This window comes from Luteimonas notoginsengisoli, from assembly GCF_042648885.1.
Taxonomy (GTDB): domain Bacteria; phylum Pseudomonadota; class Gammaproteobacteria; order Xanthomonadales; family Xanthomonadaceae; genus Luteimonas; species Luteimonas notoginsengisoli.
The window spans coordinates 1-54,632 of record NZ_JBHRYF010000014.1 but is presented as its reverse complement, the minus strand read 5'-3'; the positions used below and the strand labels follow the sequence as shown (position 1 = coordinate 54,632).

Annotated in this window: 56 protein-coding genes and 3 pseudogenes (1 of these 59 running past the window's edge); 38 read left to right on the top strand and 21 right to left on the bottom strand. The window is 68.5% G+C overall.

Annotation, left to right across the window (positions count from 1 at the left end):
- Positions 1–293: the beginning of a peptidylprolyl isomerase gene (locus tag ACFOM9_RS14625; RefSeq protein WP_386712448.1), read on the bottom strand. The gene continues 631 nt to the left of window position 1, outside the view; 293 of the gene's 924 nt are visible here — the first part of the coding sequence; its start codon is at positions 291–293; its stop codon lies off the left edge, out of view.
- 197 nt (positions 294–490) lie between these two features.
- Here ACFOM9_RS14625 and ACFOM9_RS14620 point away from each other — a divergent pair, with 197 nt between their 5' ends.
- Both ACFOM9_RS14620 and ACFOM9_RS14615 read left to right on the top strand, forming a co-directional pair.
- Positions 491–871, top strand: a complete 381-nt coding sequence (locus ACFOM9_RS14620) for a PadR family transcriptional regulator (RefSeq protein ID WP_386712445.1) — start codon at positions 491–493, stop codon at positions 869–871.
- Positions 868–1,773 carry a sensor domain-containing protein gene (locus tag ACFOM9_RS14615; protein WP_386712442.1) on the top strand — a complete coding sequence of 302 codons (906 nt, stop codon included), beginning with the start codon at positions 868–870 and terminating at the stop codon, positions 1,771–1,773. The genes ACFOM9_RS14620 and ACFOM9_RS14615 overlap by 4 nt, the downstream gene beginning before the upstream one ends.
- 35 nt (positions 1,774–1,808) lie before the next feature.
- Here the strand turns inward: ACFOM9_RS14615 and ACFOM9_RS14610 are convergent, their stop codons facing one another.
- The gene (locus ACFOM9_RS14610) at positions 1,809–3,071 is read right to left on the bottom strand and encodes a polyhydroxyalkanoate depolymerase (protein ID WP_386712689.1); all 1,263 of its coding nucleotides are present in this window, start codon (positions 3,069–3,071) and stop codon (positions 1,809–1,811) included.
- A gap of 218 nt (positions 3,072–3,289) precedes the next feature.
- Positions 3,290–3,880: a methyltransferase gene (locus ACFOM9_RS14605; RefSeq protein ID WP_386712439.1), complete on the bottom strand. Its 591-nt coding sequence runs from the start codon at positions 3,878–3,880 to the stop codon at positions 3,290–3,292.
- Between the two features lie 196 nt (positions 3,881–4,076).
- Between ACFOM9_RS14605 and ACFOM9_RS14600 the strand changes: the two genes are divergently transcribed.
- Entirely contained in the window at positions 4,077–4,529 is a 453-nt protein-coding gene (locus tag ACFOM9_RS14600; RefSeq protein WP_386712436.1) for a CopD family protein, read from the top strand.
- A gap of 260 nt (positions 4,530–4,789) precedes the next feature.
- On the opposite strand, the gene ACFOM9_RS14595 is transcribed toward ACFOM9_RS14600, so the two are convergent.
- On the bottom strand, positions 4,790–5,575 hold the full coding sequence (locus ACFOM9_RS14595) for a 3-hydroxybutyrate dehydrogenase (protein WP_386712433.1): 786 nt from the start codon (positions 5,573–5,575) through the stop codon (positions 4,790–4,792).
- A gap of 254 nt (positions 5,576–5,829) precedes the next feature.
- Entirely contained in the window at positions 5,830–7,518 is a 1,689-nt protein-coding gene (locus tag ACFOM9_RS14590; RefSeq protein WP_386712430.1) for an alkaline phosphatase, read from the bottom strand.
- 369 nt (positions 7,519–7,887) lie between these two features.
- Between ACFOM9_RS14590 and ACFOM9_RS14585 the strand changes: the two are divergent.
- Positions 7,888–8,033, top strand: a pseudogene (locus tag ACFOM9_RS14585) (relaxation protein); the annotation flags it as partial.
- Positions 8,034–8,131: 98 nt separating this feature from the next.
- Here ACFOM9_RS14585 and ACFOM9_RS14580 read toward each other — a convergent pair.
- Positions 8,132–8,620, bottom strand: a complete 489-nt coding sequence (locus ACFOM9_RS14580) for an NUDIX hydrolase (protein ID WP_386712427.1) — start codon at positions 8,618–8,620, stop codon at positions 8,132–8,134.
- Positions 8,620–9,474, bottom strand: coding sequence for a subclass B3 metallo-beta-lactamase (gene bla, locus ACFOM9_RS14575; protein WP_386712424.1), 855 nt, complete (start codon positions 9,472–9,474; stop codon positions 8,620–8,622). The genes ACFOM9_RS14580 and bla overlap by 1 nt, the downstream gene beginning before the upstream one ends.
- A gap of 143 nt (positions 9,475–9,617) precedes the next feature.
- On the opposite strand from bla, the gene ACFOM9_RS14570 reads away from it, so the two are divergent.
- Positions 9,618–11,015 (top strand): M16 family metallopeptidase, encoded by a 1,398-nt coding sequence (locus tag ACFOM9_RS14570; protein WP_386712421.1) that lies wholly within the window; start codon positions 9,618–9,620, stop codon positions 11,013–11,015.
- 12 nt (positions 11,016–11,027) lie between these two features.
- Positions 11,028–12,440 (top strand): M16 family metallopeptidase, encoded by a 1,413-nt coding sequence (locus ACFOM9_RS14565; RefSeq protein WP_386712418.1) that lies wholly within the window; start codon positions 11,028–11,030, stop codon positions 12,438–12,440.
- Between the two features lie 212 nt (positions 12,441–12,652).
- Here the strand turns inward: ACFOM9_RS14565 and ACFOM9_RS14560 are convergent, their stop codons facing one another.
- On the bottom strand, positions 12,653–13,060 hold the full coding sequence (locus ACFOM9_RS14560; protein ID WP_386712415.1) for a hypothetical protein: 408 nt from the start codon (positions 13,058–13,060) through the stop codon (positions 12,653–12,655).
- A 147-nt stretch (positions 13,061–13,207) separates the two neighbouring features.
- Between ACFOM9_RS14560 and ACFOM9_RS14555 the strand changes: the two genes are divergently transcribed.
- Complete coding sequence (locus ACFOM9_RS14555; protein WP_386712412.1) at positions 13,208–13,693, top strand: acyl-CoA thioesterase; 486 nt, start codon at positions 13,208–13,210, stop codon at positions 13,691–13,693.
- A 237-nt stretch (positions 13,694–13,930) separates the two neighbouring features.
- On the opposite strand, the gene ACFOM9_RS14550 is transcribed toward ACFOM9_RS14555, so the two are convergent.
- Both ACFOM9_RS14550 and ACFOM9_RS14545 read right to left on the bottom strand, forming a co-directional pair.
- Positions 13,931–14,593, bottom strand: a complete 663-nt coding sequence (locus ACFOM9_RS14550; RefSeq protein WP_386712409.1) for a C40 family peptidase — start codon at positions 14,591–14,593, stop codon at positions 13,931–13,933.
- Positions 14,594–14,702: 109 nt separating this feature from the next.
- Positions 14,703–15,266 (bottom strand): C40 family peptidase, encoded by a 564-nt coding sequence (locus ACFOM9_RS14545; RefSeq protein WP_386712406.1) that lies wholly within the window; start codon positions 15,264–15,266, stop codon positions 14,703–14,705.
- An 89-nt stretch (positions 15,267–15,355) separates the two neighbouring features.
- Between ACFOM9_RS14545 and ACFOM9_RS14540 the strand changes: the two genes are divergently transcribed.
- From ACFOM9_RS14540 to hutG, 4 genes are all read left to right on the top strand, one after another.
- A complete protein-coding gene (locus ACFOM9_RS14540) occupies positions 15,356–15,835 on the top strand; it encodes an FKBP-type peptidyl-prolyl cis-trans isomerase (RefSeq protein WP_386712686.1) in 480 nt (159 codons plus the stop codon).
- 57 nt (positions 15,836–15,892) lie between these two features.
- Positions 15,893–17,143: an NAD(P)/FAD-dependent oxidoreductase gene (locus tag ACFOM9_RS14535; protein WP_386712403.1), complete on the top strand. Its 1,251-nt coding sequence runs from the start codon at positions 15,893–15,895 to the stop codon at positions 17,141–17,143.
- Entirely contained in the window at positions 17,140–18,501 is a 1,362-nt protein-coding gene (gorA, locus tag ACFOM9_RS14530; RefSeq protein ID WP_386712400.1) for a glutathione-disulfide reductase, read from the top strand. Before ACFOM9_RS14535 ends, gorA begins: the two co-directional genes overlap by 4 nt.
- Before the next feature lie 204 nt (positions 18,502–18,705).
- A complete protein-coding gene (hutG, locus tag ACFOM9_RS14525; protein ID WP_386712397.1) occupies positions 18,706–19,503 on the top strand; it encodes an N-formylglutamate deformylase in 798 nt (265 codons plus the stop codon).
- 113 nt (positions 19,504–19,616) lie between these two features.
- On the opposite strand, the gene parE is transcribed toward hutG, so the two are convergent.
- Positions 19,617–21,539, bottom strand: coding sequence for a DNA topoisomerase IV subunit B (gene parE, locus ACFOM9_RS14520; protein ID WP_386712394.1), 1,923 nt, complete (start codon positions 21,537–21,539; stop codon positions 19,617–19,619).
- A 179-nt stretch (positions 21,540–21,718) separates the two neighbouring features.
- Between parE and ACFOM9_RS14515 the strand changes: the two genes are divergently transcribed.
- The 11 genes from ACFOM9_RS14515 to ACFOM9_RS14465 all read left to right on the top strand — a co-directional run bounded on the left by ACFOM9_RS14515 (position 21,719) and on the right by ACFOM9_RS14465 (position 30,194).
- Entirely contained in the window at positions 21,719–22,009 is a 291-nt protein-coding gene (locus ACFOM9_RS14515; RefSeq protein WP_386712391.1) for a hypothetical protein, read from the top strand.
- A 169-nt stretch (positions 22,010–22,178) separates the two neighbouring features.
- Positions 22,179–22,571 carry a hypothetical protein gene (locus tag ACFOM9_RS14510; protein WP_386712388.1) on the top strand — a complete coding sequence of 131 codons (393 nt, stop codon included), beginning with the start codon at positions 22,179–22,181 and terminating at the stop codon, positions 22,569–22,571.
- Positions 22,572–22,696: 125 nt separating this feature from the next.
- Positions 22,697–24,379 carry a CTP synthase gene (locus ACFOM9_RS14505; RefSeq protein ID WP_386712385.1) on the top strand — a complete coding sequence of 561 codons (1,683 nt, stop codon included), beginning with the start codon at positions 22,697–22,699 and terminating at the stop codon, positions 24,377–24,379.
- A gap of 100 nt (positions 24,380–24,479) precedes the next feature.
- Positions 24,480–25,310: a 3-deoxy-8-phosphooctulonate synthase gene (kdsA, locus tag ACFOM9_RS14500; RefSeq protein WP_386712382.1), complete on the top strand. Its 831-nt coding sequence runs from the start codon at positions 24,480–24,482 to the stop codon at positions 25,308–25,310.
- Between the two features lie 158 nt (positions 25,311–25,468).
- Positions 25,469–26,755: a phosphopyruvate hydratase gene (eno, locus tag ACFOM9_RS14495; RefSeq protein WP_386712379.1), complete on the top strand. Its 1,287-nt coding sequence runs from the start codon at positions 25,469–25,471 to the stop codon at positions 26,753–26,755.
- A 10-nt stretch (positions 26,756–26,765) separates the two neighbouring features.
- Positions 26,766–27,104 (top strand): cell division protein FtsB, encoded by a 339-nt coding sequence (gene ftsB / locus ACFOM9_RS14490; protein ID WP_386712376.1) that lies wholly within the window; start codon positions 26,766–26,768, stop codon positions 27,102–27,104.
- Complete coding sequence (gene ispD, locus ACFOM9_RS14485; RefSeq protein ID WP_386712683.1) at positions 27,104–27,808, top strand: 2-C-methyl-D-erythritol 4-phosphate cytidylyltransferase; 705 nt, start codon at positions 27,104–27,106, stop codon at positions 27,806–27,808. The genes ftsB and ispD overlap by 1 nt, the downstream gene beginning before the upstream one ends.
- 32 nt (positions 27,809–27,840) lie before the next feature.
- A complete protein-coding gene (locus ACFOM9_RS14480; RefSeq protein WP_386712373.1) occupies positions 27,841–28,203 on the top strand; it encodes a type II toxin-antitoxin system PemK/MazF family toxin in 363 nt (120 codons plus the stop codon).
- Positions 28,204–28,213: 10 nt separating this feature from the next.
- Positions 28,214–28,726, top strand: a complete 513-nt coding sequence (gene ispF / locus ACFOM9_RS14475) for a 2-C-methyl-D-erythritol 2,4-cyclodiphosphate synthase (protein ID WP_386712370.1) — start codon at positions 28,214–28,216, stop codon at positions 28,724–28,726.
- Positions 28,727–28,800: 74 nt separating this feature from the next.
- Positions 28,801–29,862: a tRNA pseudouridine(13) synthase TruD gene (gene truD, locus ACFOM9_RS14470; protein WP_386712367.1), complete on the top strand. Its 1,062-nt coding sequence runs from the start codon at positions 28,801–28,803 to the stop codon at positions 29,860–29,862.
- A gap of 86 nt (positions 29,863–29,948) precedes the next feature.
- Positions 29,949–30,194 carry a hypothetical protein gene (locus ACFOM9_RS14465; protein ID WP_386712364.1) on the top strand — a complete coding sequence of 82 codons (246 nt, stop codon included), beginning with the start codon at positions 29,949–29,951 and terminating at the stop codon, positions 30,192–30,194.
- 11 nt (positions 30,195–30,205) lie between these two features.
- Here ACFOM9_RS14465 and ACFOM9_RS14460 read toward each other — a convergent pair whose 3' ends face one another.
- Complete coding sequence (locus ACFOM9_RS14460; protein WP_386712361.1) at positions 30,206–30,760, bottom strand: Smr/MutS family protein; 555 nt, start codon at positions 30,758–30,760, stop codon at positions 30,206–30,208.
- Positions 30,761–30,869: 109 nt separating this feature from the next.
- Here ACFOM9_RS14460 and surE point away from each other — a divergent pair, with 109 nt between their 5' ends.
- The 4 genes from surE (at position 30,870) to ACFOM9_RS14440 (ending at position 33,889) form a co-directional block, all read left to right on the top strand.
- Positions 30,870–31,652: a 5'/3'-nucleotidase SurE gene (gene surE / locus ACFOM9_RS14455; protein WP_386712358.1), complete on the top strand. Its 783-nt coding sequence runs from the start codon at positions 30,870–30,872 to the stop codon at positions 31,650–31,652.
- Complete coding sequence (locus tag ACFOM9_RS14450) at positions 31,649–32,332, top strand: protein-L-isoaspartate(D-aspartate) O-methyltransferase (RefSeq protein ID WP_386712355.1); 684 nt, start codon at positions 31,649–31,651, stop codon at positions 32,330–32,332. The genes surE and ACFOM9_RS14450 overlap by 4 nt, the downstream gene beginning before the upstream one ends.
- 47 nt (positions 32,333–32,379) lie before the next feature.
- A complete protein-coding gene (locus ACFOM9_RS14445) occupies positions 32,380–33,030 on the top strand; it encodes an exopolysaccharide biosynthesis protein (RefSeq protein ID WP_386712352.1) in 651 nt (216 codons plus the stop codon).
- 67 nt (positions 33,031–33,097) lie between these two features.
- Positions 33,098–33,889: a peptidoglycan DD-metalloendopeptidase family protein gene (locus tag ACFOM9_RS14440; RefSeq protein ID WP_386712349.1), complete on the top strand. Its 792-nt coding sequence runs from the start codon at positions 33,098–33,100 to the stop codon at positions 33,887–33,889.
- A 249-nt stretch (positions 33,890–34,138) separates the two neighbouring features.
- Here ACFOM9_RS14440 and ACFOM9_RS14435 read toward each other — a convergent pair whose 3' ends face one another.
- Complete coding sequence (locus ACFOM9_RS14435; RefSeq protein WP_386712346.1) at positions 34,139–34,513, bottom strand: Mth938-like domain-containing protein; 375 nt, start codon at positions 34,511–34,513, stop codon at positions 34,139–34,141.
- A 138-nt stretch (positions 34,514–34,651) separates the two neighbouring features.
- Positions 34,652–34,963 (bottom strand): ribosome assembly RNA-binding protein YhbY, encoded by a 312-nt coding sequence (gene yhbY, locus ACFOM9_RS14430; protein ID WP_386712343.1) that lies wholly within the window; start codon positions 34,961–34,963, stop codon positions 34,652–34,654.
- 90 nt (positions 34,964–35,053) lie between these two features.
- Here yhbY and rlmE point away from each other — a divergent pair, with 90 nt between their 5' ends.
- The 11 genes from rlmE to ACFOM9_RS14375 all read left to right on the top strand — a co-directional run bounded on the left by rlmE (position 35,054) and on the right by ACFOM9_RS14375 (position 46,075).
- On the top strand, positions 35,054–35,701 hold the full coding sequence (gene rlmE, locus ACFOM9_RS14425) for a 23S rRNA (uridine(2552)-2'-O)-methyltransferase RlmE (RefSeq protein WP_386712340.1): 648 nt from the start codon (positions 35,054–35,056) through the stop codon (positions 35,699–35,701).
- Positions 35,702–35,731: 30 nt separating this feature from the next.
- Positions 35,732–37,627: an ATP-dependent zinc metalloprotease FtsH gene (gene ftsH, locus ACFOM9_RS14420; RefSeq protein ID WP_386712337.1), complete on the top strand. Its 1,896-nt coding sequence runs from the start codon at positions 35,732–35,734 to the stop codon at positions 37,625–37,627.
- A gap of 259 nt (positions 37,628–37,886) precedes the next feature.
- Positions 37,887–38,042 carry a hypothetical protein gene (locus tag ACFOM9_RS14415; RefSeq protein ID WP_386712334.1) on the top strand — a complete coding sequence of 52 codons (156 nt, stop codon included), beginning with the start codon at positions 37,887–37,889 and terminating at the stop codon, positions 38,040–38,042.
- Positions 38,042–38,935 (top strand): dihydropteroate synthase, encoded by an 894-nt coding sequence (gene folP / locus ACFOM9_RS14410; protein ID WP_386712331.1) that lies wholly within the window; start codon positions 38,042–38,044, stop codon positions 38,933–38,935. The genes ACFOM9_RS14415 and folP overlap by 1 nt, the downstream gene beginning before the upstream one ends.
- 94 nt (positions 38,936–39,029) lie before the next feature.
- Positions 39,030–40,520: a sodium/proline symporter PutP gene (gene putP, locus ACFOM9_RS14405; protein ID WP_386712328.1), complete on the top strand. Its 1,491-nt coding sequence runs from the start codon at positions 39,030–39,032 to the stop codon at positions 40,518–40,520.
- A gap of 83 nt (positions 40,521–40,603) precedes the next feature.
- A complete protein-coding gene (miaA, locus tag ACFOM9_RS14400) occupies positions 40,604–41,590 on the top strand; it encodes a tRNA (adenosine(37)-N6)-dimethylallyltransferase MiaA (protein WP_386712325.1) in 987 nt (328 codons plus the stop codon).
- A gap of 239 nt (positions 41,591–41,829) precedes the next feature.
- Entirely contained in the window at positions 41,830–42,117 is a 288-nt protein-coding gene (gene hfq, locus ACFOM9_RS14395; RefSeq protein ID WP_386712322.1) for an RNA chaperone Hfq, read from the top strand.
- Between the two features lie 70 nt (positions 42,118–42,187).
- Entirely contained in the window at positions 42,188–43,573 is a 1,386-nt protein-coding gene (hflX, locus tag ACFOM9_RS14390) for a ribosome rescue GTPase HflX (RefSeq protein WP_386712680.1), read from the top strand.
- 323 nt (positions 43,574–43,896) lie between these two features.
- Positions 43,897–45,006, top strand: a complete 1,110-nt coding sequence (hflK, locus tag ACFOM9_RS14385; RefSeq protein ID WP_386712319.1) for an FtsH protease activity modulator HflK — start codon at positions 43,897–43,899, stop codon at positions 45,004–45,006.
- Complete coding sequence (gene hflC, locus ACFOM9_RS14380; RefSeq protein ID WP_386712316.1) at positions 45,003–45,878, top strand: protease modulator HflC; 876 nt, start codon at positions 45,003–45,005, stop codon at positions 45,876–45,878. Before hflK ends, hflC begins: the two co-directional genes overlap by 4 nt.
- 5 nt (positions 45,879–45,883) lie before the next feature.
- The gene (locus tag ACFOM9_RS14375) at positions 45,884–46,075 is read left to right on the top strand and encodes a DUF2065 domain-containing protein (RefSeq protein ID WP_386712313.1); all 192 of its coding nucleotides are present in this window, start codon (positions 45,884–45,886) and stop codon (positions 46,073–46,075) included.
- A gap of 320 nt (positions 46,076–46,395) precedes the next feature.
- On the opposite strand, the gene ACFOM9_RS14370 is transcribed toward ACFOM9_RS14375, so the two are convergent.
- Together ACFOM9_RS14370 and ACFOM9_RS14365 are read right to left on the bottom strand one after the other, a co-directional pair.
- Positions 46,396–47,130 (bottom strand): ankyrin repeat domain-containing protein, encoded by a 735-nt coding sequence (locus tag ACFOM9_RS14370; RefSeq protein WP_386712310.1) that lies wholly within the window; start codon positions 47,128–47,130, stop codon positions 46,396–46,398.
- Between the two features lie 69 nt (positions 47,131–47,199).
- A complete protein-coding gene (locus ACFOM9_RS14365) occupies positions 47,200–48,843 on the bottom strand; it encodes a lipase family protein (RefSeq protein WP_386712307.1) in 1,644 nt (547 codons plus the stop codon).
- A 398-nt stretch (positions 48,844–49,241) separates the two neighbouring features.
- Here ACFOM9_RS14365 and ACFOM9_RS14360 point away from each other — a divergent pair, with 398 nt between their 5' ends.
- Positions 49,242–50,534 carry an adenylosuccinate synthase gene (locus ACFOM9_RS14360; RefSeq protein ID WP_386712304.1) on the top strand — a complete coding sequence of 431 codons (1,293 nt, stop codon included), beginning with the start codon at positions 49,242–49,244 and terminating at the stop codon, positions 50,532–50,534.
- Positions 50,535–50,680: 146 nt separating this feature from the next.
- On the opposite strand, the gene ACFOM9_RS14355 is transcribed toward ACFOM9_RS14360, so the two are convergent.
- The 5 genes and pseudogenes from ACFOM9_RS14355 to ACFOM9_RS14335 all read right to left on the bottom strand — a co-directional run bounded on the left by ACFOM9_RS14355 (position 50,681) and on the right by ACFOM9_RS14335 (position 54,621).
- Positions 50,681–51,160: a hypothetical protein gene (locus ACFOM9_RS14355; RefSeq protein ID WP_386712301.1), complete on the bottom strand. Its 480-nt coding sequence runs from the start codon at positions 51,158–51,160 to the stop codon at positions 50,681–50,683.
- 29 nt (positions 51,161–51,189) lie between these two features.
- A complete protein-coding gene (locus ACFOM9_RS14350; RefSeq protein ID WP_386712298.1) occupies positions 51,190–51,573 on the bottom strand; it encodes a hypothetical protein in 384 nt (127 codons plus the stop codon).
- A gap of 39 nt (positions 51,574–51,612) precedes the next feature.
- A pseudogene (locus ACFOM9_RS14345) lies at positions 51,613–51,684 on the bottom strand (SEC-C metal-binding domain-containing protein); the annotation flags it as partial.
- Positions 51,685–52,626: 942 nt separating this feature from the next.
- A pseudogene (locus ACFOM9_RS14340) lies at positions 52,627–52,914 on the bottom strand (nuclease-related domain-containing protein); the annotation flags it as partial.
- A 1,143-nt stretch (positions 52,915–54,057) separates the two neighbouring features.
- A complete protein-coding gene (locus tag ACFOM9_RS14335) occupies positions 54,058–54,621 on the bottom strand; it encodes a tyrosine-type recombinase/integrase (protein ID WP_386712677.1) in 564 nt (187 codons plus the stop codon).
- Positions 54,622–54,632 lie beyond the last annotated feature (11 nt).

The window sequence follows — 54,632 nt, the reverse complement described above, 5'->3', positions numbered from 1 at the left end:
AAGTTGTCCTGCGAACGGTTGATGCTCATCCCGTTCCAGTAGCCCTCGTGGGCGAGAGTGCGGATATTGCCGACGTGTTCCGGTGCGAAGTCCGGGGCCAGCTCGATCACCACGCGGCCGGAGTCCAGCTCGAGGTAGAGCGTGCTGGCCGGATCGAGCGTGCGCCAGTCGGAAGCCAGCGACGCGTCGAGCAGCTCCTGGGTGGTCTTCGGCCTGGGCGCTTCATCGGCATGGACGGTGAACGCGGGGGCGAGGGCGGCAGCAACCAGCAGGGGGAGCAGGGCAGGACGCATTCGGACCTCGGGCGGATGGCGGTGGGTCGAGTGTAGCCGTGGCGGCTGGAGTCCTCGAAGCGTGCGCGACCCGGCTTCTCCGCTGAATCGGCCGGAGCCGGGTCTGTCGGGCCGACCGGGGGCAGCATGACTAGCGGCACATTCGCTATAGCGAACTTCGCAATAGCATCGTCATCAATCCAGGACAGGGCGCCGCCATGGGCGACTTCGACCCGACCATCACCGAGCAGCAGCTGCGCAAGTTCCAGAAGGAGCTGAGCGCCGGCACCGTGTCGCTGGCGCTGCTGGCGGTGCTGGGCGCGGCCACCGAGCCGATGTACGGCTACCAGATCGCCAAGCGGCTCGAACGCTTCGGCGACGGCGTGCTCAGCGGCAAGCAGAGCGCGCTGTATCCGGTGCTTCGCAACCTCGGCGCGGCCGGGCTGCTGGACAGCCATGTCGAACCGTCGATGTCCGGCCCGCCGCGGCGCTACTACCAGCTCACCGCCGCGGGCCGCGCCACCCTGCACGAATGGAGCGCCGCCTGGCGCGCCACCCGCGATTCCGTCGATGCCGTCCTCAAGGGCCTGATGCCATGACCACCGAACTGCCGACCAACATCCGCGACTACCTGGAGCAGCTGCGCCGGGCGCTGGCCGGCGCCGATCCGGCGCTGATGCAGGACGCGCTCTACGACGCCGAGGAATACCTGCGTTCGGAGCTCGCCGAGAACCTCGACAAGTCCGAGGCCGAAGTGATCGCCGCGGTCGCGTCCAGCTATGGCGCGCCGGAGGAAGTGGCCGACATCTATCGCGACACCGAGGTCAGGGTCCAGACCGCGCTGCGCGCCCCGCCGCCGCGCCCGCGCAAATCGCTCGCCGGGCGCTTTTTCGGCATCGCCGCCGATCCGCGGGCCTATGCGGCGCTGTTCTACATGGTGCTGGCACTGGCCACCGGCGTGTTCTATTTCACCTGGGTGGCCGTCGGCATTTCGCTCTCGGCGGGATTCGCGGCGCTGATCATCGGCATTCCGTTCCTGATCCTGTTCCTGGGATCGATCCGGATGCTGTCGCTGCTGGAGGGCCGCATCGTCGAGGTGATGCTCGGCGAACGCATGCCGCGCCGGCCGCTCTACGGCAATCGTGGCAGGCCGCTGATGCAGCGGATCAAGGACATGTTCCTCGACCCGCGCACCTGGAGCACGGTGCTGTACTTCCTGGCGATGCTGCCGCTGGGGATCGTTTACTTCACGCTTGCCGCGAGCCTGGTGGTCGTGTCGGTGTCGCTGGTGCTCGCGCCGCTGGCCATGCTGCCCGGCGTGCACGTGAACCTGTGGATGTTCGGCATGGACGTCCCGGCGCAGGCGCCGTGGATCCTGCCGGTGCTGAGCGTGGTCGGCGTGCTGCTGCTGTTCGCCACGTTGCACCTGGCACGCGGTGTCGGCAGGCTGCACGGGCAGTTGGCCAAGCACCTGCTGGTGAAGTCGGCGCAGTACGTCTGACTGCCGACAGAAGCCGCTCCGACAGGAATCCGCAACTATGTGCGCTGCGCGGGTTTCGCCGCATGTGTCGCGATGAAATCGCGCACCTGCGGATAGACCTGCTCGCGCCAGCGGCGGCCGCTGAAGATACCGTAGTGGCCGGCGCCCTTGACGGTCAGGTGCTCGCGGCTGCGCTCGTCGACGCCGGTGCACAGCTTGTGCGCGGCGCGGGTCTGGCCCTCGCCTGAAATGTCATCGAGCTCGCCTTCGATCGTCATCAGCGCGGTGTCGCGGATCGCGGCCGGATCCACGCGTTCGCCGGCCACGTCCCACAGGCCACGCGGCAGCAGGTGTTGCTGGAACACGATGCGCACGGTGTCGAGGTAGTAGCGCGCCGGCATGTCGAGCACGGCGTTGTACTCGTCGTAGAAGCGGCGGTGCGCGGCGGCGTCTTCCATGTCGCCCTTCAGCAGGTCCTGGTAGAAATCCCAGTGCGATTCGAAGTGGCGCTCGGGATTCATCGCCATGAAGCCGGCATGCTGCAGGAAACCGGGATAGACGCGGCGGCCGCTACCGGGATAGTTGGCGGGCACGGTGTGGATGACGTTGTTCTCGAACCACCACAGCGGCTCCTGCGTGGCGAGGTTGTTGACCGCGGTGGGCGATTCGCGGGTGTCGATCGGGCCACCCATCATCACCAGCGAGCGCGGTGTCGCCTCACCCCGCGCGGCCATCAGCGACACGGCCGCCAGCACAGGCACGGTCGGCTGGCAGACGCTGATCACGTGCAGGTTCGTCGCGCCGATGGTGCGGATGAAGTCCTCGATGTAGCCGACGTAGTCGTCGAGCGAGAACGTGCCCTGTTCCTTCGGCACCATCCGCGCGTCGATCCAGTCGGTGACGTAGACCTTGTGGTCGGGCAGCAGGGTGCGCACCGTGTCGCGCAGCAGGGTGGCGTGGTGGCCCGAAAGCGGCGCGACGACCAGCACGGTGGGGTCGGACTTCATGTCCTTGATGTTGGCCACGTCGTCGGTATAGCGCTTGAAGCGCAGGAGCCTGCAGAACGGCTTCTCGACGACCACCTTCTCGATCACCGGCACGTCGAGGCCCGCGACCTCGACGGCGTGGATGCCGAACGCCGGCTTCTCGTAGTCCTTGCCGATGCGGTACAGCAGCTCGTTGCCCGCGGCGATGCGGGCGGCGCCGGGCACCGCCGACAGCCAGCTCTCGCGGGCGGAGAACATGCGCGCGTTCGCCTCGGCCCAGTAGGTGATGGGCGCCATCCAGGCGCGGCCGAGTTCGTGCATCTGGTAAAGCAGCATGGGAGCGCCAGGTGATGGTTGCTGCGGCGCAGCATAGCGGATCGTCGATGGCGGAACTGAACGCGCCGTCTCGAGCCCGCCAAAAGGCGATCACGACCTGTTACGTCCCCGAATCAGGCTCAGTCATAGCTGAGCAGGCCTGCTGTTCCGGCGGCCGCGAAGGCAACTCCTGCCATGGGCCGAAGCAGATGCCCGGTCGCGCTGGAAGACCCTGGCTACCCCGCCTCCAGCGCCGTGGCCACCTTCGCCAGCGCCGGCGAAAGCCAGCAGTGCGAACCGAGCTGGCGGAAGCCCACGGCCTCGAAGCGCTTGCGGTAGAACGCTGCCGGGCGCTGCTTGAATTCATGCTCGTCGCCTTCGGCCTGGTCCTCGCGGGCGAACGTTTCCAGGAACGCGACCCCGCCGCACAGTTCGGCCAGGCCGGGCAGGCCGCGATCGAGTTCGCGAACCGGCAGGTAATGCATCACGTCGCTGCACACCAGCAGGTCCACGGGCGCGCAGGGGCGCAGCTGCGCGAAGTCGGCGAAGCGCGCGAAGTGCAGCTGCCGGCTCCGGCCATAGCGGGTGATGGCGTACTCGCTGCTGTCGAAGCCGAGATAACGGGCTTTCGGCCGCAGCTTCAGCAGCGGCGCGCGCCAGGCGCCTTCGCCGCAAGCGATGTCCAGCACGCTGCGCAGCGGTCGTTCGAGGTGGTATTCGGCGGTCGCCACAGCAAGCGCCACCTTGCGCGCCAGGCGCTGCCTGCCGCCGATGCCGCCGTCGCGGTACCAGCGCTGGAAATAGTCGGCGTCGTATTGCTTGGCCATGCGCCATGATGGCGGCTTGGCCGCTGTTTTTGTAGCAAAGCCGGCGTCGCGATCACTATTGCCATCGAGCGTCGACGTGTCGTGGGGTGGATCGACGAGGAGCGTGGCAACGCTAGCGTCGGTGGCGCGTTCGCTTGTCGTGTGCCGCGAACGGTAACCCATGCGATCCTAGGCCCAGTCCAAACGGTTCCATCCAATGCAAGCCTATCTGTGGGTCAAGACCGGTCACCTCGTGTTCGTGATCGCGTGGATGGCGGCGGTGTTCTACCTGCCGCGGATCCTGGTGAACCTGGTCGAGGCCGGGAACGAGCCCGCGGTGCGCGCGCGGCTGCTGCTGATGGGGCGAAGGCTGTACCGCTTCGGCCACATGATGTTCGGGCTCGCGCTGGCGCTGGGACTCGTGCTTTGGCTCGGCTACCGGGTGTTGCCCGGCTTCCCGACGATGGTCGGCGCCGGCACGGGCTGGCTGCACGCGAAGCTGGGGCTGGTGGCGCTGCTTCTGGCGTATTTCATTTTTGCCGGACGCTGGCTGAAGGGGTTCGACACGGGCAGGTCGTTGCCGTCTTCGAAGGCGCTGCGCTGGTTCAACGAGTTGCCGGTGTTGCTGCTGGTGGCGGTGGTGTACCTGGTGCTGGCGAAGCCGTTCTAGGTCGGGATCGGGGAGGCGGGATCGGGGATTCGGAGTCTGGCTTCGGAAGCAATTTCAGGTCCGGACTCTTGCGTGGTGAAACCGGGGACGGGCTCGCGGCTGAAGCCGCTCCTACAAAGGACAGAGCCTCGCCGATCCGTTAGGTCCCGAGGCATCGCGTAAGAAGCGGCAGATCGTACGATCGCCGTCGGGGCGGTGAGTGCCGAGGATTTTCAATCCCCAATCCCCCAATCCCCAATCCCGCCTCCCGAATCCCCGCCCTATTGCATATACCAGCCATGGCTCACCACCAGGCTCTGCCCGGTGAGTGCGTTGCTTTCGAACGCGGCCAGCGTCAGGGCCACGTTGGCGACGTCGTCGACAGTGGTGAATTCGCCGTCCACGGTGTCCTTGAGCATCACGTTCTTCACCACGTCGTCTTCGCTGATGCCCAGTTCCTTCGCCTGCTCCGGGATCTGCCGCTCCACCAGCGGGGTTCGCACGAAGCCGGGGCAGATCACGTTGGCGCGGATGCCGTGCGCGCCGCCTTCCTTCGCCACCGCCCGGCATAGGCCGAGCAGGCCGTGCTTGGCGGTGACGTAGGGCGCCTTGAGTTTCGAGGCCAGGTGCGAATGCACCGAACCCATGTAGATGATCGCGCCGCCCTGGCCGCGCGCCTGCATGTCCCTCATGCACTCGCGCGTGGTGAGGAAGGCGCCGTCGAGGTGGATCGCCAGCATCTTCTTCCAGTCGGCGAAACTCAGATCGGTAACGGCGTTGATGATCTGGATGCCGGCGTTCGAGACCAGGACGTCGATGCGTCCGTAACGGGCGATCGCCTTCGCCACACCGTCGACCACCTGGACTTCGTCGCTGACGTCCATCGCGACCGCGAATGCGTCGCGCCCGGATTCCCGGATCGCCGCGGCCACGGCTTCGGCGGCTTCGAGCTGCAGGTCGGCGACGACGACCTTGCCGCCGTTGGCCGCGTACACCTCGGCGATGCGCTTGCCCAGGCCGCTGGCGGCGCCGGTGACCAGGCAGACCTTGTTGTCGAGTCGGTTCATGGGGTGGGTCCTGCGGGAGTGGCGGTAGGAGGATGCTGGCTCGCGGATCTCGCAAGCATGTCGTGATTTCCAGCGATTTCCAGCAGGCAGAAATGTCGGGTCGCGCGCGAATCCGGATACGCGACCTTCAACCCGCCACGTTGACGATTTCAGGGCGCCGGGGAGAAAGCTCCTGCGGGATTCGCGACTAAGGGCCGGAACGATCCGAAGCCAGCCTATCGCGCCGCCGCGACCGGATGCCATCGTCCTTCCGTTCAATGCGTGGCAGGTACGAAGGCGTCGATCGAAGGCAACTCCACAGGCACGCCATCGCCGTTGCAGGTGCCGGCGGCGCACAGGCGCTCGCGCAGCGTGGGCGTGGCCTGGACGATGATGTGGTAGATGACGTTCTGCTCGACCGTGCCCCGGACCGCGTCGCTGCCCGGGCCGCGCGCCCAGATGCCCACGTCCTCGCCGCCGTGGCTTTCGCTGGACAGCGGCACGATGGCTTCCTGCATGTAGTCCGGGCGGGTGGTGTCGACCTCGGTCAGGTCGGGGCGCCCGGTCGCCGGCAGGTAGCCCTTGCCCATGTGCGGGAAACGCTTGCTGCCGGCCGGCTGCGAATCGCTGGCGCCGGTGTAGCCGGGGCCATTGGCGTAGCCCAAGGTGGTGTAGGGAAGACCGGTGCCATCCCTGGCCAGCTCCCCGGGCGTGCCGTCGAAGCTGCTCTTGCCGCGCACCTTGCCCAGGATCGGGTTGCCGCGGACCGGATAGCCGACGAAGTTGAGGCTGTGCGAATGGTCGGCGGTGACGAGGATGAGGGTGTCGTCCGCGGACGTCGCCTCGATGGCAGCCTGCACAGCGTGCGACATCGCGATGGTGTCGTCGAGCGCGCGGAAGGCGTTGCCGTAGTGGTTGGCCATGTCGATGCGCGCGCCTTCGACCAGCAGCACGTAGCCGTCCGGGTCCCGCGACAGGGTGTGAATCGCGGCGCGCGTCATCTCGGCGAGCGAGGGCTGGCCTTTGGGGGACGTGTCGCGGTCGTGGTCGAAGTCCATGTGGCTGCCGGCGAACAGCCCGAACAGGCGCGGCGCCTCCGCGGCGGCGCGCAGCTGCTGCGTGTCGCGCACGAACGCGCCCTTTGGGTGCGCGGCCAGCCATTCGGCCACGAGGTTGCGGCCATCCTTGCGCTTGCCGTGCCGGGAAGGCGCTGCGGGATCGGCGATCGTGTCCGCGACGAACCCACCCAGGCCGCCGCCGAGGGCGACGACCGGTCCGCCGAATGGCGTTTCGACGAGCTGGCGTGCGATGTCATGGCAGCCCGCGCGCACCGCTTCGGCCGGTAGGTCGGCGTCGCTTTCCCAGCCGCGCGTGGGCACGTGCGCGTAGGTCGATGCCGGGGTGGCGTGGGTCAGGCGCGCGGTGCTGACGATGCCGGTCGCCATGCCCGCGCTCTGCGCCAGTTCCAGCCAGGTCAGGTTGCGGTTGTGCAGGCTGCCGGCGCAGTCGTCGCTGCGCGAGGCGGGGCCGACCGCGATCGAGCCCATGAAGGTCTTCACCCCGGTGGCGATCGCGCTCATCGTGCCGGCCGAATCCGGCGTCTGCGAATCGGTGTTGTAGGTCTTGCTGAGCGCGGTAGCGGGAAAGGCCTCCCATGCCAGCTGGTTCTCCTCGCCCGGCTGGCCCTTGCGCTGGCCGTCGAGGATGCGCGCAGCGGCCACCGTGGTCAGGCTCATGCCGTCGCCGAGGAACACGATGACGTTCTTCGCGCGGCCGCCCATCGCGCCGTTGGCGGCCGCGCGCGCTGCGCCGCTGCGGTACCACCATGAGGCCGTCTCGCCCTGGGGATGCGCGATCGCCGGCACCTCGATGGCGGCAATGCGCGTGGGCGTCGTGTCGCGCACGGTGGCAGTGCAGGCGGCCAGCGTGGCCACGGACGAAATCAACAGCAACGGCAATCGCATTCGACAACTCCGGCAAAAAACCTGGAGTGCATTATGCCGTCACGCCGCGACGGAGGCGGAAGCTGTGTCGCATTCATGGCATTCGCGACGCGGCATCGCGGTCGAGCCCACGCACCAGAAGCGCGGCCTCATGTCCGCCCTCGACGCATGGCTGCGCGCGAACGCACCGGTGTCGTCGAACGTATCGCTGTTCGCGCGGCGTCAGCCGCGGCGCGGACACTGGAAAGCGAGCGTCAGGCGCTCAGCCGGGAGCGTCGGACCTGGCTGTGGCTGGGGAGCGGGGCATTGCTGGTCGCCTCCATGCTGGCGATGGTTTCGGCCTTCTATGCCGTGGTCACCAGCCGCAAGGAAGTCGAGCGCAACCAGATTGCGGCTGACCTGCTGCGCGCCTATGACCAAGCCGACGTGACGCTGTGCGGTCATCGGTTGTGCGCCAACGTGGACGACAGGGGGCGCGCCAGGGTGCTGACAATCAATACCGGTTGGTGAAACCGCGAGCGGCTTCAGCACACTAGATTGTTCGCGCTGAAACGAGTCGGAATGCGGCGTCGGAAAATCAGGACCGGAGCGATATTCCCGGCGCCTGTCCTGCTTGGCGGGAGCGTAGCCCGGCCTAGGCGCGCGAGTAGCGCCACGACTGCATGCGCCCGTCGCGATAGGGCATCACGCCGTGGAACGGCCGCGGATCGCCGTCGAACACCAGCGGCAGGAATTCCCGGTCGCCCTCCCACATCGGCAGTTCGTGCAGGCGGTCGATCGCGACCCATTCCAGCGTGCCTTCCGGGTTGCGTTCCAGCGGCGTGCCGGTGAACGCTGTGACCACGAACACGAAGCCCAGCCAGTCCTCTCCCTGCTTGCCGAATCCGGGCCAGCTGATCGTGCCGCGCAGCGACAGTGCGGTGCACTCGATCCCGGCTTCCTCGGCGATTTCGCGGCGCATCCCGGCGAGCACGTCCTCGTCGGGTTCGATCTTGCCGCCCAGGCCGTTGTACTTGCCGAGGTGATGGTCGTCGGTGCGCGCGTTGCGGTGGAGCATGAGGACCTGGCTGCCGTCGGCAGAGAGGACGTAGCCCAGGGTGGCGACGATCGGGGTGTAGGGCATCAGTTGTCGTCGCCGCGCTGCTTGGCCAGCTCCGCATCCAATGCGCGTTCGGACTTGTCTGCGTATGCGCGGCAGGTCAGCGGCGCACCGTCGCCGTCGTGCCTGCCGGCGCCGGCGTGCGGGGTCAGCAGCAGGTCGCAGGGCAGGGCGCGCACCACGTCGAAGCTGCGGCGGAAGTCGTCGACCAAGCGCGGGATGCGCGGGTGGTCGATCAGCCGGTAACCGGGCGTGCTGAGGCTGTCGACGTAGGCGATGCGCAGCGGCCGGCCGTCGCGCATGTCGGTCCAGGTCCAGGCCATGCTGCCGGGCGTATGGCCGGGCATGAAGTGGACGGTGAGCCGCTGGCCGCCCAGCTCGATCGCTTCGCCGTCGTGGACGATCCGGTCGGCATGGGCCGGCGGGTAGACGATCTCGTCGCCGAAGTGGATGTCGTCGCTGCCGCCGGCCGCGAGCAGCACGGCGGATTCGGCGTTGCTCACCAGCGTCGCGCCGGTGGCGCGCCTGACCGCCGCCAGCGGGCCGACGTGGTCGCCGTGGGCCTGGCTGTGCGTGATCAGCTCCAGGTCGCCGGGCTCGACCCCGAGTTCGCGCATCTGTGCCAGCAGCGTGTCGGCTGCCTGCGGCATGCCGCCGTCGATGAGGATCGCGCCGGCGTCGGTCTTCACCAGCAGCGCGAGGATGCCTTCGGTGCCGATGCGCCAGGTGTGGTCGGCGATCTGCCGCGGCTCGACCGGCCGCAGCCAGCTTTCGTCGACGGTGTAGGCCTTGAGCTGGGGGAGGGCGGGTTCGGCCGCGAAAGCGTGGCCGGCGAACAGCAGCGCGCAGGCCAAGGCGGTAGCGGGAATGGGATGCATGTCGGGCGTCGCGGCGGGCGGGACAGTTTCCGCGATCCGCGGCCGTGCGGCCAGCGTCGCGGATGCGGCATGACTTCTGGCCCGTATCGTCCGTCGCTGCTGGCGCTACCGTGTCGATCTACTTGGGGAACAAGGAGAATTCCGTGCGCACGCGACACCTGATGTTGCTGCTGGCCGGCCTGATGCTCGCATCCGCGGCGCAGGCGGCCGAGAAGGCCAACCCCGACGCATGGGAGTTGCCCATCGCCACCAAAACGCTCGACAACGGCCTGACCGTGGTCGTGTCCGAGGACCACAGCGCGCCGGTGGTGGGCGTCAGCGTGGTCTACCACGTCGGAATGCGCCTGGAACCGCGCGACCGCACCGGCTTCGCTCACCTGTTCGAGCATCTGATGTTCGAGGGCACGCCGAACGCGAAGGAGGGCGTGTTCGACCGCGTCATCACCGGCGGCGGCGGGCGCAACAACGGCTCCACGCGCGCCGATTTCACCAACTACATCGAGACCGCGCCGGTGTCCGCGCTCGAGCCGATCCTCTGGCTGGAAGCCGATCGCATGAAGACCCTCGACTTCAACCCGGTCACGCTGAAGAACCAGCAGGACGTGGTCAAGGAAGAGATCCGCGTCAACGTGAAGAACCAGCCCTACGGCGGCTTCATGTGGATCGACATCGGCCAGCAGGCGTTCCAGAAGTGGGAGAACAACCACGACGGCTACGGCAGCTTCGAGGACCTGGAAACCGCGAGCCTGGAGGACGTGGCCGCGTTCCACCGCGACTACTACGGTCCCAACAACGCCGTGCTCGGCATCGCCGGCGACATTACGCCGGAGCAGGCCTTCGCGCTGGCGGAGAAGTATTTCGGCGACATCCCGGCGCGCGCCACGCCACCGGCGCCGGACTATCGCGAGGGGCTGAACACCGCCGAGAAGCGGGTGCAGCAATCGGATGCGCTGGCGCAGGTTCCGGCAATCGCAGCGGCCTGGAAGATGCCCGACCGCGGCAGCAAGGACCAGGCGCCGATGGCAGTCTTGGGCTCGCTGCTGGCCAATGGCGATGCGTCGCGCCTGTACCAGGGCCTGGTGAAGGGCCGCGAGCTCGCGCTCAACGTCGAATCGCTGTACGGCCTGACCAGCGAATGGGAATACGACGGCCCGACGCTGTTCACCGTGTTCGCGCTGTACAAGCCCACCACTGACGCCGACGCCGTGCTCGCGGCGATCGACGAGGAGATCGCCAAGGTCGCCAGTGACGGCGTCGACGACGCCACCCTGCAGCGGGTCAAGACGCAGATGCTGGCCGACTGGTACGACGGGATGGAGATGTTCCTGTCCCGCGCCGACACCCTGGCCAAGCTGCAGACGCTGTGGGGCGACGCCAACGTCGCCAACGAAATCCCCAGCTGGATCTCGGCCGTCACGTCCGAGGACATCCAGCGCGTTGCGAAGACCTACCTGACGAAAGACAACCGCACCGTCATCGACCGCAAGCCAGTCGCCATGCTGCAAGCGCAGCCTGCCGCGGCGCCCGCGGCGAAGAACTGAGGAGGCACGGACATGAACCTCATCCACAAGACCCTGCTGGCGGCCGCCATCTGCGCCTTGCTGCCGGCCACCGCGTTGGCCAAGGACGTGGTGATGCCGAAGGACCTGCCGGCCTATGGCGCCGACAAGCCGCTGCCGGTACCGCAGATCGAGAAAAAGACCCTGGCCAACGGCCTGGAAGTCTGGGTGCTGCCGCGCGACGGCGTGCCGCGCGTGGACTACGTGCTGGCGGTTCGCGGCGCCGGTTACGCAGCCGACAACGCGCCCGGCTTTGCGTCGATGCTCGCAGGCCTGTTGGTCGAAGGCACCTCGCAGCACGATTCGAAGGCGATCGCCGAGGCCGCACAGGGCTATGGCGGCAGCCTGGGTGCGCAGGCGAGCAGCGATGGCATCACCGTCTACGGCAACGCGCTGGCGTCGAACGCCGACGGCATGCTGGAACTGCTGGCCGAGGTGTCGCGCACGCCCGTGTTCCCCGACAACGAGGTCAAGCTGGCGAAGGCCAACGCGTTGCAGGGTCTGATGGCGGCCGAGGCGCAGCCGGGATTCAAGGCCGAGCGCGCGCTGGCGCAGGCGGTGTACGGCGATCATCCCTACGGGCACACCCAGCCGACCGAGGACGCGATCCAGGCGGCTACGCCGGCGCAGTTCCGCAGCGCGCACGCGACGCGCTTCCGCCCCGACCACGCGCTGTTGGTGGTGACCGGCCGGATCGAACCGGCGCAGGCGTTCGCGCTGGCGCAGTCGGCGTTCGGCGACTGGAAGAACACGGGCGAGCCGGTGGCCGACACGCCGGTCGCCGCCGCCAGCACCACGCCGAAATTCGTGCTGGTGCAGCGACCGGGCAGCGTGCAGTCCGCGGTGCGCCTGGGACGGCCCGCGATCGCCGCCACGGACGCGGACTACATCCCGCTGCAGCTGGCCAACGCGGTGGTCGGCGGCGGCTTCAGCAGCCGCCTGATGCAGAACCTGCGCGAGGACAAGGGCTATACCTACGGCGCAAGGTCGAGCGTGAGCGCGCTGCGCGAAGGCGGCCGGATCACCGCCAGCGCCGACGTGCGCAACGAGGTCACCGGCGCTTCGCTGAAGGAGTTCGTCGGCGAATACGAGCGCCTCGGCAGCGAGCCGGTGTCGCTGCGCGAACTCGACGACACCAAGCGCTACGTGGCAGGCGGCTATCTGATCTCCAACCAGATGCAGGGCGCGGTCGCATCGATGCTGGCCGGCAACTGGCTGGTCGGCCTGCCGCCGGAATACCTTGGCCAGTTCGTCCCGAAGATCCGCGCAGTCGATGCGGCGCAGGTGCAGGCGATGGCGAAGAAGTACTACGACCCGAAGGACCAGTCGATCGTGGTGGTCGGCGACGACAAGGCGATCGCGGAACAGCTCAAGCCCTACGGCGAGTTCCAGGTGCGGGAGAAGTAGCCTGCAGGTAGCCCTCCCCTTCAAGGGGGTGAGGGCGGTCCGTTTGCGCGGCACTACCGCGGGCCGACCAAACGCCCGGCGCGCTGCGCCGGGCCGGACGGCTTAGGTGGGGATGGGCGTCCGATCCGCCGCCGCGAACGGTGGCCCTCGGGTCTTCGCAGGGAACCCAGACGAGGGCTCGCGGCTGAAGCCGCTCCCAGAGAGTGTTGACCTCAGAGTTCGGCGCGTGGAATCGCCAGTCGCCAGGCGCATAGCGCGAGCGGGATCGGCAACAGCATCGCCACGACCGGCATCCAGTCCGGCTGCGGCACCAGCGCCGCGGCGACGATCACCAGCACTGTCATCGGCGCGCCGATCGCGAGCGCTGCGCCGCCGCGATGCGGGCGGGCGACGAACGCCGCGCACCCGGCGCCCAGCAGCGCCGCCAGGCCGAAGCCGGCGACCACGCAAGCCATCGCGCCGGCGGGGGCGTTTTCGAGCCAGGCCGCCGCGTCGCGCAGCGAGCGCATGGCGTTCCCGGCGGGCAGTGGGTGCAATGCCAACGCGGCATGGCCGCTGCCGGCCAGGGCCGCTGTGGCGGCGATCGCGCCGAGTGCGATGCCAAGCATGGTGCGGACCATCACGACCTCCTTGTGTGGATGACGCGCCAGCATGGCGGTGCGATCGCGGTGTCGCAAGCGGTTCCCCACGCTTTTGTGACCATCGCGGCGGCCCGTGCACAATGCCGCATGGCCGTTCTTCACGGACGCCGACGCGAAGGAGCAGGCATGAGCGGACAGCAGCGCGAACTCGAATTCCGGTTCCTCGCCGAACCCACCGACGTCAATTACGGCGGCAAGGTGCACGGCGGGGTGGTGATGAAGTGGATCGACCAGGTCGGCTATGCCGCCGCGGTCGGCTGGAGCGGCCGCTACAGCGTCACCGTCGCGGTCGGTGGCATCCGCTTCGTCGCCCCGATCCGGACCAGCGACCTGGTCACGGTGTCGGCCAAGCTGGTCTACACCGGCACGAGTTCGATGCACTTCTCGGTCGACGTGCATGCCCGCGACCCGATGGGGGGCGACGCGCGCCTGTGCACGCACTGCGTGATCGTGTTCGTGGCCCTCGACGACGCCGAAGGCAAGCCGGTGCCGGTGCCGCCCTGGGTGCCGCAGAGCGACGACGACCGGCGCCTGTGCGAATACGCGACGCAGGTAATGGCGCTGAGCAAGGGCATCGAACAGACCGTGGCCCGCTATCGCGCCCCCGCCTAGCGGCGTCGGCTTCACCCCGCAGCCGCGGGCGCAGAGCGATCGCCGGGAACGCCCACGAACGAGTGCTGGCATTCCGGGAACGCGGCGCGGCAAAGGATTTCTCGCGTGAGCAGGCGCGCCACGGGCGACACAGCGCGATGAGCGGCCAGGCCGTGCAATCCGGGCCGGCCTCTCTTGCGCCCAAAACGAAGAAGGCCGCTTGCGCGGCCTCCAGCTGGTATTCCCGCTGTCTCCGGCTCAGCTGCCGGTGACGCGCCTGGCCTGCATGAACTTGTGGCTCCAGTAGCCTTCGATGAGGCTGGACACCATGACGTCCTTGCCGGTACGCGGGGCGTGGACGAAGCGGCCGTTGCCCAGGTAGATGCCGACGTGGTCGACGCGCTTGCCGCGGCGGCTGAAGAACACCAGGTCGCCGGCGCTCAGCGCGTTGCGGTCGACCTTCTCGCCGCTGGTCGCCATCTGCCGCGAGACGCGCGGAAGCTCGATACCCAGGGCGCTCTGGAAGACATAGCCGACCAGGCCGCTGCAGTCGAAGCCTTCGGTCGAGCTGCCGCCCCAGCGGTACGGGGTGCCCAGCAGCGCGAGCGCACGCTTGAGCACGGTCTGCACGCGGCCATCGGCGTTGGCCGGGATGCCCGCCTGGCCGGTCGTCCCGGCGTCGATCAGCTTGTTGACGTCGTTGGCGAACAGCATGGTGCGCTGTTCGGGCTGGATCGGCGCCACGGCGGTTTCGCTGAGCGGGGCGCTGGCATGCAGCTGGTCCGCCGAATCCCCGGCCAGACCGGTCGCCGCGAAGGCGGGCGACGCGCCGAGCAGGGCAATGAAGGAGAGGAGGAGGGCGAACGCCGGAGCCGGTCGGGCAATGTGCTGGCGGCTTGGGGCTGGGGCTTTCGTCGTCACGCGGTCATTCACGGTTGTCTGCAGGGCGTGATGGTGCCGCACGACTGCCGCTCGTTTGTTCAAATTCCATTAGTGCAGCGTGAAGAAACGCCGGGCCCCCGTCACAATTTCAGTGAAGGACCCGTTTCGCCCCGCTGTAGTGGTCGCGCCAGTAGGGACCGTCCAGGCGATCGAGGCGCACCGTGCCGCCGCTGCTGGGAGCGTGCACGAAGCGCCCTTCGCCAACATAGATCCCCACGTGGCTGACGCTGCCGCCGCTGCCGAAGAACACCAGATCGGCGGCGGTCAGGCGGCCCGGGGCGATGCGCGGACCCTGGAACGCCGCCAGGGCGCCCGAGGTCCTGGGCAGGCTCAGATCGAGCATGTCCCGGTAGACGTAGTTGACCAGGCCGCTGCAGTCGAAACCGCCCTCGGGCGTGTTGCCGCCGTAGCGATAGGGCGTGCCGACCAGGCTGATCGCGCGCATCAGCACCGCGTTGGCGGAGGCGGGGTCGGCCGGCGTGTTGCTTGGCCATGCGTGCTGCGCCACCCCGGAGGGCGGCGAGCGCCGGACTTCGTCGTGGCCGCAGCCGGCGAGGAGACCCGCCAGGACGACCGTCACCACGCCCAGCCGCCGGGTTGGCGCGCGGGCGGGTGAGCCGGGATAATACGCGGTCTCCATCACGGTCGACATCTTGGCCGAATCCCCTTCCGACTGACAAGCGACCGCGCGTCGCGCGTCCGCACGCTGCCGCAAAGAGAATCCAAATGAGTACCGAAGCGCTGAAGATCGAGAAAGACCGCGTCGTCCAGTTCCACTACACCGTGTCCGAACAGGGCCAGGAACCGGTGGAGACCTCGAAGGAACGCGAACCGCTCGCGATCCTCGCCGGCCACGGCAACATCATCCCGGGGCTGGACAAGGCGCTCGAAGGCCACGTTGCCGGCGACAGCTTCGGCGTCGACGTGCCCGCGGCCGAAGCCTACGGCGAGCGCCGCGACGGCCTGACCCAGCGCGTGCCGAAGAAGCACTTCAACGAACAGAAGCTGGCGCCGGGCATGCAGGTCGTGCTCAACACCAACTTCGGCCCCCGCGCGGTGACGATCCAGAAGGTCGGGATGAGCGTGGTCGACGTCGACCTCAACCATCCGATGGCCGGCAAGGACCTGCATTTCGACATCGAGATCATCGACGTGCGCGAGGCCAGCAAGGAAGAAATCGAACACGGCCACGTCCACGGCGACGGCGGCCACGCGCACTGACCGGTTGCTTCGCGGGGGCGGCTTCGGTTCGTCGCGGCGGCGGCATACACTTGCCTCATGAGCGAACGCGATGATGTGCTGGTGGTCGGTGGTGGGGTGATCGGACTGGCCAGCGCGCTGGCGCTGCTCGACGCCGGGCGCGGCGTGCGGTTGCTGGACGCCGGCACCGTGGGCTGCGGCAGTTCGCACGGCAACTGCGGCACCATCACTCCCAGCCACGCCGCGCCGCTGGCGGCGCCGGGCAAGATCGGCAAGGCGGTGCACTGGATGCTGACGCCGGATGCGCCGTTCTACGTCAAGCCGCGCTTCGACCCCGCCCTGTGGCAGTGGCTGCTGCGCTTCGCCTCGCGCTGCAACAGCCGCGACTGGCGGGCGGCGATGGTCGCGCGCGCCAGCATCCTGCTCGAATCGCGCGCACAGCTGCCGCAGTGGGTGGAGCGCTATGGCCTGCAGTGCGAATACGCCGAGCAGGGCGTGGATTACGTGTTCCGGACCGAGCGCGAGCTCGCGCACCTGGCCGCCGAGCTGCCGCCTTTGGCCGAACTGGGCATCGCCAGCGAGATCATCGACGGCGCCACCTACGTGCGCAACGAACCCGCGCTGCGCGACGGCGTGGTCGGCGTGGTGCGCTTCCGCGGGGATGCGCGCCTGCGCCCGGACCGCTACGTGGCCGAACTTGCGCGCGCGGTGCGCGAAGCGGGCGGCAGCATCGAGCAACACTGCGAGGTCAAGGGCCTGGTGGACGATGGCGACGGCATGCGCGTGGCGACCTCGCAGGGCGAACGACTCGCGCGCGATGTCGTGATCGCGACCGGGGCGTGGTCGCCGCTGCTGGCGAAGACGGCGGGCCTGTCGAAGCTGCCGATCCAGCCGGGCAAGGGCTATTCGATCACCTACGACCGGCCGGCGCTCGCGCCGAAGCAGCCGGTGGTGCTGTACGAGCGCAGCGTCTGCGTCACCACCTGGGACAGCGGCTACCGCCTCGGCAGCACGATGGAGTTCTCCGGTTACGACACCAGCCTCAACCGGCGCCGCCTGGATGCGCTGGAGCGCGGCGCGCGCGAGTACCTGCACGAGCCGGTCGGTCCGGTGAAGCGCGAAGAGTGGTTCGGCTGGCGTCCGATCTGCGTCGACGACGTGCCGATCATCGGTCGCGCGCCCGGCCATCGCCACGCCTGGCTCGCCACCGGGCACGGCATGCTCGGGGTCAGCATGAGCACCGGCACCGCGCAGCTGGTCGCCGACCTGGTCTGCGCGCGCACGCCGCGGATCGACCCGCTTCCCTATTCGCCGCAGCGGTTCGCGTGAGCGCCGGCGCGGCCAGGGCCGGGTTGGACTTCGACCTCGTCGTCATCGGCGGCGGCTCCGGCGGCCTGGCCGCCGCGTTCCGCGCGGCCGAGCACGGCGCGCGCGTGGCCCTGCTCGAGCCGGCCGAACTCGGCGGCACCTGCGTCAACGTCGGCTGCGTGCCGAAGAAGGCGATGTGGCTGGCCGCGCACGTGTCCGAGCGCATCGAGCTGGCCGCGCAGCTCGGCTTCGATGGCCCGGCGCCGAAGCTGGACTGGTGCGAGTTCGTCACCCACCGCCAGCGCTACATCGCCAACATCCACGCCAGCTATCGGCGGCGCCTGGACGCGGCGGGCATCGTCACCGTCGCGTCGCGCGGCCGGCTGCTGGATCCACGCACCGTGGAATGCGCCGACGGCGTCCGCCTGCGCGCGGCGCACGTCGTGATCGCCACCGGCGGTCGCCCGCGCCGCCCGTCGATTCCCGGCGCCGAGCTCGGCCTGGTGTCGGAGGACTTCTTCCGCTTCACCGCCGCGCCCGGACGCGTGGCGATCGTCGGCGGCGGCTACATCGGCGTGGAGCTGTCGGGGATCCTGCGTGCCCTGGGCAGCGAGGTCGAGCTGTTCGTGCGCGGCCCACGGCTGCTGCAGGAGTTCGACGACGAGCTGGTCGAACGCCTGCAGGAGAACTACCACCAGGCCGGCGTTGTCCTGCACCTGGGTTGCGACGTCCGCGGCCTGGAACGGGCGGACGGCGATCGCGTGCGCGCGGCCGGCCATGACACCGCGTTCGACGCGGTGTTGTTTGCCACCGGCCGCCAGCCCAATACCGAAGACCTGGGCCTGGAGGCCGCGGGCGTGACCACCACCGATGGCGGCTACGTGTGCGTCGATCCGTGGCAGGACACCGTGGCCGCGGGCGTGCACGCCATCGGAGATGTCACCGATCGGGTCGCGCTGACCCCGGTGGCGATCGCCGCGGCGCGCCGGCTGATGGACAGGATTTTCGCCGGGCAGGCCGACGCCAGGCTCGACTACGACAACGTGCCGACGGTGGTGTTCGCGCATCCGCCACTTGGGACGGTGGGGCTGACCGCCGCGCAGGCGCGCGCACGGCTTGGCGACGACGTGCACGAGTACCACGCCGATTTCCGCGACATGCTGCATGCCCTGGCCGACGTGCCGCAGCGCAGCCTGTTCAAGCTGGTATGCGTGGGCGACGAACGGCGCGTGGTGGGCATCCACCTGCTCGGCGAAGGCGCGGACGAGATCCTGCAGGGCTTCGCCGTGGCGCTGAAGAAAGGCATCACCCTGGACGACCTGCGCGAGACCGTTGCGATCCACCCGACCAGCGCCGAGGAAGTGGTGCTGATGCGGTAGGGCGCCGTTGTCGAGGGCCAAGTCGCGATCGGTGCGCGGGCTGTCCGCACGGTCCTGATCGTTCCCGCATCGCGCAAGGCAACACGGATGACACACGGACGCCCCGGGTCGCCGCGCGCGTGGCAACCCGTCAAATCGACTCGACGACGCGCGATTGACGAAGCCCGCAGTGGTTCCGGTCGCCGGCGGAGTTAGGATTCGCGCATGGACATCTTCAAACTGCATCGTGGCACCGCGCCGCTGCTGGTCAGCGTTCCGCACGACGGCACCCGGCTGCCCGCCGACATCGCGTCGCGGCTGACCGACTCGGCGCGCCGGACCCCCGACACCGACTGGCACATCGCCAGGTTCTACGCCTTCGCCCGCGACCTCGGCGCCTCGATGATCGTGCCGCTGCACTCGCGCTACGTGGTCGACGTCAACCGCGCCGAGGACGACGTCTCGCTGTATCCGGGCCAGAACACGACCGGCCTGTGCCCGATCGTGCAGTTCACCGGCGAGCCGCTGTACCTCAAGGGCGGCGAGCCGGATGAAGCCGAGGTGCGCGCGCGCGTCGATCGCTACTGGCGCCCATACCACGAGGCCCTGCGCGAGGAGCTGCAGCGGATCCGCTCCCGACATGGCCGCGCCGTGCTGTGGGAAGGCCATTCGATCCGCGGTGAAGTGCCGTTCCTGTTCGACGGCCGCCTGCCCGACCTCAACCTCGGCACCGCCGGCGGCGCGAGCTGCGCGCCGGGGCTGCAGGCGCGCCTGGAACGGATACTGGCCGCGCAGGACGACTACGACTTCGTCGTGAACGGGCGCTTCAAGGGGGGCCACATCACGCGCTACTACGGTGATCCCGGCAACGGCATCGACGCGGTCCAGCTGGAAATCAGCCAGCGGGTCTACATGGACGAGGATTCGTACGCCTACGACGACCCGCGCGCCGCGCGTGCGCAGGCGCTCGTTCGCCGCTTACTGGAGGCGACGCTCCAGCCCGGTGAGCCGGCCTGCAGTTAGTGCGCCGCGGGATTGGCCGAAACGAGGGCGTCGCCCTCGCGTCGCACCTGGTGCCGCGTATCGACCAGGCCACGCCAACTCCCACGCCCGCCTCCATGACAGGCCATCGCCACTCAGACCTCCAGCGTCGCGAGGTCGCCCTTGGCTTCCAGCCACGCCTTGCGGTCCCCCGAGCGCTTCTTCGCCAGCAGCATGTCCATCAGCGAGCGGGTTTCGTCGGCGTCGTCGATCGTCAGTTGCACCAGTCGGCGCGTGTCGGGATGGATCGTCGATTCGCGCAGCTGCGACGGATTCATCTCGCCCAGGCCCTTGAAGCGGGTCACATTGATCGCGCCGGACATGCCTTTCTTGCGGTCGCCCTTCTCGCGCTCGATCTTCTCCAGCAGCAGGCGCTTTTCCTCCTCGTCGAGCGCGTAGAACACCTGCTTGCCCACGTCGACGCGGAACAGCGGCGGCATCGCCACGAACACGTGGCCGGCGGCGACCAGCGCGGGGAAGTGCTTCAGGAACAGCGCCGACAGCAGCGTGGCGATATGCAGGCCGTCGGAGTCCGCATCGGCGAGGATCACGATCTTGCCGTAGCGCAGTCCGGAGACGTCGTCCTTGCCCGGGTCGCAGCCGATCGCCACTGCCAGGTCGTGCACTTCGTTCGACGCCAGCACGCCGCCCGAGGCCACCTCCCAGGTGTTGAGGATCTTGCCGCGCAGCGGCAGGATCGCCTGGAAGTCCTTGTCGCGGGCCTGGCGCGCGCTGCCGCCGGCCGAGTCGCCTTCCACCAGGAACAGCTCGGTGCGCGACAGGTCCTGCGAGATGCAGTCGGCGAGCTTGCCGGGCAGGGCCGGGCCCTGGGTGACCTTCTTGCGGGTGATCTGCTTCTCGGTCTTGAGCCGCGCGCTGGCGCGCTCGATTGCCAGCTGGGCGATCTTTTCGCCGAGCTCGACGTTCTGGTTCAGCCACAGCGAGAACGCATCGTGGGCCGCGTTCTCGACGAAGCCGGCGGCCTGGCGCGACGACAGCCGCTCCTTGGTCTGGCCGCTGAACTGCGGATCGGTCATCTTGACGCTGAGCACGAAGGAAACCCGGTCCCACACGTCTTCCGGCGCCAGCTTGACGCCGCGCGGCAACAGGTTGCGGAAGTCGCAGAACTCGCGCAGGGCATCGGTGAACCCGGTGCGCAGGCCGTTGACGTGGGTGCCGTGCTGCGCGGTGGGGATCAGGTTGACGTAGCTTTCCTGCACCAGGTCGCCATCCAGCCGACCTTCCTCGGCAACCCACGCTGCGGCCCAGTCGACGACTTCCGTATCCTTCGCCAGCCGGCCGGTGAACAGCTGCGGCGGCAGCAGGTCGCGGTCCACCAGCTCGCCGCGCAGGTAGTCGCTCAGGCCGTCGGCGTACTGCCACTGGTCGCGCTCGCCGCTGGCCTCGTCGAACAGGCGCACGGTCAGGCCGGGACACAGCACGGCCTTGGCGCGCAGCAGGTGGCGCAGCGCGCGCACGTTGAACTTCGGCGTGTCGAAATATTTCGGGTCCGGCCAGAATCGCAGTCGGGTGCCGGTGTTGCGCTTGCCGACGCTGCCGACCACTTCCAGCTTCGATGCCCGGTCGCCATCGGCGAACGACATCCGGTATTCGTTGCCGTCGCGCTTGATGTAGACGTCCAGCCGCTTCGACAGCGCGTTGACCACGCTCACGCCGACGCCGTGCAGGCCGCCGGAGAAGGTGTAGTTCTTGTTGCTGAACTTGCCGCCGGCGTGCAGGCGGGTGAGGATCAGTTCGACGCCCGGGATCTTTTCCTCCGGATGCAGGTCCACCGGCATCCCGCGGCCGTCATCGGAGACCTCGCAGCTGCCGTCGGCGTGCAGCACCACCTCGATTTCGCGCGCGTGCCCGGCCAGTGCCTCGTCGACCGCGTTGTCGACCACTTCCTGGGCCAGGTGGTTGGGACGGGTGGTGTCGGTGTACATGCCCGGGCGGCGCTTGACCGGGTCCAGCCCCGACAGGACTTCGATGTCGGCGGCGTCGTAGCGTGCATTCATTCGTTTCGGGCCATTCGTGTTCGGCGCAGGTCTGCGGAGCGTGCGCATAGCTTACCGATGCGCGCAGGTTAAAAGCCCGTTGTTCAGTGGCCGGCGGGCATCGGGCGGCTAGCGTGCGATGCTCGCCTTGGGGAGCGAGTGCCGGAATCCACACCATTGACTCGTAGGGAGAACCACCGATGAAGCAGTCCCAGATCCTCCTGGCCGCCGTGATCGCGGCCGCCTTCGCCATCCCCGCGGCGCACGCCCAGTCGCAGACCGATGCCGCCAAGGCCGAACAGTCCGCGCAGCAGGCGCAGGAATCGGCCGAAGCCGCGGAAGCGGCGGCCACCGCCGCCGAGGCCAAGGCCCAGGTTGCGGAAGGCGAGGCCCAGGCGGCCGAAGGCCAAGCCCAGACGGCCGCGGACGCCAGCGATACGGCAGCCGATGCCGCCGAGCAGGCGGCCGAACCCGAGGAAGAAGACAACTAGGCCCGAAGTGGCCGTCCGTTTGCGGACCCCGACGCCCCGGCTTGCCGGGGCGTCTTGCGTTGCAGGATTGTCCACTGCGGCAGCGGCGCGATAGCATCCGGCCCATGCGGCGGCGCGCGCTTGGCGCGCGGATGCGATGGAACGCCAGGCCAGCCAGGGAGTCGCCGTGATGAACAAGATCTCCGTTGTCTTTGCCGTCGCGACGGTGGCCACCGCCCTGGCGACGTTCGCCCCTTGCGGCTGGTCGCAGGCCAGCGGGGTCAGCAGGCTTCCCCCGCAGTTGCAGACCGATGCCCAGCGCAAGGCGACTCGTGCGGCCCGCGCCGTGGCGGCGCAGGGCTCGGCGCAGTCGGCCCCCGCCGAGAACTCGGCGGCCGCGGCCCTCGGCACCGCATTGCTCGCGGACGTGGCGGATGCCGCCGCGGCTTCCGCGCACGACGATGCGATGCATTCGTCGCGAGGGCCGGAGCCGGCAGCAGATCGGCGCGGAGCGCCCGATTCGCCGCGCGAAACGTGGTCCGGAGACCCGCCAGGCCTGCGGCAGGGCGGCGACCCGCGCTAGGTGACGTCGCGGCGGGACGCCGGGTTTCCTCCGCCAAACCCTTCCAGCACGCAGTTTGCGCGTCGCGGGCTCCCGCGAGGGCGTCGAACCGGTAGAATGTGGGTTTCCAGCGACCTGCCGATCCCATGACATCCCCTGGCTCCGTCACCCCGCTCGTTTTCGTCACCGGCGGCGTGGTGTCCTCCCTCGGCAAGGGCATTGCCGCCGCTTCCCTGGCGGCCATCCTCGAGGCGCGCGGCCTGCGCGTGACGATGATGAAGCTCGATCCGTACATCAACGTCGACCCGGGCACGATGAGCCCGTTCCAGCACGGCGAGGTGTACGTCACCGATGACGGCGCCGAGACGGACCTCGACCTGGGCCACTACGAGCGCTTCGTCAACACCCGCCTGTCAGGCAAGAACTCAATCACCACCGGCAAGATCTACGAGAACGTGATCCGCAAGGAGCGCGCCGGGGACTATCTCGGCGCCACGGTGCAGGTGATCCCGCACATCACCGACGAGATCAAGCGCTGCATCGACACCGCGACCAACGGCTTCGACGTGGCGCTGGTGGAGATCGGCGGCACGGTGGGCGACATCGAGTCCCTGCCGTTCCTCGAGGCGATCCGCCAGATCCGCACCGAGCGCGGGCCCGAAAAGGCGCTGTTCATGCACCTGACGCTGGTGCCGTACATCGCCGCGGCCGGCGAGCTCAAGACCAAGCCCACCCAGCATTCGGTGAAGGAACTGCGCTCGATCGGCATCCAGCCCGACGTGCTGCTGTGCCGCAGCGAGCAGCCGCTGCCCGACAGCGAGCGGCGCAAGATCGCCTCGTTCACCAACGTCTCGGAAAAGGCCGTGATCTCGGTCATGGACCAGGACAACATCCACAAGATCCCGATGTGGCTGCACGCCCAGGGCCTGGACCAGGTGGTCACCGAGCGCCTGCGCCTGGACGACCGCGCGGCGAAGTCGGCGGACCTGTCCGAATGGCTGGCCGTGGTCGAGGCCGCCGAGTACCCGATCGACGAGGTCACCATCGGCATCGTCGGCAAGTACGTCGACCACAAGGACGCCTACAAGTCGGTTGGCGAGGCGCTCAAGCACGGCGGCATCCGCCAGCGCACGCGCGTGAACCTGAAATGGATCGAGTCGCAGGACATCGAGCGCGACGGCGCGGACAAGGTGCTGGCCGGGCTCGACGGCCTGCTGGTGCCGGGCGGCTTCGGCGACCGCGGCTTCGAGGGCAAGGTGCTGACGTCGCAGTACGCGCGCGAGCACGGCATCCCGTACTTCGGCATCTGCTACGGCATGCAGGCGGCGGTGGTCGACATCGCACGCAACCTCGCCGGGCTCGACGACGCCAACAGCACCGAGAACGACAAGCGCACGCCGCACGCGGTGATCGGCCTGATCACCGAATGGCGCACCCAGTCCGGCGAGATCGAGCGTCGCAGCGAGGACAGCGATCTGGGCGGCACCATGCGCCTGGGCCTGCAGGAGCAGCGCCTCAAGCCGGGCAGCAAGGCCCGCGAGATCTATGGCAAGGACGTGGTCGCCGAGCGCCATCGCCATCGCTACGAGTTCAACAACCGCTACCGCAGCCAGCTCGAGGAAGCGGGCCTGGTGGTCAGCGCCAAGTCGATGGACGACCTGCTGGTGGAGATGGTGGAGCTGCCCAACCACCCCTGGTTCATCGCCTGCCAAGCGCATCCGGAATTCCTGTCCACGCCGCGCCATGGCCATCCGCTGTTCATCGGCTTCATCCGCGCCGCGCGCGAGCACAAGGCCGGCGGCAAGCTGCTCAAGGAAGCGTCGGCGTGAGCCCGCGCACCTGCAGGAGCGGCTTCGGCCGCGAGCTGTTGATTCGCGCAGGCAGGGACGAAAAGCTCGCGGCTGAAGCCGCTCCCACAGGAGTCGCGTCATGAAACTCTGCGGATTCGACGTCGGCCTCGACCAGCCCATCTTCCTGATCGCCGGCCCCTGCGTGATCGAGTCGATGCAGCTGCAGCTGGACGTCGCCGGGCAGCTGAAGGAGATCACGTCCGCGCTCGGCATCAACTTCATCTTCAAGTCCAGCTTCGACAAGGCCAACCGCACCTCGGGCACCAGCTTCCGCGGCCCCGGGCTCGAGGAAGGGCTCAAGGTGCTGGCCGAAGTGAAGAAGCAGATCGGCGTGCCCGTGCTCACCGACGTGCACGAATACACGCCCATGGACGAGGTGGCCAGCGTCGTCGACGTGCTGCAGACACCGGCCTTCCTCGTGCGCCAGACCGACTTCATCACCAGGGTGTGCAAGGCCGGCAAGCCGGTCAACATCAAGAAGGGCCAGTTCCTGTCGCCGTGGGAAATGAAGCCGGTGGTGGACAAGGCGCGGGCGACCGGCAACCCGGACATCATGGTCTGCGAACGGGGCGCCAGCTTCGGCTACAACAACCTGGTCAGCGACATGCGCTCGCTGGCGGTGATGCGCGACACCGGCTGCCCGGTGGTGTTCGATGCCACCCACTCGGTGCAGCTGCCGGGCGGACAGGGCGGCAGCAGCGGCGGCCAGCGCGAATTCATCCCGGTACTGGCGCGCGCCGCGGTGGCGGTGGGCGTCAGCGGACTGTTCATGGAAACCCACCCGCGTCCCGAGGAAGCGCTGAGCGACGGGCCCAACGCCTGGCCGCTGCCCAAGATGCGCGCGCTGCTCGAAACCCTGCTCGAACTCGACCGCACCACCAAGAAGAGCGGCTTCATCGAGATGGCGTAGCACAGCCTGATCCGCAGCTCCTTCGGCCGCAAAACAGGTTGCCCCGGCGACACGACCAAGGCGGACGCGGCAAGCCGGCAGAAGAAGCGCCATCCGCGCCCCACCGTGAAGTCCACGGCCAGAAATTTCTCCAACTACCCAGTGATACGACGAAACCGATGACCACAATCGCCAGGATCCACGCCCGCGAAATCCTCGACTCCCGTGGCAACCCCACGCTCGAAGCCGAGGTCACGCTCGACGACGGCAGCTTCGGTCGCGCGATGGTGCCCTCCGGCGCGTCCACCGGCTCCAAGGAAGCGGTGGAACTGCGCGACGGCGACCGCACCCGCTATCTGGGCAAGGGCGTGCTCAAGGCGGTGGAGAACGTCAACACCACCATCGCCCAGGCGCTGGCGGGTTTCAACGCCGACGACCAGGCGGCGCTGGACAAGCGCCTGATCGACCTCGACGGCACCGAGAACAAGGGCCGGCTGGGCGCCAACGCATTGCTCGGCGTTTCGCTGGCGAACGCGCATGCCGTCGCTGCTTCGCGCAAGCTGCCGCTGTGGCAGTTGCTCGCCGGTGACCGTGCGCCGGTGCTGCCGGTTCCGATGATGAACATCATCAACGGCGGCGCGCATGCCGACAACAACGTCGACCTGCAGGAATTCATGGTGCTGCCGGTCGGATTTGCTTCGTTCTCCGAAGCGCTGCGCGCCGGCACCGAGATCTTCCATGCGCTCAAGTCGGTGCTCAAGGGCCACGGCCTGAGCACGGCGGTGGGCGATGAAGGCGGCTTCGCGCCCGACCTGCGCAGCAATGTCGAAGCCCTCGACACCATCCTCGAGGCGATCGGCAAGGCCGGCTATCACGCAGGCGAAGACGTGCTGCTGGGCCTGGACGTGGCTTCAACCGAGTTCCACGACAACGGCAAGTACCACCTGGTCGGCGAAGGCAAGCGCCTGACCAGCGAGCAGTTCGTCGATTTCCTCGCCGGCTGGAGCGACGAATATCCGATCGTCACCGTCGAGGACGGCATGGCCGAGGACGACTGGAGCGGCTGGAAGCTGCTCACCGAACGCCTGGGCAAGAAGGTCCAGCTGGTCGGCGACGACCTGTTCGTCACCAACCCGCGCATTTTCAGGGACGGCATCGAGCGAGGCGTCGCCAACGCGATCCTGGTCAAGGTCAACCAGATCGGCACCCTGACCGAAACCCTGGAAGCGATCGCGATGGCCGACGCGGCGGGGTATGCGGCGGTGATCTCGCACCGTTCCGGCGAAACCGAGGACACCACCATCGCCGACATCGCCGTGGCCACCACCGCCACCCAGATCAAGACCGGCTCGCTGTGCCGCAGCGACCGCGTGGCGAAATACAACCAGTTGCTGCGCATTGAGCAGGCACTGGGCGCCGATGCCCGGTATGCCGGCCGCGACGCCTTCGTCTCGCTGAAGCGCTGACCGCACGTCCATGCGCATGCTGCGGCTCACGGCGCTGGTCCTGCTGGCGCTGCTTGCGTGGCTGCAGTACCGCCTGTGGTTCGGGCACGGCGGGGCCGGCGACGTGCGCGTGCTGTCGCAGCAGGTCGAACAGCAGGAGCGCGACAACGGCGGCCTGCAGCAGCGCAACGACGCGCTCGCAGCCGAAGTGGCCGAACTCAAGAGCGCCGATGGCGGCGCCGCGGTCGAGGAGCGCGCACGCAGCGAGCTGGGCATGATCAAGCCGGGTGAAACGTTCTACCGCGTGGTCGAGCGCCCGACCTCCGAACCCGCCGCCCAGGACGATGCGGCGAAGGCGGACGATCCGTGATCGCCGACCAGGCGCGGGGCCTCTGGGCGGTCGTGCCCGCGGCCGGGCGCGGCGCGCGCTTCGGCGGCGATGTCCCGAAACAATACCTGCAAGTCGCGGGCGAACCGCTGCTGGCCCACACGCTGCGCGCACTGCTCGCGCACCCGACGGTGCAGGGCGCGGTGGTGGCCCTGGCCGAAGGCGACGAACGCTGGCCACGCTGGCGGGAAATCGAAGGCAAGCCGCTGCTCACCTGCGTCGGCGGCGACGCGCGCGCCGACTCGGTGCTTGCCGGCCTGGCCGCGCTGCCCGACAGCGTGCGTGCCGACGACTTCGTGCTGGTGCACGACGCCGCGCGTCCGAACCTCGCTTCCGCGGACCTCGACCAGCTGCTCGAACGCGGGCGCAACGATCCGGTCGGCGCGATCCTGGCCGCGCCCGTGCGCGACACGCTCAAGCGCTCCGGCGACGACGGCGGAATCGACGGCACCGAGCCGCGCGAGCGCCTGTGGCGCGCACTGACGCCGCAGCTGTTCCGTCGCCTGCAGCTCACCCGCGCGCTCGAGGCCGCGCAGGCGTCCGGCATCGAAGTCACGGACGAGTCGATGGCGATGGAGCGCCAAGGCCTGCGGCCGCTGCTGGTCGAAGGCGCGGACGACAATTTCAAGGTCACCACGCCGGCGGACCTGGCCCGGTTCGAATTCGTGCTGGCGCGACGGGGCTGACCGGCAGGATGCAGCCGGGCACGGGCCAAGGCATGGGCACGCGCACCGTCAATCGCGGCGACATCTTCTGGGTCGCACCCGACGAAGCGCGCGGATCGATTCCGGCGATCGCGCATCCGTACGTCATCGTTCAGGACGACGTGTTCAACCACTCGCGGATCGCAACGGTCGTCGCCTGCGCCCTGAGCACCAACCTCGGCCGCGCGTCCGAGCCCGGGGTCGTGCTGCTGGAGGAAGGCGAGGGCGGATTGCCGCGGCGCAGCCTGGTGGTGGCGTCGCAGGTGTCCAGCATCCACAGGCAAGAGCTCGGCGAGTATCTCGGCACGCTCTCCGCACCGCGGGTCGACGAGGTGGTGGCCGCGCTGCGCTTCCTGCAGGCCTCCTTCCATCGTTGACGGCGCGCGGATGGACCGGCGCAGGCACAATACCGCCATGGACATACGCATCGGCCAGGGTTACGACGTCCACGCCTTCGGCGCAGGCGACCACGTCATGCTCGGCGGTGTTCGCGTCCCGCACGACCTTGGCGTCCTGGCGCACAGCGACGGCGACGTGGTGCTGCACGCACTGTGCGATGCGATGCTCGGCGCGCTGGCGCTGGGCGACATCGGCCGCCATTTCCCGCCTTCGGACGCGCAATGGAAAGACGCCGACAGCCGCGCCTTCGTTCGCCACTGCGAAACGCTGCTGCGCGAACGCGGCTGGAGACTCGGCAATGCCGACATCACGGTGGTGTGCGAGCGGCCGAAGGTCGGCCCGCACGCCGACGCGATGCGCGCGCTGATCGCGCAGGACCTTGGCGTCGACATCGATGCGATCAGCGTCAAGGCCACCACCAGCGAAGCGCTCGGTTTCACCGGCCGCGGCGAAGGCATCGCCGCGCAGGCGATCTGCCTGCTCGTGCGCGACGAGGCGTAGCTTGCGTCGGGTTCGAGGCGCGTCGTGCTGCAAGCTTCGGGCGCGACCCGAAGGGCTGCGGCCGGGACATGCTCATGGCTGAGACGGCGCTCCCCTGTGCGCATGGTGCGGCGGCGCTGGCAGCGAAGATCCGCAGCGTCCCCGAAGATTTCTTCGTCGAAGAAATCGACGCCTTCCCCGCAAGCGGCGCCGGCGAACATCTCCTGCTGGCCATCGAGAAGCGTGGCATGAACACAGCCTTCGCCGCGAAGCTGATCGCGCAATGGGCCGGGGTTGCCGAAATGGCGATCGGATACGCCGGCCTGAAGGACCGCCACGCAGTGACCCGGCAACGCTTCACCGTGCACCTGCCCGGACGCGCGGCGCCTGACATCGACGCGTTGCAGGCGCAGGGGCTGCGCGTGCTCGGCCACGCGTGGCACGCGAAGAAGCTGCCGCGCGGCGCGCTGGCCGGCAACTGCTTCCGGTTGATGCTTCGTGGAGTGCGGGGCGACCGCGCCGCGATCGCCGCGCGCCTGCAGGCCATCGTCGAAGCGGGCGTGCCCAACTATTTCGGCGAACAGCGCTTCGGGCGCGAAGGCGCCAACGTGGGCAACGCGCTGGCAATGTTCACCGGGCAGCGCGTTGCCCGCACGCAGCGCACCTACCTGCTCTCGGCCGCGCGCTCCGAGCTGTTCAACCAGGTGCTTGCCGCGCGCGTGCGCGATGGCTCGTGGAACCGCGGCCTGGAAGGCGAGGTGTGGGCGCTGGAGGGCAGCCGCAGCGTGTTCGGACCCGAGCCGTGGAGCGAAACACTGGCCGATCGCCTCGATCGATTCGACATCCATCCCAGCGCGCCGCTGTGGGGGCGCGGCGACCTGCGCAGTACCGGCGCCGCGCGAGCGGTGGAAGAAGGGGCGCTGTCCGGAGACGAGGCAATGGCGCTGCGCGCCGGGCTGGAGGCGGCGGGACTGCGCCAGGAACGCCGCGCGACGCGCCTGCGACCCGGTTCGCTGCAGTGGGGATGGGCGGGCGACGACGCGCTGGCGATCACGTTCAGCCTGCCGCCCGGTGCCTACGCGACCACGGTGCTGGCGGAGCTGGGCGACATACACGACCTGCAGGGCGGCGAGCGACCGTTCGTCGGAAGCGCATGAACGGCACTGGCCGCCGAAAGCGCCCGGCGTAGAGTCGAATCGACGCATGGCATGGGGCCATGCGTCGGGCAAGCAGGAGAATCGCCATGAACGCCATTCCCGGTATTGCTGTCGTGTCGCTGGTGCTGGCAGGCCTCGTCGGCTGCACCGGGGCGGACACGAAGTCGGCCTATGTCGCGCCATCCGCGGTCGCGGGTCACGCGGTCACAGAGATGCGCACTCGTCCCGACGGCCAGTACATCGCCGAGGTCGAGCACCTGGCGCGCCAGCGCGGCGTGCGGGTGCACTGGGTGAATCCGCCCGAACGACGCGTGCTGGTCGCGTCGCACTGAAGCGGGGCGCGTCAGCGCTTTGCAAGCAGCACGAGCACCGCGCCTCCGCCGCCCTGGGCGGCGGGCGCGGAATGGAACGCCAGCACGTCGGCGCGCTGGCGCAGCATCCGGTCGACCAGGTTCTTCAGGGGCGGAATCCGGCTGTCCGAATGCAGCCCCTTGCCGTGGATGATGCGCACGCAGGCGACGCCGCCGTCGCGTGCGGCTTTCAGGAATCCGCGCAGCAGCGCTTCGGCCTGGGCGCCGTCGGCATGGTGCAGGTCGAGTTCCTCCTGCGCCGCATATTCACCGCGAGCCAGCCGCTGCAGCACGCGCGGCGGCACTTCGTCGCGCCGGTAGCGCAGCGCATCGCCGGCTTCGAGCACGTTCGCATCCAGGGCGCGCTGGAATTCGTCGCGGGCGTCTTCCTCGTCCCGCCGGGCCATGCGCGGCACGGGCCGCGGCTTCGGCGGTGCGGGCGGTGGCGGCGCTGCCGGCAATTCGCGCACCGGGCCGATCGCGCTGCGGAACAGCGCGGCATCGTCGTCGGGGACGTCCTCGGCGGGTGGATCGCGGCGTGCGGCCATGCACCCAGCCTAGCGCGACGCCAGCGCCCGCGCACCGTCGGCGAGCGGTCGCGCGCATCCGCTATCATGTCGCGCAACGGCAATGCGATGGGGCACGGAAGAGAGGTTCATGCGGGTACTTGTGAGCAACGACGACGGCGTGGATGCCCCCGGCATCCGGATCCTGGCCCAGGGGCTGCGCAACGCCGGCCATGAAGTGCTGATCGTCGCCCCGGATCGCGATCGTTCCGGCGCCAGCAACTCCCTGACCCTCGACGCGCCGGTGCGCGTGGTGCAGCAGGAAGCCGCGGTCTGGCGCGTCTACGGCACGCCCACCGACTGCGTCCATGTCGCCATCACCGGCATGCTCGAGGACGAGCCCGACATCGTCGTGTCCGGCATCAACAACACCGCCAACCTCGGCGACGACGTCATCTATTCCGGCACCGTGGCCGCGGCGATGGAAGGGCGCTTCCTCGGCCTGCCCGCGGTGGCGATGTCCCTGGCCACGGCCGACCACCAGGGCCGCCATTACGAAACCGCGGCGCGCGCGGCGGTGGAGATCGTGGCCAGGCTGGCCGCCGACCCGCTGCCCGCGGACACCATCCTCAACGTCAACGTGCCGGACCTGCCGTGGGATGAGGTCGCCGGGTTCGAGGTCGCGCGCCTGGGCAACCGTCATCGCGCCGAGCCCTGCATCGCGCAGCAGGACCCGCGCGGACGAGACTGGTGGTGGATCGGCCCCGCGGGCGCCGAGCACGACAGCGGCCCCGGTACCGACTTCCATGCCGTGCGCAGCGGGCACATTTCGATCACTCCGATCCACGTCGACCTCACCCGCTATCAGGCGCTGGAACAGGTGGCCAGCTGGGTCGGTGGCCTGGCCGCCGAAGTGCGCGGGGCCACGGCATGACCGCGCGCATGCGCCTGCATCCCGAAGCGATCGGCATGGGCATGACCTCGCAGCGGGTTCGCGACCGGCTGATCGAACGCCTGCGCGACAACGGAATCGCCGACGAACGCGTGCTCAACGCGATCCGCACCGTGCCGCGGCACCTGTTCATCGACGAGGCGCTGGCCACGCGCGCCTACGAGGACACCGCGCTGCCGATCGGCCACGGCCAGACCATCTCGCAGCCGTGGGTGGTGGCCAAGATGACCGAGGCGCTGTTCGCCGAGGGTGCGCAGCCGGCGAAGGTGCTGGAGGTGGGAACCGGGTCCGGCTACCAGGCCGCGATCCTCGCCGCGCTCGGGCTCGAGGTGCATACCGTCGAACGCATCGGCGAACTGCTGCGCACCGCGCGCAAGCGATTCCGCACGCTGGGCTTCAACATCCGCAGCAAGCACGACGACGGCCGCATCGGCTGGCCGGAGAACGGACCGTTCGACGCCATCGTGGTCACCGCCGCCGCGCCGGCTCTGGTCGATGCCCTCAGCGCGCAGCTCGCGCCGGGCGGCACCCTGGTGGCGCCGGTGGGCGGCAGCGGCGCCCAGTCGCTGCTGTGCCTGCGCAAGGACGCCGACGGCGTGATCAGCCAGGCCAGCCTCGCACCGGTGGTGTTCGTGCCGTTGCTGTCCGGCCTGGTCGACTGAATGTCATCGCAACCGCAACGGGGATACCCGCAGCCGTGGAGCACGACATGACGGCTGCGCAGCCGGGCGGCGACGGCGATCCGGCCTCGCTGGGCGAGCAGCTCGCCAGCATCATCGCCGGTCTGCCGCAGGACCACCTGACGCTGGGCGAACTGCTCGACGTGTTCGGGGAAGAAGGTCTGCTGCTGCTGACCATGCTGTTGACCCTGGTGTTCCTGATCCCGGTGTCGATCCCCGGTGTCAGCACCGTGTTCGGCGCGGCGATCCTGCTGGTTGGCATCAGCCGGCTGGTCGGGCGGCCGCTGTGGCTGCCCGCGCGACTGCGCGCGAAGGCGCTGCCCGTCGACCGCCTGCGGCCTGGGCTGTCCGCAGGCATGGTGTGGGTGCAGCGGCTCGAACGGATCAGCCGGCCGCACCGGCTGCGCGCGCTCGTCAACGGCGGCATCCCGAACCTGGTCAACAATCTTGCATTCATCCTCGCCGCGCTGTTGCTGATGGCGCCGTTCGGCTTCGTGCCCTTCAGCAACACGCTGCCGGCGCTGGCCCTGCTGTTTCTCGCCGCCGGGCTGATCCAGCGCGACGGCGTCGCCGTGCTGCTGGGCCATCTCGCGAACGTGGGAACGATCGTGTACTTCGGTATCCTGATCGGCGGTGGCAGCGTCGCCGCGCGCGAATTGCTGCAGCGGCTGACCGGCTGAGCGTCGTGTTCGCCGCGCCATGACGCAGCTGCCGCCTTTGGCCCGACCAGAAGGATCCGCTCGCCGCATGATCAAGACGAAACGTACCGGCACCTCCTCATCGCGCATCGTCGCCGCCGCAGTAGCTTCGCTGGCGCTGCTGGTCCTGGCCGCCTGCGGCAGCAGCCATGTCGTGCGCGAGGGCGGCACGCGGGTCTCCACGCCCAAATACGGCGCGACCACCACCGTGCGCCGCGGCGACACGCTGTACCGCATCGCCACCAACAACGGCATCACCACCCTCGACCTGGCGACCTGGAACAACATCGCTCCGCCGTACACCATCTATCCCGGCCAGCAGTTGAAGCTGTATCCGCGCAGCGGTCGCGCGGGTGTCGCAGCCAGGCCGTCCTCGCGACCGACGACGACACCGCGTCCGGCGCCGTCCGCGGGCAAGACGCCGGCCGGCGCGCCAGCCAGCACGCCGCGTCCGGTCGCCGCCTCCAGCCCGTTCAGCTGGCGCTGGCCCACCGAGGGGCAGCTCGTCGGGACCTATCGCGCCGGCGATCCCACCAAGCAGGGCGTCGACATCGCCGGGACCGGCGGCCAGCCGGTGCGCGCGGCCGCCGATGGCGTGGTGGTGTATTCAGGCTCCGGCTTGGTGGGCTACGGCGAACTGGTGATCGTCAAGCACAACGACGAGTGGCTCTCGGCCTACGGCCACAACCGCGCGCGGCTGGTCAACGAAGGCCAGGTGGTGAAGGCCGGTCAGCAGATCGCCGAAATGGGCCGCAGCGGCGCGGCGCGCGACATGCTCCACTTCGAGATCCGCCACGACGGCAAGCCGGTCGATCCCCTGGGTTACCTGCCGAGGCGCTGATTCCGTCGGGCGCCGGATGCGGGATGCCGATCCGGCGCGGCGCGGCGGCATTCACCAACGCGCGTTCCTGCGGGGTACGAACCGCGCTGGATCACACGCGGGCCAAGCCGACAGCCCGCTGGCCATTTTTCGAACGCTGAGCGCCGCAACCCGTACCTAGCTTTGTAGGAGCGGCTTCAGCCGCGAGCTCTTGCCTGTGACGCGCCGGCCGAAAGCGCTCGCGGCTGAAGCCGCTCCCACAGGATACGGTCAGGCGCGCAGCACGAATCCCGCGACCACCCGCCGGCCCTCGCTCGCCAGCACGTTGAAGGTGCGCGCCGCGGCCGCGTTGGTCATCGTTTCCAGGCCGATGCCGCGCGACAGGCAGGCGGCCATGGCCGCCGGCGGCGGGAACGCCTGGTGCTCGCCCCCGCCCAGCAGCACCAGCTCGGGCTGGAGGTCCAGCAAGGGCTGCAGGTCTTCGGGCGCCAGCGTCGTGACGTCCTCCACCGGCCAGGTTTCAATCAGCGTGCGCGGGGCGATGATGAAGCTGCGTTCCAGCCGACGCTCGTTGACCAGCGCCGAGACGCCGTCCGCGCCGCGCAGGAAAAAGTCGTAATCGGGGCGTTCGAGTGTGAGTTGCATGGCAAGCGGAAAACGGGGATTCGGGAATGGATTGGCGAAGGGCGCGGTGCCCGCGTGGTTCCATCCGCGGACGCCGGCAGGTCTCCGTGCCGTTCGCCTGGAAGCCGCAACGCGACCGCCAAGGCGATACGAGAACGCCTAGCTCCGGCTCCTGGGCAGCACGATGCGCCGATGGTCCTCGCTGGGCCGGTACAGGATCGCCACGTGGCCGATCCTCTGCACCAATGCCGCATCGCTGCGCTGGACAAGCGCTTCGATGGTCGCGTCGCGGGCCTCGCGGTCGGTGGCGGCGATCTTCACCTTGATCAGCTCGTGATGCTCCAGCGCCGTGGCGACTTCGGCCACCACCGCATCGGTCACGCCCTTGCCGCCGACCTGCAGCATGGCCTTGAGGTCGTGCGCCTGCCCGCGCAGGAAACGGTTCTGGGCCGCGGTCAGGACGATTGGCATGCGCTGGATCAGGTTCGGGAACAGGTGCGCAGGGTATCATGGCAGCCCGCAACGCCCTGATTTCCGGGCACTTCCCGGAACCGAATCTCCATGGCCACCCGCAGCAAGAGCAGCCAGCGCTGGCTGAAGGAGCATTTCTCCGATCCCTACGTCAAGAAGGCGCAGGCCGAGGGATTGCGCTCGCGCGCAGCCTACAAGCTCGAGGAGCTGGTCGAACGCGACCGCCTGCTCAAGCCCGGCATGGTGGTGGTGGACCTCGGCGCGGCGCCCGGGGGCTGGTCGCAGTGGGTCCGGCAGGCGCTCGGGAGCATCGACCAGGCCAATCCCGGCCGGGTGGTGGCGCTGGACATCCTCGAGATGCCACCGCTGGCCGGCGTGGAGTTCCTTCATGGGGATTTCAGGGAAGATGACGTCCTATCGAGGCTGGAAGCGACGCTGGGCGGGGTGGAGGTCGACCTTGTCCTGTCCGACATGGCCCCCAATAAGAGTGGTGTGGATGCCGTCGACCTGCCGCGGGCCATGCACCTGGCGGAACTGGCGATGGATTTCGCCGACCACCACCTGCGGACCGGCGGCACGCTGCTGATCAAGCTGTTCCAGGGCGTGGGGTTCGACGAGTACGTGCGGGAGCTGCGGCGGCGCTATGCCAAGGTGGTGATCCGCAAGCCGGCGGCCTCGCGCAAGCGTTCGCCGGAAGTCTATGCGCTGGCGCAGGGCCGGCTGGCACAAATCAAGTAAGGTGGCGGCGTTGCCGCGGAGCGCAAAAGAATGAGTGACCTGGTGAAGAATCTGATGCTTTGGGTAGTCGTCGCCGTCGTGCTGATGGTGGTGTTCCAGAGCTTCAGCCCGAAAGCCGCCGGCAGCGACGACATCATCTATTCGCAGTTCATCTCCGACGTCCGCAGCGACCGGATCAAGGAAGTGGACATCGCCAGCGACGAGCGCTCGATCAAGTTCGTGCGCAGCGACGGCAGCAAGGGCGTCACCAATGCGCCGCGGCGCGACGAGCGCCTGATCGACGACCTGCTCAAGCACGACGTGGCGATCAAGCAGGCGCCGCCCGAGTCGGGCGTGACGATCTGGGCGCTGCTGATCAACTTCCTGCCGGTGCTGCTGATCATCGGCTTCTGGTTCTTCATGATGCGGCAGATGCAGCAGGGCGGCAGCAAGGGCGCGATGTCCTTCGGCCGTTCGCGCGCCAAGCTGCTCAACGAGGACCAGACCAAGGTCACCTTCGCCGACGTCGCCGGCTGCGACGAGGCCAAGGAAGAAGTGTCCGAGCTGGTCGAGTTCCTGCGCGACCCGACCCGGTTCCAGAAGCTCGGCGGCAAGATCCCGCGCGGCGTGCTGATGGTCGGCCCGCCCGGCACCGGCAAGACGCTGCTGGCCAAGGCCATCGCCGGCGAGGCCAAGGTGCCGTTCTTCTCGATCTCCGGTTCCGACTTCGTCGAGATGTTCGTCGGTGTCGGCGCCAGCCGTGTGCGCGACATGTTCGAACAGGGCAAGAAGCACGCGCCGTGCATCATCTTCATCGACGAGATCGACGCAGTCGGCCGCCATCGCGGCGCGGGCCTCGGCGGCGGACATGACGAGCGCGAGCAGACGCTCAACCAGCTGCTGGTCGAGATGGACGGCTTCGAGGGCGGCGAGGGCGTGATCGTGGTGGCGGCGACCAACCGCCCCGACGTGCTCGACCCGGCGCTGCTGCGCCCGGGCCGTTTCGACCGCCAGGTGGTGGTCGGACTGCCGGACGTGAAGGGTCGGGACCAGATCCTGAAGGTGCACATGCGCAAGGTGCCGCTGGCCGACAACGTCGAGCCGATGATCGTCGCCCGTGGCACGCCCGGTTTCTCCGGCGCGGACCTGGCCAACCTGGTCAACGAGGCGGCGCTGTTCGCCGCGCGCGAGAACGCGAAGGAAGTCCGCATGGACCACTTCGACAAGGCGCGCGACAAGATCCTGATGGGCGCCGAGCGCCGCTCCATGGCGATGAGCGAGGACGAGAAGACGCTGACCGCCTACCACGAGGCCGGCCACGCCATCGTCGGCCGGCTGGTGCCGGAGCACGATCCCGTCTACAAGGTGACGATCATTCCGCGCGGCCGCGCGCTGGGCGTGACCATGTACCTGCCCGAGGGCGACAAGTACAGCTACAACCGCACCGCGATCGAATCGCAGCTCTGCTCGCTGTACGGCGGTCGCGTGGCGGAGGAGCTGATCTTCGGCGAGGACAAGGTCACCACCGGCGCGTCCAACGATATCGAACGCGCGACCAAGATGGCCCGCAACATGGTCACCAAGTGGGGTCTGTCGGACGAGCTGGGCCCGATCGCCTACGGCGAGGAGGACGACGAGGTGTTCCTTGGCCGCTCGGTCACCCAGCACAAGAGCGTGTCGGACGACACCGCGCGCCGCATCGACGAGGTCGTGCGCGGGATCCTCGACAAGGCCTATGGCCGCACGACGAAGATCCTCAACGACAACATCGACAAGCTGCACGCGATGGCCAAGCTGCTGCTGGAGTACGAAACGATCGACGTGCCGCAGATCGACGCCATCATGGAAGACCGCGATCCGCCGCCGCCCATGGGCTGGAGCCAGGGTGGTCCGGCCAAGGACGTGCCCAAGACGATCACGATCGGCGGGCCAGCGGCACAGACCTGATCCGCGATCGACGCGCTTGAGAAAAGGCCGGAGCTTGCTCCGGCCTTTTTTCTGCCGATCCGCAGGCCGTTTTCGATCTGACGGACAGGGGCTTTCTTGGGATCTGCAGCCCAGGAATGTCCGGAGTCGCTGGCTCGCTTCGAGCATCGGCTTCGAACCGGCTTCGGCCGCGGCTCCCGCCATCCCCGCACAGGCGGTCACATCCGCCTGCGTCGCGCGACCGTGTCGGTGGATAATCGGAAGCCATGAGGAACCCGTCATGAAACTCTCCTGCCGCAATGCACCCGGAACGCCGCTCGGGATCGGCCTGGGCGTCGCCATCGGCGTGGCCACCGGCCAGCTTGCGATATGGATGGCCGTCGGCGTGGCCGTCGGCGCCGCCCTCGATCGATCCCGGCACAGGGGCGCACGCTGATGTTCGACACCGTCGCCACGCTCGACTGCGGCGGCCGCAGCCTGCGCCTGGACCGGCCGCGCGTCATGGGGATCGTCAACGTCACCCCCGACTCGTTTTCCGACGGCGGCGCGCACGCCACCGTCGACGCCGCGGTGGCGCATGGCATGTTGCTGGCGGAGGAGGGCGCGGACGTCCTCGACGTCGGCGGCGAATCGACCCGCCCCGGCGCCGCCGAGGTGCCGCTCGAAGAGGAACTGCGCCGCGTCATTCCCGTGATCGAGCGGCTGGCGGCGAAGACCAGCCTGCCGATCAGCGTCGACACCTCCAAGCCCGACGTCATGCGCGCCGCGGTCGCCGCCGGCGCCGGGATGCTCAACGACGTGTACGCGCTGCGCCGCGAGGGCGCGCTGGATGCGGCGGCGGAGCTGGGCGTCCCGGTGGTGCTGATGCACATGCTTGGTGAACCGCGCTCCATGCAGGACGAGCCCCGGTACGACGATGTGGTCGGCGACGTGCACCGGTTCCTCGCCGAACGCATCTTCTCCGCAGAGATGGCGGGGATCGCGAAGAAGAACATCGTCGTCGACCCCGGCTTCGGCTTCGGCAAGAACCGCGACCACAACCTGGCGCTGCTGGCGCAGCTGCATCGATTCACCGAGCTTGGCGTGCCGGTGCTGGCCGGGCTGTCGCGCAAGAAGACCATCGGCGAACTGACCGGGCGCGAAATCGCGCGCGACCGCGTCCACGGCTCGATCGCCGCGCACCTGATCGCCGCCCAGCGCGGCGCGATGCTGCTGCGGGTGCACGATGTGGCGGCCACGGTGGACGCGCTGAAAGTCTGGAACGCGGTCGCGGCGGTGCCCATGCCGCGCGTCGATGCGAAACCGGCGATCCGCTGGCCGGACGAGTGACCCGATCCGCCCTGCGCATGCCGCGCGGGGCGGACCCGGCGGCAGGGCGGCGGTGCGGTAAGCTCCCGCGCTTGGGGAACTACCGGATTCATACATGACCGCCAGCACGCCGCTGCTCGTCACCTTCGCCGCCTACCTGCTGCTGATGGTCGGCATCGGCTTCGTCGCGTGGCGCTCCACGCGCAGCTTCGACGACTACATCCTCGGCGGGCGATCGCTGGGCAGCTACGTCACGGCGATGTCGGCGGGCGCTTCGGACATGAGCGGCTGGCTGTTGCTCGGCCTGCCCGGCGCGCTGTACGCCAGCGGCCTGTCGGAAGCCTGGATCGCGATCGGGCTGACCATCGGCGCGTGGTGCAACTGGAAGTTCGTCGCAGGTCCGCTGCGCGTCTACACCGAGCGCAGCCACAACGCGCTGACCCTGCCGGACTACTTCACCCACCGGTTCGCCGACGGCAGCCGGCTGCTGCGGATCCTGTCCGCGCTGGTGATCCTGGTGTTCTTCGCGGTGTATTGCGCCAGCGGCATCGTGGCCGGCGCGCGGTTGTTCGAAAGCGTGTTCGGACTGCCCTACGCGCAGGCGCTGTGGTGGGGTGCGGCGGCGACGATCACCTACACCCTGGTCGGCGGCTTCCTCGCGGTGAGCTGGACCGACACTGTGCAGGCGACGCTGATGATCTTCGCCCTGCTGCTCACCCCGGTGTTCGTGCTGATCGGCAGCGGCGGCCTGCACGAGACGCGCGTGCTGATCGAACAGGTGGACCCGGCGCGACTGCAGTGGGTCGGCGCGGGCGGGCTGGTCGCCGTGGTGTCGGCGCTGGCCTGGGGGCTGGGCTATTTCGGCCAGCCGCACATCCTTGCGCGCTTCATGGCGGCCGACGACCTGCGGACCATTCCCAAGGCAAGGCGCATCGGCATGGCGTGGATGATCCTGTGCCTGCTCGGCTCCGTGGCCGTCGGGCTGTTCGGCATCGCCTATTTCGCAGGACATCCCGGACCCGCTGCGGACATGGTGCGCGACAACCCCGAGCGGGTGTTCATCGCGCTCGCCGAGGTGCTGTTCAATCCCTGGGTGGCCGGAATCCTGCTGTCGGCGATCCTGGCGGCGATCATGAGCACGCTCTCGTGCCAGCTGCTGGTGTGTTCCAGCGCGCTGACCGAGGACTTCTACCGCGGCTTCCTGCGCCCGCGCGCCAGCCAGCGCGAACTGGTCTGGTTCGGCAGGGCGATGGTACTTGCCGTCGCCCTGCTCGCGATCTGGATCGCACGCGACCCGGACAGCCGCGTGCTCGGACTGGTCAGCTACGCTTGGGCCGGCTTCGGCGCCGCGTTCGGCCCGGTCGTGCTGCTCTCGCTGTCGTGGAAGCGGACGACCCGCAATGGCGCGCTCGCTGGCATGGTGGCCGGCGCGATCACCGTGATCGCGTGGAAGCACACCGGCAGCGCGCTGTACGAGATTGTGCCCGGCTTCATCGTCGGCACGATCGCGATCGTGGTCGTCAGCCTGCTCGGCCGCGCGCCGCCGCCGGCTGTGCAGGCCACCCACGACGCGGTGCGCGCCGAACTGCAGCTGCACGGGCACTGACCCCGCATGGGCCGGCGTCGTCCCGACGCGTGCGGCGTGCCGTCGGCGGGCAGGTTCTCCGGCACCAGCGCTGACGCTCGGCAATGAACAGCGACCTCCGCCCACCGGCCATCGCCCTCATGGGTCCGACCGCCTCGGGCAAGAGCGCGCTCGCGCTCGACTGGGCGCAGCGGCTGGGCGGTGAAATCGTCAGCGTCGATTCGGCGCTGGTCTATCGCGGCCTCGACATCGGCGCGGCCAAACCGACCCGCGAAGAGCGCGCGGCCGTGCCCCATCACATGATCGACCTGCGCGATCCGTGGCACGCCTATTCGGCTGCCGAATTCGCCGCCGACGCGCGGGTGGCCGTCGAGGCCATCCTTGCCCGCGGCCGGCTGCCGATCCTCGCCGGCGGCACGGGACTGTATTTCCGCGCGCTGCTGCAGGGCCTGTCGCCAATGCCCGAAGCCGACGCCGCGCTGCGCCAGGCGATCGAGGCGCAGGCCCGGGAGCAGGGCTGGCCGCAGCTGCACGCCGAACTGGCGCGCGTGGACCCGGCCGCCGCCGCGCGCATCCATGCCACCGACGCGCAGCGCATCCAGCGCGCGCTGGAGGTTTTCCGGCTCAGCGGCCGGCCGATCAGCCAGTGGCAACGCGAATCGCCGCGCGGTCCGGGGCTGCCGTGCCGGGTGCTGAAACTGGTCGTCGCGCCCGCTGATCGCGCGACGCTGCATGCCCGCATCGCCGCGCGGCTGGACACCATGCTCGATGCGGGCTTCCTCGACGAAGTCCGTGCGCTGCGCGCGCTCCCCCAGCTGCGTACGCATCCGGCGCCGCTGGACCTGCCGGCGATCCGCGCCGTCGGCTACCGCCAAGCCTGGGAACACCTGGACGGCGCAACCTCGGCCGCCGAATTCCGCGATCGCGCCATCTTCGCCACCCGCCAGCTGGCCAAGCGCCAGATCACCTGGCTGCGCGGCGAACTCGATGCGCGCTGGTTCGACCCGGCGACCGACCAGGCCCGCCTCGACGATGCGCTGGACCTGTTCCTCGGCAGCCGCGGCCCGGCAGGGCCTGCAGCTTCCGCCTGATCTCCCGCGACGCGACGGCGCTGCAATGCGCCATCGACCGCGCCACAACGGGCATCGCGACCCAGAGTCACTTGTCTTCCGTGCAGGGCGGGCCACCGCCCCAACCGGCGGGCTACGTCACGCACGCAGCGCACACAAGCCTGAACTGTCGTATAACATCGGCCCTGTCGCCGCCGTGGGGTACGGGTCGGGCGAAGCGGGCGCAAGCCAGAACAACAATAACCAAGCTGGGGAAACACATGTCCAAGGGGCAATCTCTGCAGGATCCTTTCCTGAATGCGTTGCGGCGCGAGCGCGTACCGGTGTCCATCTACCTGGTCAACGGCATCAAGCTGCAGGGCACCGTCGAGTCTTTCGACCAGTTCGTGGTGTTGCTGCGCAATACCGTCAGCCAGATGGTCTACAAGCACGCCATTTCCACCGTCGTGCCGGCGCGCAACGTGCGCGTGGGACCGGGCGGCGGCCACGTGCAGTCGTCCGAGGGCGGCGACCCGGGCGAGGAAGAGGGCAGCGACGAGGCCGAATAGGCTTGCGTCGACCCGGTGTCGTCGCCATATCCGGGGCTTGAACCGACCTGGGTAGACGATGCCGACCACGCTGTTTGAACGTTCCCGCAAGGGCGAGCACGCCCTGCTGATCCAGCCGCATGCCGGAGGCCCCGCCGACGAAGGCGCGCTGGAAGAGTTCGCGGACCTGGCGCGCTCGGCCGGCGCCACCGTGGCCACCGTCCTCAGCGCGCGCATCGATCGCCCCAACCCGGCCACGCTCATCGGCAGCGGCAAGCTGGAGGAAGTCAAAGCCGCGGCCGAAGCCAGCGGCGCGGACCTGGTGCTGGTCAACCATCCGCTCACTCCCGGCCAGGAACGCAACCTGGAAAAGGTGCTGCAGCGTCGCGTGGTCGACCGCACCGGGCTGATCCTGGACATCTTCTCCCAGCGCGCACGCAGCGCCGAGGGCAAGCTGCAGGTCGAACTAGCGCAGTTGCGCCACATGGCCACGCGCCTGGTCCGCGGCTGGACCCACCTGGAGCGCCAGCGCGGCGGTTCGATCGGCCTGCGCGGCCCGGGTGAAACCCAGCTCGAGACCGACCGCCGCCTGCTGCAGAAGCGGGTCGAACAGCTTTCGAGGCGGCTCGACAAGGTCGAGGTGCAGCGCACCCAGATGCGCCGCGCCAGGGTGCGCCGCGAAGTGCCGCGTATCGCGCTGGTGGGTTACACCAACGCCGGCAAGTCGACCCTGTTCAACGCGCTGACCGGCGCCGATGCCTATGCCGCCGACCAGCTGTTCGCCACGCTGGATCCCACCGTGCGCCGCATTGCGCTGCCCGGCGGCCACGCGGCCATCGCCGACACCGTCGGCTTCGTCCGCGACCTGCCGCACGAACTGGTCGCCGCGTTCCGTTCCACCCTGAGCGAGGCGCGTGAGGCCGACCTGCTGCTGCACGTCATCGACGCCGCCGATCCGCTGCGCCAGGAGCGCATCGCCCAGGTCGACGCGGTGCTGGCCGAGGTCGGCGCGGGCGAGATCCCGCAGCTGCTGGTCTACAACAAGATCGACAAGGTCGGCGAATCGGCGCACCTCGACGACGCGGGCGAGCAAGCCGCTGTCGACGTCCCGGCCGGTGAGCCGGCGGCGCGGCGCGCGCTGCAGCCCCGCCACGATCGCCCCGGCGGAGACCAGCCCGACGCCGCCGTTCGCGAGCGGGTCTGGGTGTCGGCGCGCGACGGTCTCGGCCTCGACCTGCTGCGCACCGCGGTCGCCGGGCGGCTCGGCCTGCGCCGGGTCGTCGGCGAACTGCGCCTGCCCACGTCGGCGGGGCGCCTGCGTTCGCAGCTGCACGCGCTCGATGCGGTCCGCGAGGAGTCGCACGACGAGCACGGCTGGACCCTCGCCGTGGACCTGCCGGCGGCCGAAGCCATCCGCCTGGCCGCCACCGCCGACGGTGCGCCGCTGCGCGAGCACCTGCCCCTCGAGGCGAATTGATGCCGTCCGATCGGATCCCAGTAGCCACGATCCTGTAGGAGCGGATTCAGCCGCGAGCTCTGCGGGGAGGCTTCCCGATTCCATCCCGAGCGCGCACGGAATCCTCAGTGAGCAGGGCAGGGGCCTTTCTCCCCGCACGGGATGACAGCCCGCAAACGGACCTCTAAAAGCTCGCGGCTGAAGCCGCTCCTACAAAAAAAGCGCGTCGGCCCGGGGAATCCACTCATCGCCCTTGCTTCCGGGCGAACCCGGCCCGACCTAGTAAACTGTCCGGCGCGCACGTCCGATCCGGTCGCTGCGACACACCCCCGATTGGAGCAGGCATGGCCTGGAACATTCCCGGCAAGAACGATGACAGCGGGTCCGGCAAGGACCGTCGCAACGCATGGAAACCCCGTCGCGGCAATGGCGGTGGCCTGGGTGGCCTGTTCGACAATTTCCGCGGCATGTTCGACGGCGGTGGCGGCAGCCCGCTGCGCTGGGTCGGCCTGGCGCTGGCCCTGTGGCTGGCCTTCAACTGCTTCGTGCTGGTGGCCGAGCAGGAGCGCGGCGTGGTCCTGCGCTTCGGCCACTTCTCGCGTGTGCTCGAACCCGGCCCGCACTTCAAGCTGCCGTGGCCGATCGAGCGCGTGACCAAGGTCGCCGCCACCCAGATCAAGACCTTCAGCGACAACGTGCCGATCCTCACCAGCGACGAGAACATCGTCCAGGTCGAGATCAACGTGCAGTACCGCGTCAGCGACGCGCAGAAGTACCTGTTCGGCACCCGCGACGCCGACCAGATGCTGCAGCAGGCCGCGCTGTCGACCGTGCGCGAGCAGGTCGGCCGGGCCGACCTCGATACCGTGCTCGGCGCGCGCGAAGCGCTCGCGGTGTCGGCCAAGCAGATGCTGCAGAAGTCCATCGACGCCTATCGCACCGGCCTGGTGGTCACCGAACTCAACCTGCCCAATGCGCGCCCGCCCGAAGAGGTCAAGCCCGCGTTCGACGACGTCAACAGCGCCCAGCAGGACAAGGACCGCCTGATCAGCGAGGCGCGTGCCTATGCGGCCAAGGTCGTGCCCGAGGCGCGCGGCCAGGCGGCGCGCGTGCGCACCGTGGCCGAGGGCTACAAGACCGCATCGATCGCCCGCGCCACCGGTGACGCCGAGCGCTTCAGCCTGCTGGTCGACGAGTACCGCAACGCGCCCGAGGTCACCCGCAAGCGCCTGTGGCTGGAAACCGTGCAGGGCGTGCTGGCCCAGAACCGCACCATCGTCGGCGGTGACAGCCGCCAGCTGATCTACGTGCCGATGGCCGATCGCAATGGCGGCTCGACGGCGCCGCCGCCGCTGCTGACGCCCGACATGGTCGCCCCGACCGTCAACGCCGGCGCCGACGACGACATCCGCCCCGGCCGCAATCCGCGCGGCAACGAGGAGCCCGGTCGATGAGACTCAATTTCCTGATCCCGATCGTCATCGCGGTGCTGTTCGGCCTGATGGGCTCGGTCTACGTGGTCGCCGAAGGCCATACCGCGATCGTGCTCAACCTCGGCCGCGTCGCCCGCAGCGACATCGGCCCCGGCCTGCACTTCAAGTGGCCGCTGGTCGAGAGCGCGCTGGTGTTCGACCGCCGCCTGCAGGTGCTCGATGCCACGCCCGAGCGCTACCTGACATCCGAGCGCAAGGACGTGTCGGTGGACTTCTTCGCCGTCGGCATGATCGAGGACGTGCGCGCCTTCTACCGCGCCACCGGCGGCGCCGGCCCGGCCGCGGAGGAACTCGCGGTGCAGCGCCTCGCCCCGATCATCAAGGACTCGCTGCGCAACGAGGTCAACGCGCGCACGCTGTCGCAGGTGGTGTCGGGCGACCGTTCCGAGGTAATCGGACGCCAGCTCGAGAACATCAACAAGGGCGCAAAGAACATCGGCATCCGCATCGTCGACCTGCGCATCAAGAAGATCGACCTGCCCACCGACAGCACCGTCATCCGCGACGTCTACAAGCGCATGAGCGCCCAACGCCAGCAGGTTGCCAGCCGCCTGCGCGCCGAAGGCGAGGAGCAGGCGCAGACGATCCGGTCGCAGGCGGACCGCGAACAGACGGTCATCATCGCCGAGGCCGAGCGCGACGCGCAGAAGCTGCGCGGCGAAGGCGATGCCGAGGCTACGCGCATCTACGGCGAAGCGGCGAACCGCGACTCGGGCTTCTACGCGTTCCAGCGCAGCCTGGAGGCGTATCGCAAGTCGTTCTCCGGCGGCGACAGCGTGATCGTGCTCGACCGAGACGATCCGTTCCTGCAGTACATGCGCAGCGACAAGTAGGCCCGATGTCGGATCTGTGGGCGGCACTGTGCCTGGTCGCGGTGCTGGAAGGCCTGGTGCTGTTCGCCTTCCCCGATGCCTGGAAACGCATGGCCGAACAGATGCAGGCGATGCAGAGCCGCCAGCTGCGCATCGGCGGCGCGCTGCTGCTTGCCGCTGGACTCGCAGCGCTCTACCTCGTGCGCCGCGTGGGCTGAGCCGGGCCCAGTTCTGGCGCAAGATCAAGGACGCCCTCATCCGGTGCTTCGCACCACCTTCTCCCGCAAGCGGGAGAAGGGCTTTGACGGCGAGTTCGCCCACCTGCGCCCGCCGTCCCCCGCAAGTGGGAGAAGGCCTGTGACGACATGCTCCCCACCGGCGTAGCTCTCACCGCGTGCGGAACAGCGCCGGAGCGAAACGTGTGTCGGCGCACCAACGACAACCCTTCTCCCGCCCACGGGAGAAGGTGCCCGAAGGGCGGATGAGGGAACGCGAGCGCAGCGAAGCGTGCTTCTGATTCCGCCGGCCGCCGCGAATGCTATTCCCCGACGCCAGCCTCCAGCGGCACGTCGTGCGCGCGCAGCCACTTCACCACCGCCTCGCGGTTCGCGCGCGCCGGCCCCGACAGCGATGCTTCCGGCGTGGTGAAGAAGTAGGCCTGGAAGGTCGCGTCCTGCACGCTCCTGGCCTGCGGGTTGGCGCCGGCATCGAGCAACTGCAACACGTGCTCGCCAGCGTTGATCATGGCCGCGCGATGCAGTGGGGTGTAGCCCTGCCGGTCGGCCACGTTCACATCCGCGCCGGCGTCGAGCAGCATCCGGAACTGCGCGTCGGTGCGCGGTGACACCGCCACCGCCAGCGCCGTCTCGCCGTTGCGCTGGTTGATGGCATTCGCATCGGCGCCGTGCGCGAGCAGCAGGCGCAGGTAGTCCGGGTCGTCGGCGATCGCGGCGGTGTGCAGCGCGGTGGTGCCGTTGAAGCCCGGCGCATCGGGCTTCGCGCCGCTGTCGAGCAGCGCCTCGAAGCCGGCCTTGTTGGCCACCATGATCGCGTACTGCAGCAGGTTGATGCCGTCCTTGCCCTGCGCATCGGGATCAGCGCCACTGCGGACCTGCGCGCCGATCGCGTGCACGTTGCCGTGGTCGATCGCGCTCGCCAGTTCGGAGGCGCTGGCGTCGGTGAACGGGGCGTCCATGGAGTCTCCACGACAGGCGGTGACCGACAGTAGCACCGGCAGCAACAGCATCGACGTCAGCGTGCAGGACAGGCGCACCGCGTCATTGTGTCCGGTCGGCGTGGTGCGGTCGAATGCGAATCCGCGCCACGGTGGATGGGCACGCGATCAGAACCGGTCGCGCAGCCAGTTCACGCCGTCGGTGAGCGTCTGGTCGACCTTGCCGACCACGTCCGAACCCTTGTCGGCCACCCAGCCCGCACCGTCGAGCGCGGCCTGCGCAACGTCCCCGGTGGCACGCGCGGTCGCGCCGCTCGCCAGCCCCAGGACCCGCACCGCGTCGGCGGTGCCACCCAGCACGAAGCGCTCGACCGGGTTGGACGTGGCATCGGCGCGCGCGTCGATCGCATTGCCCGCGTCGCTGGCCAGGCCCTCCACCGTGCCGGCCGCGACATCCGCCCCGGACGACAGCACGTCGCCGGCCACGTTCAAGCCGGTCTGCAGCCTCTCGCCGGCGATGCTCCAGCCGGCCTGCACATGGTCGCCCGCGGCGACATCGGTGGCCTGGATCGTCGCGATGTCGGACTGGCCGCGGGCCAGGTCGCCGCGGATCTCGTCCACACCCTGCGCGACTTCCTCGGTCACCCGGCGCTCGATCTCGCGCGAATTGAACGGCGACATCAGCGTGCGCTCGGTGCTCGCCGGATTCTCGTAGCCCGGCTGCCACGGCTCCTGCTGCAGCATGGTGTCGATCAGCACCTGCTGCTCGTGGCTGCTCACCGCGCGCGCGAGGTAGCGCACGCCGCTGCCGATGTCGCCAAGCGCGCCGGGCAGGTTCGGCAGCCATTCGACGATGTCGTTGACGATGCCGGCCGCCGTGGGATCCATGCCGGTGCGCTCGAGCCCGTACTCGACGACGCGGTCGGCGAGCTCGCCTTCGGGCTTGACCACGATCTGGTGGCCGATCGCGTCCGGCGCCAGCGGCGCGGTGAACCAGCCTTCCTGCACCTGCGTCAGCGCATCTTCCTGCATCGAATAGCGCCGCACCTGACCCCCCTCGGCCTGCTGGCGGAAGGTGTCGCCATCGAGGCCCAGGCGATCGAGCGTGCGGTCGTGCACGCCGGACGGATCGAAGGTGACCGCGGGGATGCCCGTCACCGCGGACGCCACGGTGGCCAGCCCGCCGCCCTGCGAATGTCCGGTGATCGCCAGGTTGGTGTAGGCCGGGTTGCCGTCCGCGTCCACGCCGCGTTCGCCGAACGCGTGCGCGAACTCCTGCGCCGCCTGCGGCGCGAGGCGGTCGAACTCGTCAGTGACCTGGCCCGTGCCCTGGGCGAAGTTGGTCATCCAGTCCGCCGCGCCTTCCTGGGTGCCGCGGAACGCCAGCACGTAGTTGCCCTGGCCATCGGTGAACACCTGCGCCTTGAACTGGCTGCCGGGCACGTCGAGGCGGCCCGGATCCATGCCGGCGGCCTGCAGCTGGTCGTTGTCCAGCGCGGTCCAGCCGCAGATGTCCTGGGTTCCGGTCTCGTAGGTGGCCAGCGACATCCGCATTATGTCGACGTCGACCTGCCGCCCCTGCTGCCCGCTGATGTACGACGAGAAATTGGCCGCGTCGTAGGGCATCGCCTGTCCGGGGCCGCAGGTGCCCGGCGCGGCGACCTGCGGGTGGTAGCTCGGTTCGGGGACCGAATGCAGCGCCGGTCTGGCGGCCAGCTCGGCGGCGGATGGCCTCACGCTGGTCGGGAGCAGGCTGGTCGGCAGCTGCGGCGCGTAGCTGCGCAGCGCGGAGTCCCCGATGGTCAGGCCCATGTCCGTGTCCCAGGAGTTGGATGCCCCGAAAGTACGGTGCCGTAGGGAGCGAAAACAGCTGGTGCCGACCCTAGGCAAAGCCAACCGCGCGCGCACAAACCCCGTAGGAGCGGCGGAAGCCGCGACCGCCTTCCCGGAAAGCCTCGCGGCTTCCGCCGCTCCTACGACACGCGCCGCCCGGCACTCGCCATCGCTCCGCATCCTCGCCGCCGCTGGCCCCCACCCCCCGAAACCCGGATAATGCGCAAAAGCCGGACGGGCAAGCTCTCACGAGCCGACCGCCGGCTTTTTCCGCGTGTAGGGCATCGCAAGGCGCTGAACCGCCCGCACTGCCGCCCACCCCCCGCATTTCCCGCGGCCAACGCCGTCCCCACCAATTCGCAGCAGGAGTTTTCGCAATGGGTCAGTCAGTCGTGGTGCTCGGCGCGCAGTGGGGCGACGAGGGCAAGGGCAAGATCGTCGACCTGCTGACGCAGGACATCGGCGCCGTCGTGCGCTTCCAGGGCGGCCACAACGCCGGCCACACGCTGGTGATCGGCGGCAAGAAGACCGTGCTGCACCTGATCCCGTCCGGCATCCTGCGCGACGACGCGCTGTGCCTGATCGGCAACGGCGTGGTGCTGAGCCCCGCAGCGCTGATCAAGGAGATCGGCGAGCTGGAGGAGGCCGGGGTCGAAGTGCGCTCGCGGCTGAGGATCAGCCCGGCAACGCCCCTGATCATGCCGTACCACATCGCCCTGGACCAGGCGCGCGAGAAGGCCGCCGGCGGCAAGGCCATCGGCACCACCGGCCGCGGCATCGGCCCGGCGTACGAAGACAAGGTGGCGCGCCGCGGTATCCGCGTGGCCGATCTGCATTACCCCGAGCAGCTCGCCGAACTGCTGCGCACCGCGCTCGACTACCACAACTTCGTGCTGACCAAGTACCTGGGCGCCGACGCCATCGACTACCAGAAGACGCTCGACGAGGCGCTGGCGTTCGGCGAATACGTCGAACCGATGAAATCCGACGTCGCCGGGATCCTCCACGACCTGCGCAAGCAGGGCAAGAAGGTGCTGTACGAAGGCGCGCAGGGCGCGCTGCTCGACATCGACCACGGCACCTATCCCTACGTCACCTCCAGCAACACCACCATCGGCGGCGCGCTCGCCGGCACCGGCGTAGGCGCGGACGCGATCGACTACGTGCTGGGCATCTGCAAGGCCTACGCCACCCGCGTGGGCGGCGGCCCGTTCCCGACCGAGCTCGACGACGAGATCGGGCAGGGCATCCGCGACCGCGGCCAGGAATACGGCGCCTCCACTGGGCGCCCGCGCCGCTGCGGCTGGATCGACATCGTCGCGCTCAAGCGCGCCGTGGCCATCAACGGCATCACCGGCCTGTGCATCACCAAGCTCGACGTGCTCGACGGCATGGAAAAGCTGAAGATGTGCATCGCCTACCGCTACCGCGGCAAGGAAACCGAATACGCCCCGCTCGACGCCCAGGGCTGGGACGAGTGCGAGCCGGTGTACCTGGAGTTCCCCGGCTGGAGCGAGAACACCCACGGCATCACCGAATGGGACGCCCTCCCACCCGCCGCCCGCGCCTACCTGCGCGCGCTGGAAGAACTGGCCGGGAGCCCGATCAGCATCGTGAGCACCGGCCCGGACCGGGAGCACACGATGGTGCTGCGGGATCCGTTTGCCTGAGACGGATCGCGGCGGCACGACCGGCAAAAAGGCTCCGCGTTGCGGGGCTTTTTTTTGGCGGCTTTCGACCCTAAGCGGACATCCCCCATCCGCTCCCGATCAATGCTAGTCGGCAAGCTTATTGGATAGAAAAGGTGAGGCGCGGTCTACAGCTTGGTGTCGATGCGGTCGCACAACTCTTCCACGAGTCTGGCGAAGGCTTCCATGGTGCACCTAGCCCTGCCGTATTCCGCCAAGTTTGCAGCGTAGGCAGCGTTCAACGGCAGAGGCTCCAATGTGCCCATTGCGTACTGGGTCATCTTGCGCGCGGGATCGGTCACAACTTCCACTGTACCGTCGCCATTTACGACTGCTTCTTCGTAGTCAACCTTCCTGCGCCATGCGCGGGGAATCTGGCCGATCATGAAGCGCGGTGCGAACGCGTGGTTGGCCAAGTCTCGGAAGTTGCCCGTGAGTGTTTGATAGTCCTCGCCGTCCATCGCATTCAACGCATCGCGCAAGGCTTCGTACCGGGCCCAACAACTGCCCAAGTGATTAAGCTGTTTGCGTCGATCAGAGCGCCTTAGCGGACGGTGGGGCGCCTTGTCTTGTTCTAGCGAGTCGGCGTAGCCGGCGATCACCAGCAAGTTGGCCTGGTGCAACAATGTTTATGCAGTCAGCGCGATGCGATCCGCGAGGCTAGTTGGCTGCAGCATGCAAAAGAATGCGATCGACTCGACGAAGCTGTTGAGCACTTCCCAGCGATCAACTTCTTCCTCGAAAGACGCCACGACCTTGTTCCAGGCATGCCATGAATGCAGGCGGGTCCCCAGCCGTTTATCGAGTTAATGGTTTCACGAAGCTCACTGTCCGCGCCCCAGCGCCAAGCCATCGTGCCAGCCGTGGCTTCCACGCGTTCGGACGCGTTGTAGTCGGTTAACCCCGGGTAGTCGCCGCGAAGGGCTAACAGTTGGTCGTGGTAGCGCCCATAGGCTTGCGCCGTGAGGGTGCGCCATTGTTCCCAGCCACCGTCATCCACTGGTTGCGGGTCATTGGTCATGATTGTTCCTGTGTTAGCCACCGGCCCGCTCAGCTTCGATCACGCGCCGTGGCACTTTTTCCACTTCTTCCCGCTGCCGCACGGGCACGGGTCGTTGCGGCCGACTTTCGGCGCGGCTACCGCGCCGGCCAGGCGTTGGCGCACTTGCCGCATCGGCATCGCCTCGCGCATGTCGGCGGTCAATGCGTCCATGGCGTCGTCTTGCTGCCACGGATCGGCCATGCGCAAGCCAAAGCGAAGGCGCGCCGGAGCCGGCGTCAAACACAGGCCGAACCACCGGTCGGCCTTTTGTGCGTACTTTCGCCGTGAACAGATGTGGGTTAGGTTCTCCGCCGCCGTGACGTCATCGTCCGGCGAGCATAAGAAGGAGAAGCCGCTGCCATCGGGGAAGGGCATCGCGCCGTTGTGCGGCTGGCCATCTTGCGCGCTACGCTTTGCCTGGCGGTCGATCAACAAATTTAGATTGCGCCACGCTTCGCTACCCATTTCCAACAGCTGGAATCCTTGCTCGAGAACCGCCGGCTCAGCACGTGTCTCGATTTCGTTCAGGACGAGCGAAAGGGTCGTTCCTTCGTGCAGGGTGAGCAGCCCCTTGGGCGTGGCGGCGCCCGGCACACCACGCCGTCGCACCGCCATGGCCACATCCACCCCAACCGTGAAGTCTTCCCCGATGTGGAGGACGTCCGTCTCCTTATCGAGCCACAGGTTCTGTGCCAAGTGGTACCCCAGGACGGTCAGCTCCTGCGCGGCCAATACGCGATCGCCGTAGCGCGCCCGACGAGCGACATAGCTCAAAAAATGCAGGGGCGACGACAGCAGCTCGGTCATCACGTCGACCAAGAACAGGTCCGTGACCAACGCGGCGCGGACACGTGGCACTTGGCGCGTCTTGAGGAATTGCCGCGTCTGCATGCTTAGGGCCGGGTAGTGATCACTCACCACGCAGAACATGAAGATCTCGGAGATGGCCCGCAGCACTAGGTCCGTGCCATCGGCGTGGGCAAAGCGAAAGGCCGGGTTCCCTATGCACTCGGCGCACAACAAGCCTTGGTCGTAGGCATCCTGCACGCTGTGCTGAAAATCCTTGCGAATGATCTGGTCGTTTCCCTTGCGTGCTTCGAGCGTGAGGCTCTTGGACTTGGCCTGAACGATGATGGCGCGGTCGGCCCACAACACCAGTACATCGATTTCCGCGACGACGTCCTTGCCCTTGTAAATGTTAATGTTGGTAAACACGTGGTCGGCGCCGAAAACGCGCTTGAGTCGATCGGCGATGAAGCCTTCAGTAAAGGCGCCGCGATTCTTGACCTGGGTGGGTTGGTAGGGCTTGTCAGCCAGCATCCAGTAAAAGGGCGATTCGTAGATGGCCTCTGCCAGCGCGTTGGTCTGCAAGGACATGTATTCGCCCTTCGGCGTGCGCAACAAGGGCGCGGCCGTGGCCAGGTTGAAATCCTGCAAGGCAGCGAAGCCGGCGTTGGTCGCGTCAACTGGTGCGCAGAACTTGTCCAGGATGCGCTCGACCAAGGCTGGGTCCTGGCCTGTCAAGCCGGCCAAATCCGCCACCGACGCACAAAAGGCCGGCAGCATCGTCCACTGGTCTGGCGGCAGGGCGAGGAGTTGCTCGCGCAGGCGCTCGAGCTGATCCTCTATGTTGCGCTGCATGGCCTCGGCTACCGCGCAGGCCTGGTCGATGGTGAATCCGACGTTGGCCTGCAGCCAGGGCGCGTCCGCTGCGTAACGGCGCATGGCGAAGTCCAAGTACTGGAAATCGTAGGCCGAGTCGGCGGCGTAGAAGATGGGTTCGCGCAAGACCTCGCCAGACTCGAACGGATTGACTGCCTCTCCTCGCTCGATCGCGGCCAACAGATCGCCAAAGGAAAAGGCAGCCGACAAGCGCCGGTGCAGTTCGTCCATGAGCCGCTCGGTTTCATCCAGGTACCGCTGCAGCTCATCGGAACTTGGCAAGGTCCAATCGAGCGGCGCCTTGATCATCAAACCCAGCAGGGTGTTGATCTCGGTGCGAATCAGCCGTTCGGGCGAGTGCAGCTTATGCAAGTCCTGCTCGGTCAGCTGGTCGGCGAAAATCACCAAGTTGTCGCGAAAGCACAGATGCGCCAGGGCGTGCACGTAGCCTGGGCTGACGCACAAGGCCTGCAGTTCCGCGAGGATCTCAGCCTCCAGACGCGGCGGTACTTTGACCTTGGCAGGCTTGGCTGCTGCGGCTTGCGTTGAAAGTAGGGTGCGCCTGCGATGTCGGTGAGGCTTTTTCAAGGGTTCAATGGGTGGGTGGGCGATTGCAGGATAGTGCGAAGCGACGCAGCGGTTGAGACTCGACACGGGAGGTGACCTGTATGCGCCCGTGCGGCAGAGAGTATCCCATTGAGCTCAGCGTTCTTCAGGGGCTGGATGAGCCCCATGCGAATTAAAAAGTCCACTCTTGGCCGCTCCCCGACCCTCTACGGTCGAGGAGCGAACCTTATGGCTTCAGACATCCGTCTGCTCGGCGATCTCCAGGGCGTCATCGACCTCTATACCAAGGTAACGCACGGTACTCTCTAGCTTCGTATGCCCAAGCAATAGCTGAACCGCCCTGAGGTTTCGCGTCCGGCGGTAGATCAACGAAGCTTTGGTCCTGCGCATCGTGTGCGTGCCGTAGGAACCCGACTCGAGGCCAGCATCTTCTACCCAGCGATGGACGATGCGGGCGTACTGCCTCGTCGACAGGTGGGGCGAGTCCGAAGTATGGCTTCTAAATAGAAAATCCGACTGCTTGAGCTCAGCGTGGGTGATCCAAGCCTGCACGGCCTCGCGAGTCGATTGGGTGATCTCGAACTGGACGGGTCGGCCGGTCTTCTGCTGCATCACGATGGCGCGGGATGCCATTTGACCGCTATGGGAAACATCCGATACCCGCAGCTTCACCAAGTCGCAGGCGCGTAGCTTGGAATCGATCGCCAGGTTGAAGAGGGCGAGGTCACGGACCTTGTGGCCGATGACCTGCCCCCACTGAGCCGTACCAGCCGAAGCTAGGTAGAGTCCGTCACCCAGAGAGGACGGAC

Excerpts from the sequence above, each read along its gene's own strand:
- truD (WP_386712367.1), top strand. The coding sequence starts at position 28,801 with ATGGCTGAGACGGCGCTCCCCTGTGCGCATGGTGCGGCGGCGCTGGCA.
- ftsB (WP_386712376.1), top strand. The coding sequence starts at position 26,766 with ATGCGCATGCTGCGGCTCACGGCGCTGGTCCTGCTGGCGCTGCTTGCG.
- ACFOM9_RS14350 (WP_386712298.1), bottom strand. The coding sequence starts at position 51,573 with ATGACCAATGACCCGCAACCAGTGGATGACGGTGGCTGGGAACAATGG.
- ACFOM9_RS14480 (WP_386712373.1), top strand. The coding sequence starts at position 27,841 with ATGGGCACGCGCACCGTCAATCGCGGCGACATCTTCTGGGTCGCACCC.
- ACFOM9_RS14590 (WP_386712430.1), bottom strand. The coding sequence starts at position 7,518 with ATGCGATTGCCGTTGCTGTTGATTTCGTCCGTGGCCACGCTGGCCGCC.
- ACFOM9_RS14505 (WP_386712385.1), top strand. The coding sequence starts at position 22,697 with ATGACATCCCCTGGCTCCGTCACCCCGCTCGTTTTCGTCACCGGCGGC.
- miaA (WP_386712325.1), top strand. The coding sequence starts at position 40,604 with ATGAACAGCGACCTCCGCCCACCGGCCATCGCCCTCATGGGTCCGACC.
- ACFOM9_RS14415 (WP_386712334.1), top strand. The coding sequence starts at position 37,887 with ATGAAACTCTCCTGCCGCAATGCACCCGGAACGCCGCTCGGGATCGGC.
- parE (WP_386712394.1), bottom strand. The coding sequence starts at position 21,539 with ATGAATGCACGCTACGACGCCGCCGACATCGAAGTCCTGTCGGGGCTG.
- ftsH (WP_386712337.1), top strand. The coding sequence starts at position 35,732 with ATGAGTGACCTGGTGAAGAATCTGATGCTTTGGGTAGTCGTCGCCGTC.
- rlmE (WP_386712340.1), top strand. The coding sequence starts at position 35,054 with ATGGCCACCCGCAGCAAGAGCAGCCAGCGCTGGCTGAAGGAGCATTTC.
- yhbY (WP_386712343.1), bottom strand. The coding sequence starts at position 34,963 with ATGCCAATCGTCCTGACCGCGGCCCAGAACCGTTTCCTGCGCGGGCAG.
- surE (WP_386712358.1), top strand. The coding sequence starts at position 30,870 with ATGCGGGTACTTGTGAGCAACGACGACGGCGTGGATGCCCCCGGCATC.
- kdsA (WP_386712382.1), top strand. The coding sequence starts at position 24,480 with ATGAAACTCTGCGGATTCGACGTCGGCCTCGACCAGCCCATCTTCCTG.
- ACFOM9_RS14535 (WP_386712403.1), top strand. The coding sequence starts at position 15,893 with ATGAGCGAACGCGATGATGTGCTGGTGGTCGGTGGTGGGGTGATCGGA.
- ACFOM9_RS14510 (WP_386712388.1), top strand. The coding sequence starts at position 22,179 with ATGAACAAGATCTCCGTTGTCTTTGCCGTCGCGACGGTGGCCACCGCC.
- ACFOM9_RS14605 (WP_386712439.1), bottom strand. The coding sequence starts at position 3,880 with ATGGCCAAGCAATACGACGCCGACTATTTCCAGCGCTGGTACCGCGAC.
- hutG (WP_386712397.1), top strand. The coding sequence starts at position 18,706 with ATGGACATCTTCAAACTGCATCGTGGCACCGCGCCGCTGCTGGTCAGC.
- hfq (WP_386712322.1), top strand. The coding sequence starts at position 41,830 with ATGTCCAAGGGGCAATCTCTGCAGGATCCTTTCCTGAATGCGTTGCGG.
- ACFOM9_RS14620 (WP_386712445.1), top strand. The coding sequence starts at position 491 with ATGGGCGACTTCGACCCGACCATCACCGAGCAGCAGCTGCGCAAGTTC.
- ACFOM9_RS14375 (WP_386712313.1), top strand. The coding sequence starts at position 45,884 with ATGTCGGATCTGTGGGCGGCACTGTGCCTGGTCGCGGTGCTGGAAGGC.
- eno (WP_386712379.1), top strand. The coding sequence starts at position 25,469 with ATGACCACAATCGCCAGGATCCACGCCCGCGAAATCCTCGACTCCCGT.
- ACFOM9_RS14435 (WP_386712346.1), bottom strand. The coding sequence starts at position 34,513 with ATGCAACTCACACTCGAACGCCCCGATTACGACTTTTTCCTGCGCGGC.
- ACFOM9_RS14365 (WP_386712307.1), bottom strand. The coding sequence starts at position 48,843 with ATGGGCCTGACCATCGGGGACTCCGCGCTGCGCAGCTACGCGCCGCAG.
- ACFOM9_RS14515 (WP_386712391.1), top strand. The coding sequence starts at position 21,719 with ATGAAGCAGTCCCAGATCCTCCTGGCCGCCGTGATCGCGGCCGCCTTC.
- hflC (WP_386712316.1), top strand. The coding sequence starts at position 45,003 with ATGAGACTCAATTTCCTGATCCCGATCGTCATCGCGGTGCTGTTCGGC.
- ACFOM9_RS14450 (WP_386712355.1), top strand. The coding sequence starts at position 31,649 with ATGACCGCGCGCATGCGCCTGCATCCCGAAGCGATCGGCATGGGCATG.
- ACFOM9_RS14360 (WP_386712304.1), top strand. The coding sequence starts at position 49,242 with ATGGGTCAGTCAGTCGTGGTGCTCGGCGCGCAGTGGGGCGACGAGGGC.
- ACFOM9_RS14560 (WP_386712415.1), bottom strand. The coding sequence starts at position 13,060 with ATGGTCCGCACCATGCTTGGCATCGCACTCGGCGCGATCGCCGCCACA.
- hflK (WP_386712319.1), top strand. The coding sequence starts at position 43,897 with ATGGCCTGGAACATTCCCGGCAAGAACGATGACAGCGGGTCCGGCAAG.
- folP (WP_386712331.1), top strand. The coding sequence starts at position 38,042 with ATGTTCGACACCGTCGCCACGCTCGACTGCGGCGGCCGCAGCCTGCGC.
- ACFOM9_RS14565 (WP_386712418.1), top strand. The coding sequence starts at position 11,028 with ATGAACCTCATCCACAAGACCCTGCTGGCGGCCGCCATCTGCGCCTTG.
- ACFOM9_RS14595 (WP_386712433.1), bottom strand. The coding sequence starts at position 5,575 with ATGAACCGACTCGACAACAAGGTCTGCCTGGTCACCGGCGCCGCCAGC.
- ACFOM9_RS14465 (WP_386712364.1), top strand. The coding sequence starts at position 29,949 with ATGAACGCCATTCCCGGTATTGCTGTCGTGTCGCTGGTGCTGGCAGGC.
- putP (WP_386712328.1), top strand. The coding sequence starts at position 39,030 with ATGACCGCCAGCACGCCGCTGCTCGTCACCTTCGCCGCCTACCTGCTG.
- ACFOM9_RS14580 (WP_386712427.1), bottom strand. The coding sequence starts at position 8,620 with ATGCCCTACACCCCGATCGTCGCCACCCTGGGCTACGTCCTCTCTGCC.
- ispF (WP_386712370.1), top strand. The coding sequence starts at position 28,214 with ATGGACCGGCGCAGGCACAATACCGCCATGGACATACGCATCGGCCAG.
- bla (WP_386712424.1), bottom strand. The coding sequence starts at position 9,474 with ATGCATCCCATTCCCGCTACCGCCTTGGCCTGCGCGCTGCTGTTCGCC.
- ACFOM9_RS14445 (WP_386712352.1), top strand. The coding sequence starts at position 32,380 with ATGACGGCTGCGCAGCCGGGCGGCGACGGCGATCCGGCCTCGCTGGGC.
- ACFOM9_RS14615 (WP_386712442.1), top strand. The coding sequence starts at position 868 with ATGACCACCGAACTGCCGACCAACATCCGCGACTACCTGGAGCAGCTG.
- ACFOM9_RS14600 (WP_386712436.1), top strand. The coding sequence starts at position 4,077 with ATGCAAGCCTATCTGTGGGTCAAGACCGGTCACCTCGTGTTCGTGATC.
- ACFOM9_RS14555 (WP_386712412.1), top strand. The coding sequence starts at position 13,208 with ATGAGCGGACAGCAGCGCGAACTCGAATTCCGGTTCCTCGCCGAACCC.
- ACFOM9_RS14460 (WP_386712361.1), bottom strand. The coding sequence starts at position 30,760 with ATGGCCGCACGCCGCGATCCACCCGCCGAGGACGTCCCCGACGACGAT.
- ACFOM9_RS14440 (WP_386712349.1), top strand. The coding sequence starts at position 33,098 with ATGATCAAGACGAAACGTACCGGCACCTCCTCATCGCGCATCGTCGCC.
- ACFOM9_RS14545 (WP_386712406.1), bottom strand. The coding sequence starts at position 15,266 with ATGTCGACCGTGATGGAGACCGCGTATTATCCCGGCTCACCCGCCCGC.